General features: G+C 59.9%; 49 protein-coding genes (1 of these 49 only partly in view). 26 read left to right on the top strand and 23 right to left on the bottom strand.

All coding sequences use genetic code 11. From position 1 onward, the window contains the following. The first annotated feature begins 206 nt into the window (after nt 1-206). From ACQZ5Y_RS25260 to ACQZ5Y_RS25230, 7 genes are all read left to right on the top strand, one after another. Nucleotides 207-1,091 (top strand): AraC family transcriptional regulator, encoded by an 885-nt coding sequence (locus ACQZ5Y_RS25260; RefSeq protein WP_003518205.1) that lies wholly within the window; start codon nt 207-209, stop codon nt 1,089-1,091. A 96-nt stretch (nt 1,092-1,187) separates the two neighbouring features. Further along, a complete protein-coding gene (locus tag ACQZ5Y_RS25255; RefSeq protein WP_013762239.1) occupies nt 1,188-2,099 on the top strand; it encodes an ABC transporter substrate-binding protein in 912 nt (303 codons plus the stop codon). A gap of 71 nt (nt 2,100-2,170) precedes the next feature. Beyond that, nucleotides 2,171-3,673 (top strand): sugar ABC transporter ATP-binding protein, encoded by a 1,503-nt coding sequence (locus tag ACQZ5Y_RS25250; RefSeq protein ID WP_013762240.1) that lies wholly within the window; start codon nt 2,171-2,173, stop codon nt 3,671-3,673. Then, nucleotides 3,663-4,640 (top strand): ABC transporter permease, encoded by a 978-nt coding sequence (locus tag ACQZ5Y_RS25245; RefSeq protein ID WP_112292320.1) that lies wholly within the window; start codon nt 3,663-3,665, stop codon nt 4,638-4,640. The genes ACQZ5Y_RS25250 and ACQZ5Y_RS25245 overlap by 11 nt, the downstream gene beginning before the upstream one ends. A gap of 39 nt (nt 4,641-4,679) precedes the next feature. After that, the gene (locus ACQZ5Y_RS25240; RefSeq protein ID WP_013762241.1) at nt 4,680-5,411 is read left to right on the top strand and encodes an SDR family oxidoreductase; all 732 of its coding nucleotides are present in this window, start codon (nt 4,680-4,682) and stop codon (nt 5,409-5,411) included. 25 nt (nt 5,412-5,436) lie between these two features. After that, nucleotides 5,437-7,047, top strand: coding sequence for an FGGY-family carbohydrate kinase (locus tag ACQZ5Y_RS25235; protein ID WP_174050949.1), 1,611 nt, complete (start codon nt 5,437-5,439; stop codon nt 7,045-7,047). Nucleotides 7,048-7,102: 55 nt separating this feature from the next. Next, on the top strand, nt 7,103-7,828 hold the full coding sequence (locus ACQZ5Y_RS25230) for an SDR family oxidoreductase (protein ID WP_174050951.1): 726 nt from the start codon (nt 7,103-7,105) through the stop codon (nt 7,826-7,828). 67 nt (nt 7,829-7,895) lie between these two features. On the opposite strand, the gene proP is transcribed toward ACQZ5Y_RS25230, so the two are convergent. Together proP and ACQZ5Y_RS25220 are read right to left on the bottom strand one after the other, a co-directional pair. Then, nucleotides 7,896-9,416: a glycine betaine/L-proline transporter ProP gene (gene proP, locus ACQZ5Y_RS25225; RefSeq protein ID WP_174050953.1), complete on the bottom strand. Its 1,521-nt coding sequence runs from the start codon at nt 9,414-9,416 to the stop codon at nt 7,896-7,898. 189 nt (nt 9,417-9,605) lie between these two features. Next, nucleotides 9,606-9,902, bottom strand: coding sequence for a PRC-barrel domain-containing protein (locus ACQZ5Y_RS25220; RefSeq protein WP_003518197.1), 297 nt, complete (start codon nt 9,900-9,902; stop codon nt 9,606-9,608). Nucleotides 9,903-10,117: 215 nt separating this feature from the next. On the opposite strand from ACQZ5Y_RS25220, the gene ACQZ5Y_RS25215 reads away from it, so the two are divergent. The 4 genes from ACQZ5Y_RS25215 to ACQZ5Y_RS25200 all read left to right on the top strand — a co-directional run bounded on the left by ACQZ5Y_RS25215 (nt 10,118) and on the right by ACQZ5Y_RS25200 (nt 15,036). After that, complete coding sequence (locus ACQZ5Y_RS25215; protein ID WP_111842405.1) at nt 10,118-10,957, top strand: inositol monophosphatase family protein; 840 nt, start codon at nt 10,118-10,120, stop codon at nt 10,955-10,957. Nucleotides 10,958-11,010: 53 nt separating this feature from the next. After that, nucleotides 11,011-11,619, top strand: coding sequence for a dual specificity protein phosphatase family protein (locus ACQZ5Y_RS25210; protein WP_019566888.1), 609 nt, complete (start codon nt 11,011-11,013; stop codon nt 11,617-11,619). After that, nucleotides 11,613-13,295, top strand: a complete 1,683-nt coding sequence (locus ACQZ5Y_RS25205) for a metallophosphoesterase family protein (protein ID WP_174050955.1) — start codon at nt 11,613-11,615, stop codon at nt 13,293-13,295. Before ACQZ5Y_RS25210 ends, ACQZ5Y_RS25205 begins: the two co-directional genes overlap by 7 nt. A gap of 97 nt (nt 13,296-13,392) precedes the next feature. Beyond that, nucleotides 13,393-15,036, top strand: a complete 1,644-nt coding sequence (locus ACQZ5Y_RS25200) for a Na/Pi cotransporter family protein (RefSeq protein ID WP_025595112.1) — start codon at nt 13,393-13,395, stop codon at nt 15,034-15,036. A gap of 48 nt (nt 15,037-15,084) precedes the next feature. Here the strand turns inward: ACQZ5Y_RS25200 and ACQZ5Y_RS25195 are convergent, their stop codons facing one another. Continuing rightward, nucleotides 15,085-16,071 carry a LacI family DNA-binding transcriptional regulator gene (locus ACQZ5Y_RS25195; protein WP_174050957.1) on the bottom strand — a complete coding sequence of 329 codons (987 nt, stop codon included), beginning with the start codon at nt 16,069-16,071 and terminating at the stop codon, nt 15,085-15,087. Nucleotides 16,072-16,589: 518 nt separating this feature from the next. Here ACQZ5Y_RS25195 and ACQZ5Y_RS25190 point away from each other — a divergent pair. From ACQZ5Y_RS25190 to ACQZ5Y_RS25160, 7 genes are all read left to right on the top strand, one after another. Further along, nucleotides 16,590-18,443 (top strand): ABC transporter permease, encoded by a 1,854-nt coding sequence (locus ACQZ5Y_RS25190; RefSeq protein ID WP_003518186.1) that lies wholly within the window; start codon nt 16,590-16,592, stop codon nt 18,441-18,443. Then, complete coding sequence (locus ACQZ5Y_RS25185; RefSeq protein WP_174050959.1) at nt 18,443-19,576, top strand: ABC transporter ATP-binding protein; 1,134 nt, start codon at nt 18,443-18,445, stop codon at nt 19,574-19,576. Before ACQZ5Y_RS25190 ends, ACQZ5Y_RS25185 begins: the two co-directional genes overlap by 1 nt. A 44-nt stretch (nt 19,577-19,620) precedes the next feature. Continuing rightward, nucleotides 19,621-20,748 carry an ABC transporter substrate-binding protein gene (locus tag ACQZ5Y_RS25180; protein WP_174050961.1) on the top strand — a complete coding sequence of 376 codons (1,128 nt, stop codon included), beginning with the start codon at nt 19,621-19,623 and terminating at the stop codon, nt 20,746-20,748. A 64-nt stretch (nt 20,749-20,812) separates the two neighbouring features. Continuing rightward, nucleotides 20,813-21,913, top strand: coding sequence for an ABC transporter substrate-binding protein (locus ACQZ5Y_RS25175; RefSeq protein WP_111804665.1), 1,101 nt, complete (start codon nt 20,813-20,815; stop codon nt 21,911-21,913). Between the two features lie 73 nt (nt 21,914-21,986). Next, a complete protein-coding gene (locus tag ACQZ5Y_RS25170) occupies nt 21,987-23,075 on the top strand; it encodes an ABC transporter substrate-binding protein (RefSeq protein WP_035200115.1) in 1,089 nt (362 codons plus the stop codon). A gap of 59 nt (nt 23,076-23,134) precedes the next feature. Next, complete coding sequence (locus ACQZ5Y_RS25165; RefSeq protein ID WP_065687430.1) at nt 23,135-24,052, top strand: inositol monophosphatase family protein; 918 nt, start codon at nt 23,135-23,137, stop codon at nt 24,050-24,052. Between the two features lie 49 nt (nt 24,053-24,101). Further along, complete coding sequence (locus tag ACQZ5Y_RS25160; RefSeq protein ID WP_003518174.1) at nt 24,102-24,728, top strand: dual specificity protein phosphatase family protein; 627 nt, start codon at nt 24,102-24,104, stop codon at nt 24,726-24,728. Between the two features lie 113 nt (nt 24,729-24,841). On the opposite strand, the gene ACQZ5Y_RS25155 is transcribed toward ACQZ5Y_RS25160, so the two are convergent. Both ACQZ5Y_RS25155 and ACQZ5Y_RS25150 read right to left on the bottom strand, forming a co-directional pair. Next, nucleotides 24,842-26,401, bottom strand: coding sequence for a TerC family protein (locus ACQZ5Y_RS25155; protein WP_076845351.1), 1,560 nt, complete (start codon nt 26,399-26,401; stop codon nt 24,842-24,844). A 301-nt stretch (nt 26,402-26,702) separates the two neighbouring features. Further along, nucleotides 26,703-27,719 (bottom strand): DUF1402 family protein, encoded by a 1,017-nt coding sequence (locus tag ACQZ5Y_RS25150; protein ID WP_003518169.1) that lies wholly within the window; start codon nt 27,717-27,719, stop codon nt 26,703-26,705. Between the two features lie 258 nt (nt 27,720-27,977). Between ACQZ5Y_RS25150 and ACQZ5Y_RS25145 the strand changes: the two genes are divergently transcribed. Continuing rightward, the gene (locus ACQZ5Y_RS25145; RefSeq protein WP_111800906.1) at nt 27,978-28,643 is read left to right on the top strand and encodes a transglutaminase-like cysteine peptidase; all 666 of its coding nucleotides are present in this window, start codon (nt 27,978-27,980) and stop codon (nt 28,641-28,643) included. Between the two features lie 70 nt (nt 28,644-28,713). On the opposite strand, the gene ACQZ5Y_RS25140 is transcribed toward ACQZ5Y_RS25145, so the two are convergent. The 6 genes from ACQZ5Y_RS25140 to ACQZ5Y_RS25115 all read right to left on the bottom strand — a co-directional run bounded on the left by ACQZ5Y_RS25140 (nt 28,714) and on the right by ACQZ5Y_RS25115 (nt 34,887). Then, nucleotides 28,714-29,799, bottom strand: coding sequence for an ABC transporter ATP-binding protein (locus ACQZ5Y_RS25140; RefSeq protein WP_025595105.1), 1,086 nt, complete (start codon nt 29,797-29,799; stop codon nt 28,714-28,716). Continuing rightward, nucleotides 29,796-30,623, bottom strand: coding sequence for a carbohydrate ABC transporter permease (locus tag ACQZ5Y_RS25135; RefSeq protein WP_003518166.1), 828 nt, complete (start codon nt 30,621-30,623; stop codon nt 29,796-29,798). The genes ACQZ5Y_RS25140 and ACQZ5Y_RS25135 overlap by 4 nt, the downstream gene beginning before the upstream one ends. After that, on the bottom strand, nt 30,620-31,522 hold the full coding sequence (locus ACQZ5Y_RS25130) for a carbohydrate ABC transporter permease (RefSeq protein ID WP_003518164.1): 903 nt from the start codon (nt 31,520-31,522) through the stop codon (nt 30,620-30,622). Before ACQZ5Y_RS25130 ends, ACQZ5Y_RS25135 begins: the two co-directional genes overlap by 4 nt. 114 nt (nt 31,523-31,636) lie before the next feature. Then, nucleotides 31,637-32,869 carry an ABC transporter substrate-binding protein gene (locus ACQZ5Y_RS25125; RefSeq protein WP_025595104.1) on the bottom strand — a complete coding sequence of 411 codons (1,233 nt, stop codon included), beginning with the start codon at nt 32,867-32,869 and terminating at the stop codon, nt 31,637-31,639. A 68-nt stretch (nt 32,870-32,937) separates the two neighbouring features. Then, the gene (locus ACQZ5Y_RS25120; RefSeq protein WP_065687427.1) at nt 32,938-33,840 is read right to left on the bottom strand and encodes a sugar phosphate isomerase/epimerase family protein; all 903 of its coding nucleotides are present in this window, start codon (nt 33,838-33,840) and stop codon (nt 32,938-32,940) included. Between the two features lie 12 nt (nt 33,841-33,852). Next, nucleotides 33,853-34,887 carry a Gfo/Idh/MocA family protein gene (locus ACQZ5Y_RS25115; protein WP_174050966.1) on the bottom strand — a complete coding sequence of 345 codons (1,035 nt, stop codon included), beginning with the start codon at nt 34,885-34,887 and terminating at the stop codon, nt 33,853-33,855. Nucleotides 34,888-35,026: 139 nt separating this feature from the next. Between ACQZ5Y_RS25115 and ACQZ5Y_RS25110 the strand changes: the two genes are divergently transcribed. After that, entirely contained in the window at nt 35,027-36,064 is a 1,038-nt protein-coding gene (locus ACQZ5Y_RS25110) for a LacI family DNA-binding transcriptional regulator (RefSeq protein ID WP_003518158.1), read from the top strand. 8 nt (nt 36,065-36,072) lie between these two features. Here ACQZ5Y_RS25110 and ACQZ5Y_RS25105 read toward each other — a convergent pair whose 3' ends face one another. Beyond that, the gene (locus ACQZ5Y_RS25105) at nt 36,073-36,951 is read right to left on the bottom strand and encodes a hypothetical protein (RefSeq protein WP_111810182.1); all 879 of its coding nucleotides are present in this window, start codon (nt 36,949-36,951) and stop codon (nt 36,073-36,075) included. A gap of 129 nt (nt 36,952-37,080) precedes the next feature. Beyond that, nucleotides 37,081-38,112, bottom strand: a complete 1,032-nt coding sequence (locus tag ACQZ5Y_RS25100; protein ID WP_019566906.1) for a GlxA family transcriptional regulator — start codon at nt 38,110-38,112, stop codon at nt 37,081-37,083. Nucleotides 38,113-38,212: 100 nt separating this feature from the next. Between ACQZ5Y_RS25100 and ACQZ5Y_RS25095 the strand changes: the two genes are divergently transcribed. From ACQZ5Y_RS25095 to purU, 6 genes are all read left to right on the top strand, one after another. Continuing rightward, nucleotides 38,213-39,466 carry a sarcosine oxidase subunit beta family protein gene (locus tag ACQZ5Y_RS25095; RefSeq protein WP_019566907.1) on the top strand — a complete coding sequence of 418 codons (1,254 nt, stop codon included), beginning with the start codon at nt 38,213-38,215 and terminating at the stop codon, nt 39,464-39,466. Between the two features lie 11 nt (nt 39,467-39,477). Further along, nucleotides 39,478-39,798, top strand: coding sequence for a sarcosine oxidase subunit delta (locus ACQZ5Y_RS25090; RefSeq protein ID WP_019566908.1), 321 nt, complete (start codon nt 39,478-39,480; stop codon nt 39,796-39,798). Further along, nucleotides 39,795-42,785 carry a sarcosine oxidase subunit alpha gene (locus ACQZ5Y_RS25085; protein ID WP_174050968.1) on the top strand — a complete coding sequence of 997 codons (2,991 nt, stop codon included), beginning with the start codon at nt 39,795-39,797 and terminating at the stop codon, nt 42,783-42,785. The genes ACQZ5Y_RS25090 and ACQZ5Y_RS25085 overlap by 4 nt, the downstream gene beginning before the upstream one ends. Before the next feature lie 13 nt (nt 42,786-42,798). Beyond that, on the top strand, nt 42,799-43,353 hold the full coding sequence (soxG, locus tag ACQZ5Y_RS25080) for a sarcosine oxidase subunit gamma family protein (RefSeq protein WP_174050970.1): 555 nt from the start codon (nt 42,799-42,801) through the stop codon (nt 43,351-43,353). 17 nt (nt 43,354-43,370) lie between these two features. Then, nucleotides 43,371-44,639, top strand: a complete 1,269-nt coding sequence (gene glyA, locus ACQZ5Y_RS25075; protein ID WP_174050972.1) for a serine hydroxymethyltransferase — start codon at nt 43,371-43,373, stop codon at nt 44,637-44,639. A gap of 90 nt (nt 44,640-44,729) precedes the next feature. Next, complete coding sequence (gene purU, locus ACQZ5Y_RS25070; RefSeq protein ID WP_013762268.1) at nt 44,730-45,614, top strand: formyltetrahydrofolate deformylase; 885 nt, start codon at nt 44,730-44,732, stop codon at nt 45,612-45,614. Nucleotides 45,615-45,638: 24 nt separating this feature from the next. On the opposite strand, the gene ACQZ5Y_RS25065 is transcribed toward purU, so the two are convergent. The 10 genes from ACQZ5Y_RS25065 to ACQZ5Y_RS25020 form a co-directional block, all read right to left on the bottom strand. After that, on the bottom strand, nt 45,639-47,732 hold the full coding sequence (locus ACQZ5Y_RS25065; protein ID WP_174060242.1) for a mechanosensitive ion channel domain-containing protein: 2,094 nt from the start codon (nt 47,730-47,732) through the stop codon (nt 45,639-45,641). Continuing rightward, a complete protein-coding gene (locus ACQZ5Y_RS25060) occupies nt 47,729-48,346 on the bottom strand; it encodes a ParB-like protein (RefSeq protein ID WP_019566914.1) in 618 nt (205 codons plus the stop codon). The genes ACQZ5Y_RS25065 and ACQZ5Y_RS25060 overlap by 4 nt, the downstream gene beginning before the upstream one ends. Then, a complete protein-coding gene (locus tag ACQZ5Y_RS25055) occupies nt 48,330-49,961 on the bottom strand; it encodes a SulP family inorganic anion transporter (protein WP_419457029.1) in 1,632 nt (543 codons plus the stop codon). The genes ACQZ5Y_RS25060 and ACQZ5Y_RS25055 overlap by 17 nt, the downstream gene beginning before the upstream one ends. 219 nt (nt 49,962-50,180) lie before the next feature. Beyond that, nucleotides 50,181-50,576, bottom strand: coding sequence for a (R)-mandelonitrile lyase (locus ACQZ5Y_RS25050; RefSeq protein ID WP_003518141.1), 396 nt, complete (start codon nt 50,574-50,576; stop codon nt 50,181-50,183). 163 nt (nt 50,577-50,739) lie between these two features. Then, the gene (locus ACQZ5Y_RS25045) at nt 50,740-52,653 is read right to left on the bottom strand and encodes a PhoX family protein (protein WP_174050976.1); all 1,914 of its coding nucleotides are present in this window, start codon (nt 52,651-52,653) and stop codon (nt 50,740-50,742) included. A gap of 129 nt (nt 52,654-52,782) precedes the next feature. Then, a complete protein-coding gene (locus ACQZ5Y_RS25040) occupies nt 52,783-53,496 on the bottom strand; it encodes a 4'-phosphopantetheinyl transferase family protein (protein ID WP_174050978.1) in 714 nt (237 codons plus the stop codon). 30 nt (nt 53,497-53,526) lie between these two features. Further along, nucleotides 53,527-54,282 (bottom strand): 2,3-dihydro-2,3-dihydroxybenzoate dehydrogenase, encoded by a 756-nt coding sequence (dhbA, locus tag ACQZ5Y_RS25035; RefSeq protein ID WP_174050980.1) that lies wholly within the window; start codon nt 54,280-54,282, stop codon nt 53,527-53,529. Between the two features lie 13 nt (nt 54,283-54,295). Next, entirely contained in the window at nt 54,296-55,165 is an 870-nt protein-coding gene (locus ACQZ5Y_RS25030) for an isochorismatase (protein ID WP_174051017.1), read from the bottom strand. A gap of 73 nt (nt 55,166-55,238) precedes the next feature. Beyond that, a complete protein-coding gene (locus tag ACQZ5Y_RS25025) occupies nt 55,239-56,858 on the bottom strand; it encodes a (2,3-dihydroxybenzoyl)adenylate synthase (protein ID WP_174050982.1) in 1,620 nt (539 codons plus the stop codon). An 18-nt stretch (nt 56,859-56,876) separates the two neighbouring features. Further along, nucleotides 56,877-57,671, bottom strand: partial view of an isochorismate synthase gene (locus ACQZ5Y_RS25020; protein ID WP_174012305.1) — the 3' portion only. It continues 381 nt past the right edge of the window; only the last 795 of its 1,176 coding nucleotides appear in the window; its start codon lies off the right edge, out of view; it ends in the stop codon at nt 56,877-56,879.

The following is a 57,671-nucleotide window of genomic DNA, read 5'->3' as shown; positions in this document are numbered from 1 at the left end:
CCGCTGGCTTAGTTGTCGGCGGATGCACGGCACTCTTCAATTTCTGACAAAAAACAGTCAAAAAAGTATCGGTAATTTCCCCGGTATGATGTGGAAGTAAATGTGCCGCAGGCCATATGCTCCCCATCAACGCCTGGGACGAGCCATAAAGAGGAATGGCTTTGCTCCGCGAATACGGCGGACGTGACCGATGGGAGGAAACATCGATGCAGCCCGATCTGGAACTGGTACATATCCGCAAGGGCGAATCCTTCGCCGCCTGGCGGCATGGCTATCCGTTCCGCACCGTGCGCTGGCATTACCATCCCGAATATGAAATTCATCTGGTCGTGGCGACGTCAGGCACGTTCTACATTGGCGATTTCGTCGGTCGCTTCGGCCCGGGCCAGCTAATCATGACTGGCCCAAATCTCCCCCAAAACTGGATCAGCGAGATCGAGCCGGACGAGATCGTTCCCACGCGCTCTCTCGTCATCCAGTTTCCGGAGGCTTTTATCGAGGATGCCTGCGCTTCCATGTCCGAGATGGAGGTAGTTCGCGCCCTTCTGGACCGCAGCCGCCGCGGCATTCTGTTCGACGATGAGACCAGCGATCGCGTTCGCCCGCTGATACTGCGTTTGATCGAGGCGCAGGGGTTGAAGCGTCTTGCGATTTTTTGGGAAATTCTCGATCTGCTGGTCAATGCGCCGGCGCCCGAGGTGCTGGCGAGCCTGAGCTACGAGCTGGACCTGACGGGCATCGGCGATAGCGGCATCAACCGCGCCTTGTCGCATCTGCGCCAGCACCTGACCGAACAGGTCGAGGAAATCGATCTGGCCGACATGGTTGGCCAGAGCCAGAGTGCCTTTTCCCGTGCCTTCAAGCGACATACGGGAACGACTTTGGTGCGCTATCGCAATCAGCTGCGCATCGATCTGGCCTGCCAGATGCTTCTGGTGGATCAGGACGTGAAGGTGGCGGAAGTCTGCTACGACGTGGGCTTTTCAAACCTTTCGAATTTCAACAGGCATTTCCTGAAGCTGAAGGGAATGTCGCCATCGAGGTTTCGTACGGTATTCGCGGCCCAGAAGGCAGCGGTCATGGCGGATTAAACCAAGATACATCGCGGATTTTTCACCAATTCGGGCAGAGGACTGTCCGGAAACGGGCTCTTATTGCCCAGATTTTCCAAACGGGAGGAAGTTACTATGAGAATGAAATCCAAGTTCCTGATGGCATCGGCCGCACTTGCAATGATGGCCGCTCCGGCATTGGCACAGGACAAGCTGAAAATCGGCATGACGTTCCAGGAACTGAACAACCCCTATTTCGTGTCTATGCAGGAAGCGCTGAAGGAAGCCGCGGCAAGCATCGGCGCTGATGTTGTCGTCACCGACGCCGGCCACGATGTGGCAAAGCAGATTTCGGACGTGGAAGACATGCTGCAGCAGAAGATCGACATCCTGCTTCTGAACCCGACCGACAGCGCCGGCATCGAAGCCGCCGTGCACGCTGCCAAAGCTGCCGGCGTGATTGTCGTTGCTGTCGACGCCAACGCAAACGGCCCGGTCGACACCTTCGTCGGCTCGAAGAACCGTGACGCAGGCTACAAGTCTTGCAAGCATCTCGGTGATGCGCTCGGCGGCAAGGGTGAAGTCGCAATCCTCGACGGTATCCCGGTCGTGCCGATCCTGCAGCGCGTCGAAGGCTGCAAGGCGGCGCTTGCCGAATTTGCCGACATCAAGCTTGTCGACACGCAGAATGGTCGTCAGGACCGCTCCGTTGCGCTCGGCGTCGTTGAAAACATGATCCAGTCCCGTCCGAACCTCGCCGGTATCTTCTCGGTGAATGATGGCGGCGCAATGGGTGCACTCGCTGCGATCCAGGGCTCCGGCAAGGACATCAAGCTGACCTCGGTTGATGGTGCTCCCGAAGCTGTGAAGGCAATTGCCGACGGCGGCCCTTTCATCGAAACGACCGCGCAGTTCCCGCGTGACCAGGTGCGCGTTGGCCTTGCCATGGCGCTTGCCCAGAAGTGGGGCGCCCGCGTCGTTCCGAAGGAAGTACCGATCGACGTCATGGTCGTTGACAGCAAGAACGCCGGCGACTTCAGCTGGTAAGAATTCCTCCCCAGGTCCCGTCCCCGCCTCGTGTGGGGGCGGGACATGTCCCGACCATCGAGGAGGGTAAAATGCTGGAACTGAATGGAATAAGAAAAAGCTTCGGCAAGATCGAGGTCCTGCGAGGCGTTGACCTGCAGGCGCGCGCCGGCGAGGTGCATGCGCTTCTGGGAGAGAACGGCGCTGGCAAGTCGACATTGATGAAAATCCTGTGCGGTATTTTGCAGCCCTCGGAGGGCACGATCCGCATTGACGGAAAGGACCGCCGCTTCGCCAATTACGACGAGGCGATTGCCGCCGGTATCGGCATCGTGTTTCAGGAGTTCAGCCTGATCCCCTATCTCGATGCTGTTGAAAACATGTTTCTGGCACGCGAAATCCGTGGACCGCTGCGCCTGCTGAACAAGCGCGCGATGCGTAAACGTGCCGCCGAAATCATGAGCCGTCTAGCCGTGGACGTTCCGCTCGATGTGCCGGTGCACCGCCTTTCCGTTGCCCAGCAGCAATTCGTGGAAATTGCCAAGGCGCTTTCACTCGATGCGCGTATTCTCGTTCTCGATGAGCCGACTGCGACGCTTACCCCGTCCGAGACCGAGCATCTCTTCAAGGTCATGCGCGAGCTGCGGCGTCAGGGTGTCGCTATCATCTTCATTTCCCATCATCTCGAGGAAATATTCGAGATCTGCGACCGCATCACCGTCCTGCGTGATGGCGAACTCATCGGCTCCTGCCTCACGTCTGACGTCGATAATGACCGTCTGGTGGAGATGATGGTCGGCCGGCGCATCGAGGCCAATTTTCCGCCCAAACCGAAGATCGATACAGCTGCGCGCAACGTGATCGAGGTCGAAGAGCTTCAACTGAAAAAAGGCGGGCCGGTCTCGCGCTTTACCCTGCGGCAGGGTGAGATACTCGGTTTTGCCGGGCTTGTCGGTTCCGGGCGCACGGAAACGGTGCTGGCCATGCTTGGCGCGCATTCCGCTTCGCGCCGCAAGATCAAGGTCGATGGCGTCGAGACCCGCTTTTCCGGCCCGGATGAGGCGCTGATGCGCGGCATTGGCCTGCTGCCGGAAAGCCGCAAGGAAGAGGGTCTGATCACCAGTTTCTCCATCCTGCAGAACATCTCCCTCAACAACTATCGCAAGTACCAGAAGGCTCACTGGTTTATCGACCTGAAAAAAGAGCTGGAGCACACGAAAAAGGCGATGGCGCAGGTTCAGGTCAAGGCACAGGGACCCTATGCCCGCGTGGACACGCTGTCCGGTGGAAACCAGCAGAAGATCGTTATCGCCCGCTGGCTGAACCATGACATGCGCGTCCTGATCTTCGACGAACCGACGCGCGGCATCGATGTCGGCGCGAAGGCGGAAATCTATGCGCTGATGCGCGAATTCGCAGCCAAGGGCTATTCGATCATCATGATCTCTTCGGAGCTGCCGGAAGTGATCGGCATGTCGGACCGCGTCTGCGTGTTCCGCTCCGGGGGCATCGTCGCCACCGTCGAGGGCGCAGACATCAATTCAGAAACAATAATGACAAACGCCACCACCGGGAGGGTTGAACATGTCGCTTGATGCAAATACCGGCATTGCCGAAAAGACGAGCGGTTTCGGCCTTGGCAGCATGCTGCGCTCGCCACTCGCCCTGCCTCTGGCGGGCCTGATTGTCGTATCGATCCTGATGGGTCTTGCGAGCGACAATTTCTTCAGCGTGAACAACATCATGAACGTGCTGCGACAGGTTTCAGTCGTCGGCATTCTGGCCGTGGGCATGACATTCGTCATCCTCACGGGCGGCATCGACCTGTCGGTCGGCGCGGTCATGGCGCTTGTCGGCACGCTGTCTGCAGGCCTGATGGTGAATACCGGCCTGCCTGCGTCGCTCGCCTTGCCGGCCGGGCTGTTCATCGGACTTGGCATCGGTATCTTCAACGGAGCACTTGTCGCCTGGGGCAAGATGCCGGCCATCATCGTCACGCTTGCGACGATGGGAATGGCGCGCGGTCTCGGCCTCATCTATTCCGGCGGTTATCCCGTCAGCGGCATTCCGAGCTGGATTTCCTGGTTTGGCGTCGGCCGCGTTGGCGTCGTGCCGGTGCCTGTTATCATCATGGTGGTGATTTACGCCGTGGCCTGGGTGCTTTTGCAGCGTACGGCTTTCGGTCGTCACGTCTATGCACTCGGCGGCAACGAGTTGGCCGCGCGCCTCTCCGGCGTCAAGACCCGGCGCGTCAAGCTTGCCGTCTATGGTATCTCAGGCGTGACGGCAGCGCTTGCAGCTCTCATTCTGACCGGCCGGCTCATGAGCGGACAGCCCAATGCGGGTGTCGGTTTCGAGCTGGATGCCATTGCGGCCGTGGTTCTCGGCGGCACGGCGATTGCCGGCGGACGCGGGCTCATTCTTGGTACCCTTATCGGCGCGGTGCTGCTCGGCATCCTGAATAACGGTCTCAATCTGATGGGCATCAACCCTTATCTGCAGGATGTCATCAAGGGCGGCATCATCCTGCTGGCCATCTATATCGGGCGCGAATGGCGCTGAGCCGGCCCGGAAACATCTTCATAAACGCAGGAGAATTAAATGTCTGAATTGCTGCAAGGCAAGATCGCGGTCATCACCGGCGCCGCGTCCGGTATTGGCCTCGCCACCACCGAGGCGCTGCTGGAAAACGGTGCAACCGTCGTCATGGTAGACTGGAACGAGAAAGCCCTGAATGAACTTGTCGGTAAACTCGGCAAGCGCGCCATCGCGCAGGTCACGAACCTTCTGGATGCAGACAGCTGCAATGCCATGATCCCGGAAATCCTTGAGAAGGTCGATCACATCGACATTCTCTACTGCAACGCAGGCACTTATATCGGTGGCGATCTCACCGAAACCACGCCGGAAGCCATCGACAAGATGTTGAACCTCAACGTCAATGCCGTGATGAAGAATGTACAGGCCGTCGTGCCGCACATGTCGGAGCGCAAGACCGGCGACATCATCGTCACCTGCTCGATCGCCGGACATTTCCCGACCTATTGGGAACCGGTCTATTCGGGTTCGAAATGGGCGATCACCAGCTTCGTGCAGGGCATGCGTCGCCAGATGATCCCGCATGGTGTGCGCGTCGCGCAGGTCTCTCCCGGCCCGGTCGTCTCGGCCCTTCTGGCAGACTGGCCGGAAGAAAATCTTCGCAAGGCCAAGGAATCGGGTAGCCTCATCGACGCGAGTGAAGTGGCCGATGCGGTTGTTTACATGCTGACCCGCAAGCGCACCGTCACCATCCGCGACATGCTGGTGCTGCCCACCAACTTCGACCGCGTTTAAACTACACTCCCAAGGAGTATCGCAAATGGCTTCCTACCTGATTGGCGTCGATGTCGGTACCGGCTCTGCCCGTGCCGGTGTCTTTGATGTGGCGGGCAGGCTTCTGGCCACCGCCAAGCGCCCGATCACGATGCATCGTGAAGACGGCGGCATAGCCGAACAATCGAGTGGTGAGGTTTGGAAAGCCGTTTGCGACAGCGTGCGGGAAAGTGTCTCGCGCGCCGGCATAGATCCCGTAGCCGTGGTTGGCATCGGTTTCGATGCCACCTGCTCGCTCGTGGTGCGCGGGCCTGAGGATGAGACCCTTCCGGTCGGCGCGCCGGATCATCCAGAGCGCGATATCATCGTCTGGATGGATCACCGCGCCGTCGAACAGGCGGAGCGGATCAATGCGGGCGAACATGCCGTTCTGAAATATGTCGGTGGCCGGATTTCCCCGGAAATGCAGACGCCCAAGCTGCTCTGGCTTCGCGAAAACAGGCCGGGTATCTATGCGCGCGCCGAGCACTTCTTCGACCTGACGGACTTCCTGACCTGGAAAGCCTCAGGCGCGCTCGATCGTTCCGCCTGCACGGTTACCTGCAAGTGGACTTATCTCGCCCATGAGGAACGTTGGGATGCGGAATATTTCACCCGCATCGGGCTTGGCGATCTAGCGGAGCAGGGATTCCGCCGTATCGGTGAAAGCGTCGTTCATCCAGGCACGGCGCTGGGTAATGGTTTGACCGATGAGGCCGCAACAGCCATGGGGCTGGTTACTGGAACTGCCGTTGCCGCCGGTCTGATCGATGCGCATGCGGGGGGTGTCGGCACGGTGGCTGCGGGCGGCGACGCTTCGCGGTGCCTCGGTTACGTCTTTGGTACCTCTTCCTGTACCATGACAACCACCTCGGAGCCGGCTTTCGTGCCGGGTGTTTGGGGTCCCTATTATTCCGCCATGGTTCCCGGCGCATGGCTCAATGAAGGCGGCCAATCCGCCGCCGGTGCGGCCATTGATTATCTGGTGCAATTGCACCCGGCATTTTCAGAGGCAAAGGCGCTTTCCGAGGAAGAAGGCAAGTCATTACCTGCATGGCTTGCCGACCGTGCACTTGCTTTGGCCACGTCTGCTTCCGCTGCCGTGAAGATTGCCGAGAATTTTCACGTGGTGCCGGAGTTCCTCGGCAACCGCGCGCCCTTCGCCGATCCTCATGCCCGTGCCATCATTGCCGGTTACGGCACCGAGACGGGGGTGGATTCGCTTGTCGCGCTTTACGTGGCGGGGCTTCTCGGCCTCGGTTACGGGCTTCGCCAGATCATCGAGACGCAGGCGCGTCATGGCGCTCCCGTGGAAACGATCAGTGTCAGCGGCGGCGCGGGCGCGCATCCGCTTGCCAGACAATTGCTGGCGGATGCGACGGGGCTCCCTGTTGAACTCACTGAATGCGAGGAGCCGGTGCTTCTGGGATCGGCAATGCTCGGTGCGGTTGCTGCCAAGGCCTATCCCGACCTGATTTCCGCAATGCCCGCCATGTCGCGTATTGCCAAATATTCGGCGCCGGACGCTGCATTCAGCCAAGTGCACCAGTCACGCTACGACGCGTTTCTGGCACTGCAGAATGCGGCGCGCGCCATTCGTTCTGCAAACCATTCCTGAAGCGCCACACGCTTCCATCGTCCGGCCGTCTTGGCCGCAAAATAAAGAGGATTCCATGCAGTTTTCTGGAAAATCCGTCATCATCACCGGCGCAGGCAAGGGCATCGGCCGTGCCTGCGCTATCCTGATGGCCGCGCGCGGTGCTGAGGTCGTGGCAATCAGCCGGACCCAGTCCGATCTCGACAGCCTGAAAAGCGAAATCGGTGGCCGCTCGATCCGCGTCGATCTTGCCGATGTGGCTGCAACGCGGTCCGCAATGGCCGAAGCGGGTCCTTGTGATTTTCTCATCAGCAGCGCTGGCATCAACGTGCTCGAAAGCGTGCTTGATATGAGCGACGAAGGTTATGAGGCTGTGCTCGGCATCAATCTGCGTGCCGCGCTCGTCACCTGCCAGGAATTCGCCCGTGCCCGCGTGGCAAAGGGCGGCGGTGGCGCAATCGTCAACATCACGTCAATTGCCGGTCATCGGGGTTTTCAGGATCATCTCTGCTACGCGGCCTCGAAAGCGGGGCTTGAAGGCGCAACCCGCGTTCTTGCCAAGGAACTCGGGCCGCACGGCATCCGTGTCAACGCCGTGGCGCCGACCATCACGCTGACTGAACTGGCTGCCGAAGCATGGAACGATCCGGCCAAGAGCGCACCAATGATGGTTCGCCATCCGCTGCAGCGCTTTGCGGAGGCCGAAGACGTGGCACAGAGCATCGCACTGCTTCTGTCAGATGATAGCAGCATGATTTCCGGCGCGGTGTTGCCCATCGATGGCGGGTTCCTTGCCGTCTGACGTTTAAAGGGATGCGCGGGGTGCAAATGCATCGCCGCGCATCCTCTTCCAGGACTGGATATCCCGCTCAGGTCAGATCCGGATGTCTGCCAACCAGCTGGTTGCGTTTTGCCTGAAGAATTTCCTTCTGTTCTTCAAGTTTGAGCAATTCGTCGTCTATCTCATCGACGCTTTTCTCAATGTGCAGATATTGCTCTGCAAGAAGCGACTTCGCTTCCTTTCGGCTAGACGCATTCGGCGTGTCGCCATAAAGCGGCCGGTTGGCGGTTTCCTTGAGGAAAAATGTCGTCACAATGCCAAAGATGGCCGCGACCATGAGATAGTAAGCCGGCATATAGATATTTTCCGTTACCTCCACCAACCATGCGGTGAGTGTCGGCGTGAGCCCGGCAACGATGATCGAGATATTAAACGCGATAGCCAGCGCGCTGTAGCGGATGCGGGCCGGGAAAAGGGCCGGGAGGGTGGATGCCATGATCCCGATCAGGCAGTTAAGTGCGACCGCCAGGATGAGCAGGCCGAAGAAAATCTGAACAACCTGTCCGCTGGCGATGAGATGAAATGCCGGCAGTGAAAGAAACAGGATCGCCGTGCTGCCAACCGCCAGAAACGGCCTGCGTCCGATCCGGTCGCTCAAAAGCCCGATAGCGGGCTGGACGAACAGCATGCCAACCATAATCGCGATGATGATGAGGACGCCATGGTCCTCGCTGTAATTCAGCGTCTTCGACAGATATGTTGGCATGTAAGTGAGCAGCATGTAATAGGTGACGTTGGTCACGAGGACCATGCCTATGCATATTGCCAGCGAGCGGGAATGTTGGCTCACGATCTCGGCGATGGGAACCATGGGGCGCTCTTTCAGCGACTGCCGGTCTTCTTCTTCGGAGCGCTGCAGGCGTTCGGTGAAGGCTGGTGTTTCTTCTGCCGCGTGGCGCAGATAAAGCCCGATCAGCCCGAGGGGTGCCGCCAGGAAGAACGGAATGCGCCAGCCCCAGTCGAGGAACTTGGCTTCACCCATCGCGGTGCTGAGCAGCACGACGAGTCCCGCGCCAAGCACGAAGCCGGCGATGGAGCCGAAGTCGAGCCAGCTTCCAAGGTAACCGCGCTTCCGGTCAGGCGCGTATTCCGCCACGAAAATGGCCGCACCGGTATATTCTCCGCCAACGGAAAACCCCTGGGCAAGCTTGCATAACAGCAACAGAATGGGTGCCCATATGCCGATGGTGGCATAACCGGGGATGAGGCCGATACAGAAGGTGCTCGCGGCCATGATGATGATTGTCAGTGAGAGGACTTTTTGACGCCCGAATTTGTCGCCCATGGCGCCAAAAAATACGCCCCCCAATGGGCGGATGAGGAAGGGGACGGAGAAGGTTGCGAGCGCCGCCACCGTTTGAACGGCGGGTGACGCGTCAGGGAAGAAGACCTTGCCGACGGCATAGGCGACGAAGCCGTATACGCCGAAGTCGAACCACTCCATCGCGTTACCGAGAGCGGCTGCCGTAACTGCTTTTTTGACCTTCTCGTCATCGATAACGGTGACGTCGTCGATGCTCAGCGGAGTGGCCTGTATCTCGTTGTTCAATCGCTGTCCCCCTGAACTGCATTGCGCCCGAATTTTTTGAGCGCCATGAAAATGCTCGATACGCTTAAGCGTTCCATCGGTCGGCAGAACAATCGGGCCTTAGCTCATCTTATGGGGAGGGAGTATGGGCGGGGTCGCCCGACAGGAGAAAAAAGAACGCCCGGCTGGTAGCCGGGCGTTTTTTAAAGATTAGTGGTGATGCTCAGGCATTTCCTTGAGCTGATCCTTGGTCCACGATGTAATCGCGTGGACATCGCCGTCTTCATCGCGCATGAAATCGAGATCGCTGAGCGGTACTGCGACGGGCTTTGCGCCGATGCCGAGAAAGCCGCCGACGTCGATGATCGCGGTGCTTGCCGCGCCGACGCCATGGACATGATCGACCTTGCCGACCTTGTGGTCATCTGCGCCATAAACTGTTGCACCTTCCAGAACCGACGGGGTCAGTTCGGTTTCAACGAGGCGTACGTGATTGGCGTGATCCATTTTTCTTCCTCCTGCTTGTGTTGCGATATGGAAACTCCCGCAGTGCAAAACCGTTCCATCGCGTCTGGGGGATTTTGGGCCAAACCGGTTGTCTGAACGCTTTGGGGACTGGTATGAACTCCAGCGGACCGCCTGCCGCAAAATCACGCTTGAAAAGATTGAACACGTGTGCAATATGAACGCGTGTTCAATCTTTTGAGAGATGGTTATTCCGCATGGACCTGATGCCTTATCCGGATACGTTGGCAGCCCGTGCCGAACTGTGCCGCAGCGTTATTCTTTCCGCCGGGGAACTGGTGCTGAAAGGCTTTCAGGGCGAGGCGACACGCAGCTTCTCGATGAAGGGCCCGCAGGACTTTCTGACGGTGACGGATGCAGCCTCCGAAGCGCATATTCGCGGCGCGATCTCGGCCTGCTTTCCTAAGGACAGTTTTTTCGGCGAGGAGGGCGGCGGTGTGATCGGTGATCGCGTCTGGGTCGTTGATCCCGTGGACGGCACCGCAAATTTCGCCCGCGGCATTCCGCACTTCTGCATCTCCATCGCCTATGTCGAAAACGGGCAAACCGAAATCGGCGCTATCTATAATCCGGCTCTGAATGAACTTTATTTCGCCCAGCGCGGCGAGGGGGCAACGCGTAACGGGCAGCCGATCCAGGTTGCGCAGACGGAACGTTTCGATGCGGCCTCGATCGAAATGGGCTGGTCGACCCGTATCGCGAATGCCACCTATCTTGATGTCGTCAAGAACCTGCTCGATATGGGCACCAACGTGCGCCGCGCCGGTTCCGGTGCGCTGGCGCTTGCCTATGTGGCCGATGGCCGCTCCGATGCCTATCTCGAATTGCACATGAATTCATGGGATTGTCTTGCGGGACTGCTACTCGTCAGCGAAGCTGGCGGCGACGTCTGCCCTTTCCTGGAGATCGGTAGTCTTGAAGATGGCGGGCCGGTGCTGGCCGCAGCCAGCGGTGTTGCAAGCGGCGTCAGCCGGGCATCGAAGATACCTTTGGCAGAGCGGCAACCTTCGGATCGGCAGCGGGCCGTATCGGCCTGAGTTTAGACGAGCGCCCGTCCGTGAAGGGTGCTTGGTGCATGTGGAGGAATGAGATGGATGGACCCGTTTATGCCCGGCCTGCGATCAGCCTGATTGCGGAAGGGCTCGGCCCGCGTAACGTTGCGCTCTATATCGGCGGCAGCGATGGTGCGAGCGACCTTGGGCTCCTTCACCGGCACGGCATTACCACCGTCGTCAACTGCGCCGTCAATCTGGATATCAATCTCGTGCAGGCGTCGGCGGAAGATGGCGACAGGTGCGCGGTGGGGTATGGCGATATCCGTTATTATAAGCTCGGTCTTATCGACGGCGAAGGCAGTCCGGACACGATGATGCTGGGGGCCTATTATATTCTCGACGGCGCATTGCGGCAGACCATGCCAAAACGCGAAACCTATCCGTTCCCCGATGGCGGCAATGTGCTCGTCAATTGCCGCAGCGGCCGCAGCCGCTCGGTATCGCTGGTCGCGCTTTTCCTGCACAAGCAGCAGCCGCATCTTTACCCTAACCTCGACGATGCACTGGCTGTGATCCGCACGAAGCGGGAATTGCGGCCGGACGAATGGTTCGAGACACCGAAACCGATGCTCTATGCTGCTGCCCGCCGCGCTTCCGACTGGATCGATATGGTCGAAGGCAGAAAGACTGTCCAACCATGCTGAAACGCACGCTTCCTTCCGTCGCCGTCATTGCCGACGCCCATTTCCATGACACGGCGGCCGATTTCGGTTTTCCCGGCATAGAGGTCGATGGAGAACGCATCACCATGCGTAGCTGGTCGGATACACGCGAATCCACCCGTGTTTTCAACGAAAGCGCCGATGCGCTGCATGCTGCACTCGAAGAAGTGCGGCAGCGGGGCATTCGCCATGTGGTGCTGCTTGGCGACTATACCGACGACGGCCAGCGCGCGACATCCGAAACGCTGAAGGGTATTCTGGAGCGTCATCGTGATACCCATGGCACCGCCTTTTATGCGCTGCCCGGCAACCACGATATTTTCGGCCCGCGTGGCCGACATCATACCAAGGAGTTTCTGACGGAGAACGGCAAATGCCTTTCCGTTTCAAGCGATGCGCGGCGGGCCGGTGATCGGGTGGTGATCAGCAACCGGATGTATTGCGAAGGCTACCCCGTTGGCCTTGGCCCGATGGCGGCTTTCGGATATTTCCGCCAGCCGGACTATCTGCATTGGGAAACACCGTTCGGGCTTTCCGATGCGCCGGAAGATCGTCTCTACGAGGTGCGTTCCCCCGATGGCACCAATATCTACCGGCTGATGGACGCATCTTATCTGGTTGAGCCGGAGCCGGGCCTCTGGCTGCTCATGATCGACGCCAATATTTTCGAACCGCTTGACGGCGCTTTCGAGACGGGTGAGGAAGCGGCTTTCACCGACAGTACCTCTGGCGGCTGGAATGCGCTTTTGCGCTGCAAGCCCTTCATCATCGACTGGATTGCCGATGTGCGCGAAAGAGCGCAGGCGCTCGGCAAGACTTTGCTCGGCTTTTCGCACTATCCGGCGCTCGATCCCTTCGATGGCGCAAGCGGTGCCGAAAGTGCGCTGTTCGGCGAAACCAACGTCGTGCGCCGTACGCCGCGCAAGGCGGTTGAGGATGCGCTGGTTGAGGCGGGGCTCCAAGTCCATTTCAGCGGACATCTGCATGTGGAAGGCGTAACCCGGCGTGGGGAAGGGGAAACCTCGCTCACAAATATCGCCGTGCCGTCTCTGGTTGCCTTTCCACCCGCCTTCAAGGTCGTCCATCCCCAGCAGCACGAGATTTCCATCGAGACGGTGGAAATGGCCGCGCTGCCGATTAACAGCCGCATTTGCCGGGGGTATGCGCAGGAAATGGCACTTGCGGGCGAGGATGAGGACCGCGCATTTGCGGCCGGCAATTATGGTGATTTCCTGCTTGGCCACAAACGCGCGCTTATCAGGCATCGTTATTTCATCAAGGAGTGGCCAGCCGGGATCGTGTCGGCGATTGCGGATAAAACCATATCCGAGGTTATCGGCCTGCTTGGTGAAAAAAGCCTTGCCTCGCATGATGCCGGGCTTTCCTCCGATCTGCCGATGTTCGAGCTTATTGCTGACTGGTATTGCCTGCGTCAAAGCGCGGGTCTGGCGCTTGTCCATATCGCGCCTCAACGGCTTTCCCTTTACCGGATGCTGGCGGAGCGGTTCGGCCGTGAGCCCGATCACCACGACGGTTCGGTTAAGAGTTTTATCGAAATCTTCTTCGGTGCCCTTGGGCTGTTTCTCGACCGTGCCGAAGGCGGTTTGCGGCATCTGGAGCTCCGTGTCACACCGCAACTCCAATCCGTTGCGGTGTGATCCGTAGGTTTTTTCGACGCAATCCGCGATGTGAACGGGGCAGATCAACGTCCCCTCGGGGAAGAGTGGCGGCAAGCAGGACAGGCGAGGTGATCTATTGGAATCGGTCGTTGTCAGCATCAATCTGTTCGGCGCGGTGGCGCTGCTGCTTTTCGGCCTTGGGCAGATCAAGGACGGAATGTCGCGTGCCTTCGGTGCCAAGCTTCGCATCGGGCTTGCCGCCGGTACACGGGGTGGGTTTCGCTCCTTCATCGCCGGTCTCGTGGCGACGATCGCCCTGCAGAGTTCGACAGCCACGGCGCTGATGGTTGCCTCCTTCGTTGAAAAAGACTTGATCGCACCGGCGATGGCGCAAATCGTGCTGCTCGGCGCGAATGTGGGCACTGCGACGACCGCGTGGATTGTCGCACTCGGTCTGGGCTGGCTGTCGCCGATGCTGATCCTTGCCGGTGTCATCCTGTTGCGTGGAAAGTCGGTGCAGCGGCAGGGTGCGGGTGCTGCCCTTGCCGGTGTCGGCCTGATGCTGCTTTCCCTGCATCTTCTTTCTGCGGCGACGGATCCGATCCGGCAGTCGCCGGCGCTTAACCTCTTCATTTCCATGCTCGGCAATGCCTGGCCGGTCGCGTTGATCTTTTCCGCGGTGCTGGCCGTGCTGGCATCATCGAGCCTTGCCATCGTCGTCCTCATCCTGTCACTTGCGGCAAGCGGCGGCATTGAAACAAGCCTCGTTATCGTGCTGGTACTCGGCGCCAATCTCGGCGGCGCGGTTCCTCCGGTGCTGGCGACGTTGAAGGCGCCGGTCGCGGCGCGCCGGGTGGCGCTTGGCAACCTCATCGTCCGGACCACCGGCTGTGTCGCAGCCCTGCCTCTTGCCGGGTACGGCGCGGCACTGCTCGACATGTCGCCTTTCTCGCACGCCAATCTAGCGGTCGATGCGCATCTCCTTTTCAATCTTGCTGTTGCCGCGATCGCATGGCCGCTATCGCCGTTGTTGCTGCGGATGACGACCGCGCTGCTGCCGGAAAAAGAGGGAGCCGAAAGCCGCCGCAGCTATCTCGACAGTCATGATCTGGGTCAACCGGTTGCGGCGCTTGCCGGTGCAAGCCGCGAGGTCATGCTGGTTGGTGACCTGATCGAGCGCATGCTGCGTCAGGCGAATGACGCCATGCGCGACAGCGATCTTTCCAAACTCAATGATATCAGCACGCTGGAAGGCCGGGTCGATAGTATCCAGCATGCCATCAAGGTCTATGTCTCAAAGGTGGGCCAGGATGGTTTGTGCCAGAAGGATCAGCGACGTGCGATGGATATCGTTGAATATGCCATCAATCTCGAACATATCGGCGATATCATCGAGAAGGGCATCCGCCCGGAAATCGCCAAGAAGATCAATCTTGGTCTCAGGTTTTCCGATGATGGCAAAAGCGAGCTGGAACGTCTATTCTCCATCACGCTCGACAATATCCGCATGGCGCAATCCGTTTTCGCCACCCGCAATGCCGACCTTGCCCGTCGGCTGGTGGAGGTGAAGGAAGATGTGCGACGGCTGGAAAAACAGTCATCGGAGCGACATCTCCAGCGCCTGCGCGACGGCCTGACCGACAGCATCCAGACAAGCTCAGTGCATCTCGACATGTTGCGCGATCTGAAGCGCATCAACGCCCATATCGCCGCCGTCGCACATCCGATCCTCGATGAAAGCGGTCTCCTGATCGAAAGCCGGATCAAGCAGGCGGGTTGAAGCCATGCCAGTAAAACGGCGCTGTGGTTTTTGTCCGGGAGTGCTCTTCTAGCGCGCGGTGATCCTTTCGACCATCTCAACGGGCACGACCTGAAGCCGGGTCTCGGGCTCGTCGCTGTCGAGGGCGGTCAGGACCTTCTCGGTCAGCGCGTCAAAGGATTGGGCAACGGTCGTCAGCTGATAGCTTTTCCAGCCCGCCTGCGGAATATCGTCGAAACCGACAATCGACAGGTCTTCCGGAATTCGGCGGCCCATCTCTAGCCTTGCTGCATCCATGAAGCCGAGTGCCAGCAGATCAGTCACGCAGAAGGCGCCGTCTATTGTCTTGTCCGTCAGCAACTCGCAGCCTGCCTGATAGCCGCTGTCATAACTCGTCGGACCGCCCGACCATGGAACGACCTCGATACCCTCGATGCTCATGCGCTGGGTGAAAGCGCCGGCGCGGCGCAGCTGTGCCGGTGTCTGGCTGCCGCTGGAAACGACCGCGACCTTTCGGCATTTAGCCGCCATAAGCCGCATGGCGGCGAGATCGGCGCCGTGGGAATCGTCGCTCAGCACCATGTTCGTATCGGTCCGGTCGAGGCGCTGGTTGATGAGGATGAGGCGCACGCCATTAGCAATGCATTCGTCGACAATCGAGGCTGGCGGCTCGCCGGAGAGTACGACGATGGCCTGGGCGCGAAACTCGAAAAGCAGTTCGATCAGCGGCGCGATATCCTTGCGTGCATCGGCCGCATTCAGCAGCAGGCATTGCAAGCCGCGACGCAGAAGGCCGATGCTGAGGAGGTCGAGCTGTTTTGAAATAAACGGCGAGCTGAGATTGGCACCGACCACCCCGATGAGATTGGATCGGTCATTGTTGAGGCCCTGGGCCAAACGGTTGACGCGGTAGCCAAGCTCATGCGCGGCTTTCAACACCTTGCGCCGGACGGCCTTCGATACGCTGCCGCCGGGGGTGAATGTGCGCGAGACGGCGGAGCGCGAGACACCAGCCTTTTTCGCCACCTCTTCGGCCGTCACGAACCCTCTCGCCATTCAACTTCCCCGTTGCAAAACCACATGTCTGATATCACAGGCCATAAGGGCCGACTATTCCAATCGAAATATTTCAGGTGCGAAGCGCTCTTGCTGATGGAAGGCGGTTCTCGCTTTCGCCGGCAAATATATCGTCCTTTCCATTTTCATTCTGCGGGAAAAATTGACTGCTTGTGCGTCGATAAGAAAATTTGCAAAACGCGTTCAATAAAACCATTTAAAAACAATGACATATATCAATGATCACGTGTGCATTTTTTCGTTGACAAAATGCCGTTTAGGATGGATCATGCATTCCAAGGTTAAGCGCTATATGGAATATTTATTCCACGTTTTGCTTGCCGGCGATGTTTCCGGGAGGAGCTGGATCATCGTTGCTCGCGGGCCTAATGTGCCCGCTGCTGAAGCATTGACGCATTGCTCATGTTCGACGCACGCGCCGCCTGTTCCGCAGGTTGCGCGCAGGCAGATGCTTGCCGGCGTGTCCGAGCAATGTTGCGGCCATATGGGGAGGAATAATGGCTCTTTTAAGCGAATCAACGAAGGCGGAGGCACTGGGGCGTCCCCCGGCGACCGCGCCTTCGGCATGGCAGGCCTGGCGATATCGCCTCAAGGTCGCGCTCAGGGAGCCGACGACGCTCATCGGCGTGCTGACGGCGTTACTTTTCACCTATCTGATCGTCGTTCCGATCATCTCTATCGTTCTGGATGCCGTCCGTGTCCAGTTCGGCCACGAACGGCGTCTTGGCAAAGATGTCGGTGATCTCACGCTCTATTATCTCGACAGGGCGTTCTTCTCGCCCGTCGCAACGGATCTTTTCTGGCATCCGCTCTTCAACACGCTCACCGTCGCTTTGGGGGCGATTGCGCTTTCGCTTGTTATCGGCACGGTGCTTGCCTGGCTTATCAGCCGCACGGACATGTTCGGTCGCCGCTGGTTCGCTACCGCGCTGATCGTGCCCTACATGCTGCCCGCATGGACCTTCGCTCTCGCCTGGACGACGCTGTTCAAGAATCGCACCGTTGGCGGCCAGCCCGGCTGGTTCGAGGCGATGGGCCTGACACCGCCGGACTGGGTGGCCTATGGGCGCTTCCCGATCACCATCATCCTTGCCCTGCATTACACACCTTTCGTTATCCTGCTGTTCGGCTCGGCGCTGCGCCGCTTCGACTCGCAGCTGGAGGATTCGGCCCGCATTCTCGGCGCTCATCGTTATCAGGTGGCTTTGCAGGTCATCCTGCCCTTGATGCGCCCGGCGCTGCTATCTTCCATGGTGCTGATCTTTGCAAAGTGCCTCGGCGAATTCGGCGTACCCTATGTTCTCGGGCTTCCCGTGAAGTTCGAAGTCCTCTCGACATCGCTGTTCCGCAGCATCGCCTCGCGGCAGACTGGCGTTGCCGGTGTCGTTGCGGCCTCGATCATGCTCATCGGCATCATCACGCTGATGATCGATGCCCGCTTGGTTCGCGAAGCCCGCCGTTTCGTGACGATCGGCTCGAAGGGGTCGATGAACCGGCAAAGCCGCCTCGGCAAAATGCGTCTTCCGGCAACGGGCTTTGCGGCCGCTGTTTTCATTCTCAGCGTCGGCCTGCCTTTGCTCACCCTCGCTCTCTCGACCGTCATGAAGATGCCGGCCAAATTCACATTCGACAATTTCACGCTCGATTACTGGATCGGCAGCAATCTCAACACGGTGGCCTTGCAGACCGGCGTTCTTTTAAGCCCCGATCTATGGGCAGCCGCGAAGAACACGATGATGATCGTTGGTCTTGCCTCGCTCACATCTGGCGTCCTCGGCCTTCTGGTCGGGTATGTCGTCATCCGCACGCCGGTGCGCGCCCTGTCGGTCTATCTGCGTCAGGTCACGTTCCTGCCCTATCTCGTGCCCGGCATCGCTTTTGCTGCCGCCTATCTCTCGCTGTTTGCGGTTCCACGCGGGCCGATGCCGGCGCTCTACGGCACGGTGACGATCCTTATCCTCGCACTGATTGCCGACCAGATGCCCTATGCCTCGCGCGCCGGTATCTCGGCCATGACACAGCTTGGAAAGGACCCGGAAGAGGCAGCACAGATAGCCGGTGCCGGTTGGTTCCGCCGCATGGTCTCGATCGTCATCCCGATCCAGAAGGGATCGCTGGTGACGGGGGTTCTCCTGCCCTTCATCTCGGGCATCAAGGGCTTGAGCCTGTTTGTGATCCTCGCGGTGCCGAGCACGGATGTTCTGACCACCTATTCGCTGCGGCTGGTCGACTACCACTATACGCAGGCCGCAAACGCCGTGGTGCTGATCATCGCTGGCATTGCCTATTTCGGTACCCTGTTGGCCCAGAAGCTGACCCGCACAAATCTTGCAGAAGGACTTGGAAGCTGATGCCTACCATCAACCTGCGCGGGGCGCAGAAGAACTACGGCGTGAATTCCGCAAATGCGGTTTCCGATCTCGATCTCGAAATCCGCGACGGCGAATTCATGTGCCTGCTTGGCCCTTCCGGCTGCGGCAAGACCACGACGCTGCGCATGATCGCGGGTCTTGAAAACCTCTCCGGCGGTGAAATCCGTGTCGGCGACAGGGTGATAGATTCCGTCAATGACGGCATATTCGTGCCGCCGGAAAAGCGCGAAATGGGGCTCGTCTTCCAGAGCTACGCGCTCTGGCCACATCTGACCATCGAGCGCAACACCGATTTCGGCCTGCGCCTGCGCAAGCTGCCGAAAGCCGAGCGGGAGGCACGCGTCGAGCGCGTCATGCAGGCGCTAGACATTGCCAAGTACCGCGACCGTTATCCGTCACAGCTTTCCGGTGGGCAGCAGCAGCGTGTGGCGCTGGCCCGCATGCTTGCCGTCAATCCCGGTGTGCTGCTTCTGGATGAGCCGCTGTCCAACCTCGATGCCCGGCTGCGGCTGGAAATGCGCGCCGAGCTGAAGCGGCTGCACAAGGAGTTCAAGACCACCATCGTCTTCGTGACGCATGACCAGTGGGAGGCAATGACACTTGCAACGACAATCGCCGTCATGAACGAGGGCACACTCCAGCAGATGGGTACGCCGAACGATATCTACGACCGTCCGGCCAACCGCTTCGTCGCCGAATTCGTCGGCAGTCCGCCGATCAATATTCTGACCTTCGGCCAGCCCGGCGTGTCTGATATCGCCGACAATGCGGAGGCTTATTTCGCAACACGTTATCCGCAGTTGCGCGGCATCGCCTCGGTCGGCATGCGGCCAGAGGCGATGGGTTACACGGCAAGGTCTGAGGATGTACCGCAGGGCAGCCTCTTCGGTGAAATGACGGTGACCGGCGTGCTTCCGACGGGCGGCAGCTGGATTCTCGAATTGAGCAGCGAGAACCACACGCTGTTCCTGACCACCCATGCCCTGCCGCGCGTCGATAGTGGCGACCGTGTGTTTTTCCACGTGCCTCCCGACGCCCTGCATGTGTTCGACGCAAAAGGGCAACGGATTACCGAAGCGGACGCCGTGCTGAGGAGCAGTAGCTACAACTGACAACGATGAAAAGACTGACAATCGCTTGCTGAAGGAGGAGCAGTATGAAGCGGAAAATGACGGGCGGCCTTAGCCGTCTCCTGTGTGCAACGGCAATTCTGGCAACGTTTGGCGGCGTGGCGAAGGCGGGGGAGCCTTTCGACCTCAACGCCCTGATCGAGGCTGCCAAAAAGGAAAAGCCGATCACCGTCTATGACAGCACGGGCAAGATCGTGGAAATGGCGAAGAATTTCGCCAAGAAGTATGGCGTGGGCGCGGAGGGTGCGAAGGTAAAGGCAACAGCGCAGCTGGAGATGGTCATCCGAGAGGCGCGGGCCAACAATATTCAGGGTGACGTCTCGATCATAAGCGATGCCCCGGCGGCGATGGCACAGCTTATTCCAATGGGCTTTGTCGAAAGCTGGTTGCCGCCGGATCTCGCTGGCAATATTCCGCCAGAATATCAGGATCCGCTGACCGTCGTCACCAGCGCCAATGTCTGGGCCTACAATACCGAGCTTTTCGACAAATGCCCCGTTTCCAATATCTGGGAACTGACCGACCCGAAGTGGAAGGGCAAGGTGGCGATGCAGGATCCGCTCGGCAAGGCATCCTATGTCGACTGGTTCAACCAGATGGCTAAGCATGGCGATGGAGAGGTGAAGGCGGCCTATAAGGCGCTTTACGGCAAGGACCTCAAGACCGCAGAGTCAAGCGCGACAGCGGCCTGGGTCAAGGCACTTGCCGCCAACGCGCCGCTGCTGACCGATGCCGATGCAGCGGCGGCGGAAGCCGTTGGCACGCCTGGCCAGAAGCAGCCCTTCATGGGCCTCATCAGCTCGGCGAAGTTTCGCGATAATGCCGACAAGGGCATGAAACTCGGCCTCTGCAAGGAGCTGAAGCCGTGGATCGGCTGGCTTTATCCAGGTGTCGGCCTGATCACCAAGGGCACGGATAGCCCCAATGCTGCAAAGCTCTTCATTCACTACGTCATGACTGCTGAAGGCATCGCGCCGCAGGCGATCGACGGCAAGATGTCCACCAACAAAGACGTGAAACTGCCCGCCGACGAACCTTCGGGTATCGGCGCCGTGCTCGACCGCGTTCTGCCCTACAGCATGGCCACCAGCCTGGAAGACTGGGATGCGCGCGAAACCTGGCAGGACTTCTGGCGTGTGAATTACAAGAAATAACGGGGGGACCGACACAGTGAATATCATGACCAAGAACCGATGTGGTGGCGAGCGGCGGCGGCGGATGGCGGCTTCAGCCCTTTCCCTTATCTTCTCGCTGGCGCTTGGCGGTGTTGCCCACGCGCAGGACGCCTTTAATCTCGATGCGCTCATCGACGCCGCGAAGAAGGAAAAACCGATCACCGTTTATGCGGTGACCGGCAAGATCGTCGACACCGCACAGGCCTTCACCGCCAAATATGGCGTGCAGGCAAGCGGCAAGAAAGTGAACGAGGCAACTCAGGTCGAGTTGATGATCCGCGAACATCGCGCCGGCAATGTCGTCGGCGATGTCAGCGTCGCAACGGATGTCGCCTCCGCCATGGGGGAACTTCTGCCGGAAGGCATTGCCACCAGCTGGTCGCCACCGGATATGGAAAGCGATATTCCGCAAAAGCTGCGCGATCCGCTCGTGGTCGTTTCGGATCCGCATGTGTGGACCTACAATACCGAGAAATACGACAAATGCCCGGTCACCAACATCTGGCAGCTGACGGAGTCGCGTTGGAAGGGCAAGCTTGCCATGCTCGATCTCTTCGACAAGCCGCTTTATGCCGACTGGTTCAACCAGATCGAAACCCATCATGATGCCGATGTCGCCAAGGCCTATGAGGAGCTTTACGGCAAGAAGCTGGAAACGGGTGAAAAAAGCGCGACGGCTGCCTGGGTGAAGGCCTTTGCCGAGAACGCTCCCCTGCTGACGGACTCGAGCACGGTTGCCGATGCGGCGGGCGCTCCGGGACAGACCGATCCCTTTTTCGTCATCACCTCGGCGGCGAAATACCGCGATAATGAGGCCAAGGGGCTGAAGCTCGGTCTTTGCAGCGGCGTAAAACCGTTTTCCGGGTTCCTCTATCCCGGCTTCGGCCTGATTGCCGGGCAGACCAAAAGCCCGAATGCTGCAAAGCTCTTCCTTCACTATCTGATGACGGAAGAGGGCATCGCGCCGCAGACGGTCGATGGCAAAATCTCCGGCAACACGAAAATCGGTCTGCCGGCGGACGAACCATCGCGGGTAGCCGATCATCTCGACGAGTTGATGGCCTTTGATGCCGCAACGGCGGCCGACGACCTCGACAAGCGCGAAGGCTGGCAGGATTTCTGGCGTGTGAACTACAAAAAATAGCGGCAGGGCAGGCGTGAGCCTGCCTTGCCTTTTCCTTGGGAGGGGAACGATGAGAAGAAGCAGATTTTTACCGATGACGGCGATAGCCATCGCCGTTGCAGGCATATCCGCAATGGGGGCTGCAGCCGAAGAAACCTTCGATCTCGATGCGATCTTGGCGGCGGCGAAGCAGGAGAAGCCGATCAATATCTACGACAGCACCGGCAAGATCGTGGAGATGGCCGACAAGTTCAGCGCCAAATACGGGTTAAAGGCGACAGGCGTGAAGGTTTCCGCCAACAGCCAGCTGGAAATGATCATCCGCGAAAGCCAGTCCGGCAATGTGCAGGGCGACGTGGTGCTGATCACCGATGCGCCATCGGCGCTCGCGCAGCTTCTGCCGGCGGGTTTTGTCGAGAATTACCTGCCGGGCGACATGGTTGCGAAAATCCCGGCGCAGTTCCAGAACCCGCTGGCAATCTCCACCAACGCCAATGTCTGGGCTTACAATACGGAAGCCTATGATAAATGCCCGGTGACCAACATCTGGGAACTGACCGAGCCGAAATGGAAAGGCAAGGTCGCCATGGTCGATCCCTTGAGCAAGAGCACCTATACGGACTGGTTCAACCAGCTCGAAGCCCACGGCAACGAGAAGGTGGCGGCCGCCTACAAGGCCCATTTTGGCAAGGATATCGAAAAGGATGCGGCCGCAGCCTGGATCAAGGCGCTGGCGCAGAACGGCCCGCTTGCCACCGATGGCGATGACCCGGTGGCAGAGGCCGTCGGCGCACCCGGCCAGAAGCAGCCCTTCTTCGGCCTGCTCAGCTCTGCCAAGTTCCGCGACAATGCCGACAAGGGCTACAAGCTCGGCCTCTGCACTGGTCTCGATCCCTGGGTCGGCTGGACCTACATCAAGCTTGGGCTCATCGCCTCCAAGACCAAAAGTCCGAACATGGCGAAACTCTTCGTCCACTACATACTGACGGAAGAGGGCATCGCACCGCAGATGAAGGACGGCAAGCTGCCGACCAATATCGACATCAAGATGCCGGCTGACGAGCCGTCGGGGCTGATGAAGGTTGCCGACAGGCTGATGGGTTACGAGTCCGCCACCGGCCTCAACGATTTCGATCGTCGCGAGGAATGGCAGGATGTCTGGCGCGTTAACTACAGGAAATAATCCAGGCTGGCGCGGTCCTGCCGCGCCGGTCCCTCCTTTGCGAAAAAAACAGACTGGATATGCCGATGCAAAGCCCTTCTTCGACTGAAAACAAATCTGGAAATGAGGAGGCGCTTTCCCGCTCGGTGCGGCTGATGAAAATCGCCGAAGCGGCGGCGCGTGCCGTGCGCGATCCGCTGCTGGTGGCATTCCGCTCTGATATGGCGGTGGATTACAAGGTCGATCTCCACGACATCGTCACCATTCACGACAAACGCGCCGAAGCCGCGATCCGCGCCGTCATTCTCGAACGGGAGCCGAATTCGGCGATCATGGGCGAAGAGGGTGGCCAGATCGGCAACGGCGAGGTGCAATGGTATGTCGATCCGATTGACGGCACGGCGAATTTTGCCCGTGGCCTTGCCTTCTGGTGCGTATCGATTGCCGCCGTCATCGGTGGGGAAGCCGTTGCCGGCGTGGTGTACGACCCCGTGACTGACCAGATGTTTTCCGCCGACCTCGAGGCTTCTTATCTCAACGGCGACAGGCTGCGCTCCCGCAGCGTCGCAGATGAAACCCGGGCGACGCTTATCACGGGCTATCCGGTCTCGCGCGATTTCCGGCTGGATGGGCGGGATGCGGCGCTTTCCAATTTCGGTGCGCTTGTCGAGACCTTCTCGACGCTGCGCCGGCCCGGCAGCGCTGCCCTCAGCATCGCGCATGTGGCGGCAGGCTGGACAGATGCTGCTGCGGGCTTCGGCGTCAACGCCTGGGATGTGGCAGCAGCCATCCTCATTCTCAAGAATGCCGGGGGAACATACGAGCCGCTGACCTTGGGGAAGGTGGCGGAGGGGTCGGCCGATTTTCTCTGCCCCGGCTATATCGCCACGGGCGAGGGGGCGAATTACCAGACATTGCAGCGGGTGGCGCGATCCATATCCGCAAGCCGCATAGCCAGGGCAGCGATCCCGCCAAGCCAGACGGCTGCAAACGCCTGAACAAGCAAGGACATGACGGCCGCCACATCGGCGCCGATGGAGACAAGACATGCCGCAACCGGAAAAGACCCTACCTCGCGAACAGGAAACCGGCGAATTGCCGAAGCTCAGCCGCATCTATGAGCGGCATCCGCTTTATGGCGTCGATCTCTTCATTTCAGGTAAGGAAGGCGCCAGCGATCTGAAGCTTCTGCGTGAAAACGGCATCACCACCGTCGTCAATTGCGCCGTCAATCTCGACTTCAACTTCGTGGAGCAGCCGCAGATCGTTTCCGATCATGAAGGCAGCGTCTATGGACCCGGCGAAATACGTTATTACAAGATCGGCCTGATCGACGGCGATGGAAATCCCGATACCCAGATGGTTGCGGCCCATTACATCCTGCGGGCGGCGCTCGAACAGATACTGCCCGACAAGCCGTCCTATCCCCGGCGCGAGCGCGGCAGCGTGCTGATCAATTGCCGCGGCGGCCGTTCGCGTTCCGTCGCTGTTGTTGCGCTCTTTCTGCATATGACGTTGCCGGTGGAATTCCCGACGCTCGACGATGCCATCAGCTTCGTACGCGTGAAGCGTGAGCTGCCTGAAAACGAATGGTACAAGGCGCCGAAACCGGTGCTTGCGGAAGCAGCCCGCCGCGCCGCCGGCTGGATTACCACGATCGATGCCGCCCACTAGAGCGGAGGACGGTTTTCACCGGTCGGCCGCTTGCTTGGTGATGCAAATGTGGAGACGTGCCGTTGCTTGCACGTCACGTCGCCATTTCGAAACGGGTTCGGGATTTTTCCAGCTCACGCCTCGGGAAGCGTGGTGTTCCAGACCCGGACCTTTTCGATGTTTCTGTCCGAGCAGGAAACGATCTCGAACTCGAACCCGTCGCCGGAAACACGTTCGCCGATCTCGGGAAGGCGATTGAGGCGCCAGAGGATATAGCCGGCGACGGTGGAGTAACGATCGTCCTCGTCCACCAGATCGATATCCAGCAGATAGGATACCCGTCTGACGTCGACAACGCCGTCCAGCAGCCAGGAACCGTCCTCTGCCCGTTCCGAAATCTGCGATTCCTCGCCCTCATCCGGAAATTCGCCGGCGATAGCCTCGAGAATGTCGGTAGGCGTCGTTATTCCCTGAAGCGTGCCGTATTCGTCGACGATGACGGCCATCTGGAGCGGGGATTTGCGCAGCTGCTCCATGACCTGCAACGCGGTGGCGCTTTCATGCACGACGAGGGGTTGGCGCAGCGAGCGCTCTAGGTTCAATTTGCCGTCATGCAGAAGATCGCGTAGCAAGTCCCTTGTTGCGGCGACACCGAGGAACGAATCCAGCTTGCCCTGCGCGAGCATCAGGCGGGAATGGTCGAGTTCCAGCAGGCGGTTCCTTAGCGTATCGTGGTCGGCGTCGACATCGAGCCAGTCGATTTCCGTCCGTGGCGTCATGATTGATACAACGGGGCGCTCGGCAAGCGTAAGGACACCGCGGATCATGTCCTTTTCCTCGGATTTGAACAGGTCGCTTCGTGCCGCCTGTGCCGCGATGACGTCGGCTGTCTCGCCAAGGGACTGTTCTTCGCCGACACGGCCGCCCAGAAGCCGCAGAATGGCATCGGACGTCCGCTCGCGCATATCACCGGCGGTGATGCGTTTTTCGCGATTGCGCCTGCCAATCTGGTTTGCCGCCTCGATGAGCACGGAAAAGCCGATTGCGGCATAGAGGTAACCCTTGGGAAGGTGGAAGCCGAAACCTTCGACGATCAGGCTGAAGCCGATCATCAACAAGAAGCCGAGGCAGAGAATGACCACGGTGGGGTGTTTCGACACGAAGCTCATCAGCGGCTTCGATGCTGCCATCATCACGGCCATGGCCACGCAGACGGCGGTAATCATCACCCAGAGATTGTTGACCATGCCGACGGCGGTGATGACGCTGTCGAGCGAGAACACGGCATCAAGCACGACGATCTGCACGATCACCTGCCAGAAGACGGCATGGACGACCTTGCCCTGTTTTGGCTTATGCGCGCCCTCCAGCCGTTCGTGCAGTTCCATCGTTCCCTTGGCGAGCAGGAACGCACCACCGAGAATGAGGATGAGGTCGCGCCCGGAGAAGGAGAAGTCCGCGACCTGAAATAGCGGCCGCGTCAACGTCACGATCCATGAAATCGAAAACAGCAGCAGAATGCGCATGACAAGCGCCAGCGACAGACCGACGATCCGCGCCTTGTGGCGTTGATGCGGCGGCAGCTTGTCGGCGAGGATCGCGATGAAAACGAGGTTGTCGATACCGAGGACGACTTCGAGGACGATAAGGGTAACGAGGCCGATCCAGATATTTGGATCTGCGAGGAATTCCATGGTCAGGGGCCTTTATGGGAACGGGCGCGAACGCAAAAAGCCCCGGACTGAACATCCGAGGTTGAAACCCGTTTCGTTGAAGAAAACAAGAAAGGACGAGGCTGGCTTCGCTTTACGCAAGCCAGCCTCGTTCGGTGTCGACTATCGTCGGTACTGTCGCCTTCGTCAGGCATATCGCGGAATTATCCCACTATCAGTCAATTCTTGTGCACGTGGCAGTAGCAGATTCCGGGCGGTCGGGGAAGCGTTTTGCGTGCATCATCCTTTGCGAGGCAGATTTGCAATCCTCCCTGCAAGGGCATTATCGCGTTTTTTCGCCGATATCCGAGGTGGTTCGCTTGTCGATGGCCTTGCCATCGAGGATGCCTCTCAGAACGTCGAGGCGCTCGTTGATAAGCCATCCATAGTAGTTTTCAACCGGCAGCAGGTTCTTTGCGCCTGCATCCACGGCCGTCCGCAGGCGTTCGGCGCGACGCCGGGGTTGGCCGACATTGTAGAGGGTGGCGGTGATGCCGGGATTGCCGGAAATGTCGAAGCCTTTTTCCCTGTAGGCATCGATGGAATCTCGAAGGATAGCGGCGATGTAGATGATGCTCCGGTCAGGATCCATGACGTCGCGGTAGATCTCTTTCGGCCTGTCGGCGGAGAGTTTCGGCAGACCACTGGTTCTGTTTACGAGATCGGTAACCTGCAGCGCCGTCAACGGGCTGATCTGGCCAAGACCAAAGGTCTGTCCGGCATAGAAGGGCTGGAAGAAGGCCCGCTGGAACGAAATCGCTTCATAGCTCACGCCATCGACGACCTTGCCGCGGAAACTTGCATCCCAAACGATATCGCGGCAGCTCCATTGCTCGGATGTCGTGGCAAGCGTCGCGCAGGAGCGGAATTCCGGACGCTCGAGAAACGTCTTCAGGGCAACGCCCTGATAGCTGAATTTTATATCGAGTTCCGCATAGGAAATGGCCTTGACGTAATATGTCTGCAGGCGGTCCACGGCGGTGACGTTGAAAGTGTGTTCGCCAACGATGGCGCCGACGATATGGATCGGGTCGATGCCATAGGCCGCTCCCGCCTTCCTGATCTTGCCAAGTAGACCGGGTTCGCTGTTTAGAAGATCGACCGTCTTGCGGAATTTTTCCTCATAGGTCGTGGAAAACGCCCTGGTCCTGATCGCCGAGGCCTGAGGTATTTCCGGCTGTTGGGCGGAGCGGTTTCCGGGAGGTACGACGACCATCTGCTGCGCTGCGGCATTTGAGGGCAGGCAGGCCAGTGCCAGAATGACAGCGGCCGCGCGGGTGGTCTTCGCAAACAGGCTCATGCAGCGTTCTCTAATATGTGGATTACTATTGCGTGACGGCCTCTTCATAGGCAGGCCGCCCCGGCGTGGCAAGTTCCCGCTGCTCACTTTACCGTTGCTGACCGTTCAGATGCCGTGGCTACCCCGGCGTTATCCCAGTCAACGCCGCTCCTTGTCGGGACCATCGGGAGCGGAATTATCGGGTTCGTTAAAAGTCGAGCATTTTGTTTCATGTGAACTCAAATCGCCACCGGTAGGTCATGTCGTCAGGAGACGAACATGACCCATCTCATCAAATTGCTGCAAGCATGTTTCATTCTGGCCGTCGCGGGTTTCGCTGCGCCGGTGCAGGCGTCTCCTTCGATGCAGACTGGCAAGTTCACGTCGCAGCCCATCGGGCATTACGATTTCTGCAAGCGGCATACGGATGAATGTCAGCCGGTCAGGGAAATGCCGCCGCTCAGTCTTACGCCTGATGTCTGGGCTACCCTTGTTTCGATCAACAGCGCAGTCAATATCGAAATCGACCAGCGTTCCGACATGGAAGTTTGGGGTTACGAGGACTATTGGGAGTATCCCTATAACGGCGCGGGAGACTGCGAGGACCTCACGCTGGAGAAACGGAAACGGCTTATGGATGCCGGTTTCCCGGTTTCCGATCTGCTGATCACCGTCGTCCGCGACGAAAAAGGCGATGGCCATGCCATCCTCACGGTAAGAACGGACCGCGGAGATTTCATCCTCGACAATATGAAATCGAAGATCTTTCGCTGGGACGAAACGCCCTATACCTATCTCAAGCGTCAATCCACGGAGCATGCCGGTCGATGGGTGGATATTGAAGGCTCCGGTTCGCCCGCCATCGCCGCCCGCGAGGTTGGCCGGGCCACCGCCACCTCCGCAACCACGCGCCGCAACATCCTCGACATCATCATGGGGCGCTGAAGCTTTCACCTCGTTGCGGATCGGAAAGCCCCGAAGGGCCGTCCGGTCCGGATATGCCCCATGGTTCGTTTCACCGGCCTCCGAGGCCGGCTCCGGTTTCTTCATCAAACAAATGCAGGTCGGTCGGGTTGATGTCGAGGCCGACGACTTCGCCGCTCCTGACCTCACTGCGTCCCTGTATAGCGATGACCACTTCGGTCGATGTGCCAAGGGTGAGGAAGGTGGCCGAACCTGTGGTTTCCACGGCCGAAACAGGTAACGTCAACGCCGCGCCGGTTGCGGTTCGCGGTCGGATGTGTTCCGGCCTGATACCAACGATGACACGCTTGCCGGGCGATAAGGGAGCCGGGTTTTTGATGGACTGCTGCGGCTCGCCTTCACTGAAACGCAGCTGAAGCGCCGCGCCGTCCGGGCTGACCGTTGCCGGAATGAAATTCATTGCCGGTGAACCAATGAAGCCAGCAACAAAACGATTGACCGGGCGGTCGTATAATTCCAGTGGCGTGCCCTGCTGTTCGATCACGCCGTCGCGCATGACGACGACGTGATCCGCCATCGTCATCGCCTCTATCTGGTCATGGGTGACATAGACCGAGGTGGCGTGCAGGCGGTCGTGCAACGCTCGGATTTCCTTGCGCATGTGCACACGCAGGGCCGCGTCTAGATTGGAGAGCGGTTCGTCGAACAGGAATGCCTGCGGGTTGCGGATGATCGCGCGGCTCATCGCCACACGCTGGCGCTGCCCGCCGGAAAGTTCGCGCGGATAGCGCTTCATCAGCTTTGACAGGCCTGTGGTGGCTGCAACCTCCTCTGCCGCCTTGCGGGCCTCCGATTTTGCCACGCCGCGCATGCGCAGCGAGTAGGTCAGGTTCTCCTCCACCGTCATGTGCGGGTAGAGCGCATAGGACTGGAACACCATCGCGACATCGCGCTTGCGCGGCGGCACACCGTTCATCAAAGTGCCTGCAATGCGCATGTCGCCGCTCGATATGGTTTCCAGCCCCGCCAGCGAACGCAGCAAAGTGGACTTTCCGCAACCGGACGGGCCGACGAGGGCGACGAAGGTGCCCTTCTTGATGGAAAGATGGATGTTCTTCAGCGCGTGAAAGGCACCGTAATATTTGTTTACGCCGGAAAGTTCTATCTGAAGGGTCATTTTAACGCTCCCGATGTCAGGCCGGAAACGATGCGGCGCTGCAAGAGAATGAACAGGGCAAGAATGGGCGTCACATACATGGTCGCATAGGCCATGATGTTGTTCCATTCGCTGGTGTTGGGGCCCATGAAGGAATTGAGGCCGACACTGGCAGGCTGCAATTCAGCCGCCTGGATCATCGATTTCGAATAGACGAATTCCCCGAATGCCTGCATGAAAATGAGAATGGCGCTGACGAGAATGCCGTTTCTGGCAAGCGGCAGCACGATGTTGAAGAAGGCGCCGACGCGGGAATTGCCGTCCACAAGCGCTGCCTCTTCCAGCTCCTGCGGCACCGCCATGAAGGTTGCGCGCACCAGCACCACGAAGAAGGGCATGCTTTTCGCCGCAATGGCGAGAATGACCGACAGGCGGGGATAATCCAGCAGACCCACTTGCGAGAAGCCGACGAAGATCGGCGTAATCATCAGGGATGCCGGCAGAACCTGCAGCATGAGGATGAGGAAGAGGCCGATATCAACCCAGACGTTGCGATAGCGCGCCAGCACATAGGCGCAGCCAACGCCAAGCACGGTGATGAGCGCCACGGCACTTGAAGCGATGAGCACCGAATTCCACAGATAACGGCCCATATTGCGGCTTTCCCATACATAGGCATAGGTCTGCCATTGCGGATCGGCCGGCCAGAAGCCCGGCGGGTTAGCAAACATCTCCGAGCCGCTTTTCAGCGAGGTCAGATACATCCAGTAGAGCGGAAAGAGATAGATGACGGCAAGCACGATGGCGATTGCCAGCATCAACCGGTTGCGGGTCGTGATACTCATCCGCGCACCTCATGCCGTGTCGAGCGCACATAAACGACGGAAGCCAGCATGACGAAAACGATCATGATGACGGAGATCGTCGCGCCCTTGCCGAAATCATATTGCCGGAACGAAAGATCCCAGGCCCAATATTGCGCTACGTTGGAACTGTTGTTGGGCCCGCCATCGGTGATGGCGGCGAAAAGATCGAACTGCTGAAGCGTGAAGATCAGGCCGAGCGAGATGATCGCGCCGATGGTGGAACGCATCATCGGCAGGGTGATGGTGTAGAAACGCTGCCAGGCGTTCGCGCCATCCAGCTCCGCCGCTTCGTAGAGATCACCGGGGATGGAGGCGAGGCCGACAGAAAGAAGGATCATGTTGAACGAGGTGCCGAGCCAGATATTGGCGATGACCACGGCCCAGAGCGAAAAATTCGCGTCCGATCGCCAGAAGATATTGCCTGAGATCATGCCGCTTTCCCGCAGGAAGAAATTCAGCACGCCGAAATCGCCTGACAATATCCAGTTCCAGATCGCGCCGACGACGAGGCCGGGCATGACCCAGGAAACGAGGAACAGCCCGCGCAGCCAGGTGGCGCCGGGAAAGTTCACCCAGAAGAACAGCGCCAGACCGAAGCCGATCGCGAATTGCCCGGCAATCGAGGTGACGACAAAGGTGACGGTGTTGAAAAGGATCGGCAATGTTTCCGGTTGCCGGAACAGGTCGATATAATTCTTGAAGCCGACGAAGGGGCGCACGAAGGTGCCCAGGCTGAACATGTCGACTTCCTGAAAGCTCATGACGATGTTGTAGATGAGCGGCAGCCCCGCCATGACGAACAGGAAGCCCAAAGGAAAAGCGACAAGGATGAGGTCGAAACCACGACCGTCGCTGACGCTGGAAAACAGTTTTTTCATGAAACATCCTCACAAGCTCCGATCGGGGCCGCCGCTGCATTAAGCAGCAGGCAGCCCCACCGGGAGGAACCCCTTGGATGGGGCCGGGTGAACCCGGCCGCCCGCCCAGACAGATCAGCCTTCGATCAGCTTTATCTTTTCAGCGGCCTGATCGAGCGCGGCCTTCGGCGTCATCTGACCCGACAGGGCGCCCTGGATAGCGTCCTGGATCGCCTTGGAAATCTTCGGCCATTCAGGCGAGGGACCACGCGGCTGCGCATATTTGAGTTGCTCGATAAAGGTCTTGAGCGCTTCGTCCTTCAGCGCGTTGCCGGTGGGCGGAACGGGAATATCGGAACGCGCCGGCAATTGCCCGAAGTTTTTGAACATGTCCTTGTCCTGCGAGGCGAAAAATTCGATGGCCTTGAAGGCTTCGGCGGGATGTTTGCTCTTGGAGAAGATCGCCCAGTTATAGTCGCCCATGGCCGAAGACCGCGGCGCGTCCGGCGTCGGAACCGGCAGTAGCGTTACGCCCCAGTCGAACTTGGCGTCCTTGAGCATGCGGTCGATTTCCCAAGGACCGGAGATCGCCATGGCCGCGTTGCCGGCGTTGAAGGTGGCGGTGGAATCCCACTGGCTGCGCGTCAGCGTATCCGGCGAGGCCAGCTTTTCACTGAGAAGGGTCTTCCATGTTTCAAGCGCCTTCACCGCGCCATCGGTATTAATGTTTTTGTAGGTGGCGCCGGCCATCTGCGCCCATGGCAGAAACTGGAAGGTGCCTTCCTCGTTGGCCTTGGCGCTGAAGCTGATGCCGTAAACATTCTTGGCGGGGTTGGTCAGCTTGCGGGCAGCTTCCACAAGCTCGTCCCAGGTCTGCGGCGGTTTTGCCGCATCGAGACCGGCTGCCTTGAACAGGTCCTTGTTGTAATAGAGTGCGATCGTATTAGTCGCCTTCGGAACGCCGAAATATTTGCCGTCCCATGTTACGGATTTCAGCGGACCCGGAAAATAGTTTGCCGTCTTGATGACGTCCGACTTCGCAATCATATCCGTCACGTCAAGAAACGCGCCACGAGCGGCGAACATGGCGTGGTTTGGGTTGTCGATGGCGATGATATCGGGCGCGTTGCCGGTCGAGTAGGCGCGCATGGATTCGCTCACCACATCATCGAACTGCAATTGCCGGTATTCGATCTTGATGCCGTTATTGAGCTTGTTGAACTCGTTTACCAGGTTGGGTGCCGGCTGGATGTCCCTGTCCAGCGACCACAGGGTCAAGGTCACATCTTCCGCATGCGCCACCATCGCACCGGCGGATACGCCTGCCAGAACAAGCGCACCGGCGATCATGCATTTCGCGATACCCATAATAATCTCCTCCTCTTGGTTATCGTCTCTGCAATTACTGGAAGCCTTCTCCCAAAGGCTTCCATTCCTCAGGTGGGATCGACGACAAAATCGCCGCCCCGGCAATGTTTCAGATAGTTCAGGCCGTGTACCTGTCCCGTCATTTCCAGCGCGTCGCGATAGACGGGGTCATGCCAGCCTTCGATGTCGATCGAGCCGGACCAGCCGGCCAGGCGCAGTTCCGAAATAATGTCCGTCCAGTTGCTGTCGCCGAAGCCCGGCGTGCGCATGAAGACGAATTTTTCCTTGCCGAAAATCCCATGCTCACGAATGACATCCCAACGAATGGTCGCATCCTTGCCGTGCACGTGGAAAATCTTGTCCGCCCATTTGCGGATCTGCGGCAGCGGATCGATGAGATAAACCATCTGGTGGCAGGGTTCCCATTCGATGCCGATATTCTCGTCCGGCGTTTCGTTGAACATCAGTTCCCACGCATCCGGATTATGGGCGATGTTCCAGTCGCCGGTTTGCCAGTTGCCGTCCATGGCGCAATTTTCAAAGGCGATCTTCACGCCCTTGTCCCCTGCGCGTTTGGCAAGCTCGCTCCAGATTTCCTTGTAACGGGGCAGGCTCTCGGGCAGCGGCTTTCCGCGTAGGCGGCCGGTGAAACCGGCAACGCAGGTGGCACCGAAGTGATGAGCATTGTCGATGCAGTCTTTCCAGCCCTGCAAGGTCTGAAGGTCGATTTCCGTTTCCTCCAGCGGATTGCCGAACATGCCGAGCGTGCCGATGGTGATGTCGCGGTCACCGATCGCGTCAAGTGAACGCTTGCCAAGCTCGGCAAGGTCCTGGCCGTTGGTCGTCTGCCAGAAGAACGGTTCGAAGCTTTCGAAACCAAGATCGGCTATCTGCCCGATGCGTTCAGCTGCCTGTCCCTTGGTGGCGCTGACCATGGTGCCGATGCGGATGGATTTTGCCGGATTGCTCACGTCTGTCGGTCCTTATGCTGCGATGGAAACGCGCTGGCCGATGCGGGCGCTTTCAATCGCGCCGATCACCATTGCCAGGCTGTTGATGTTGTCGAAGGAGGCCGTTTCCGGCATCTGGCCGGTATGGATGGATTGAAGAAACGAGAGTATGACGCTGGCGTGGCCGTGCGTATCCTTCTCGGAAATACTGTCGGAAACGTTTACGGTCTTGAATCCGCGTAGAAGACCCGGCTCTTCGCCGGCGACGGATGCGGAGAAATTGTCTTCGCCGTCCCAGAGGATCATGCCCTTGGAGCCAATCAGCCGCCAGCGGGCCTCCCAGCTGGTTCTTTCGCCTTCCGCGCACCAGGAGCCGCGATAGGTGAAGACCACATCGTTGGAGAATTCGAATATGGCATTGGCGCTTGCCCCGTGGGCGTACCAGGAGCCTGCCGGATTTTTCTCCACGCAAAACACGGAGAGCGGCTTTTCATCGGCGACGAAACGCGCCGCATCGAAAGTGTGGATCGCCATGTCGAGAAGAAGAACGTTCTTCATCTCCTCGCGGAAACCGCCGAAGTGGGGTCCGAGGAAAAAGTCGCAGTGAATGGCCGTCAAATCACCGATAATGCCGTCTTCCACGGCCCGGCGCAGCCGCCGGATGCCGGAGATAAAGCGCCGGTTTTGCACCACAGCATGAATTTTTCTGGCCTTTTCCGCCAGTTCCACCAGCTTTTCGGCTTCTTCCATCGAGGCCGCAAGCGGCTTTTCGCTGAGCACATGGCACCCGGCTGCAAGACCGGTTTCAACCACGGCATACCGTGCCTGCGGGATGACGACATCGAACAGGATGTCGGCTTTGGTCCGTGCGAGAACATCGCGGAGATCGACGCCGATGATGACGTCGGTGAGGGAGAATTCTTCGGCAAGCGCGCGTGCCGTGTCTTCGTTCAGATCGACGAAGCCGACGATCTTGATCGCGCCGAGAATGTCCGGCGTCGATTGAATGGCGCGCAGCCAGCCTTTGGCCATAGCTCCGCACCCGCATAAAACGGCATTATATGTCATCTTCTCTCCCCGGTCTCTGGGCAAACTCCTCTTTGCGCAGAGCGTCGTAAACGTTTACGACACTAGGATGATCATGTTAGATATGTCAATACCGTTATTGGGGACGCATATTTCGTACCCGGCTCAGGAGGGGGAGTGCATGAAAGGAATTCGTCAGCTTGCCGATTATCTGGAGATATCGATAGGCACCGTTTCCCGTGCCTTGAACGGCAAGCCCGACGTTAACGAGGAGACGCGGCGGCGTGTTCTGGAGGCGGCGGAAAAACTTGGCTATGTCGCAAACCAGTCAGGCCGCAGTCTCAGGCAGGGGACGACTAACGTCATCGGCCTGATGACCGGCAGCGACGCGCAGACGGTGGAGAACTCCGACAACTTCTTCATGGGAGTGACGGATGGTTTGCAAAGCGTGTTTTCCGCTCACAATCTCGATCTTATCGTTCTGCCGTGTCCCGGTGAGGAAGACCCGGACGAATATCTCAAGCGCATGGTGGCGCGCCGCATGGTGGATGCGATGATCATTTCCTCGACACGCCGTGTCGATAAGCGTGTCGATTTTTTAAAGCAGACCCGCTTGCCTTTCGTAACGCTCGGCCGCACCTCTTCCAGCGCCGATCATGCGTGGATCGATCTCGATTTTGAGGAGGTTGCGCGCAGTGCCGTCAACCGGCTCGCCGCTGCCGGCCATCGCACCATTGCGGTTGCCGCACCCGATAGCGACGTCAATCTCGGTTATGTTTTCATGGACGGGTACCGGCGCGGACTGGAGGAGAACGGCATTGCTTACGATCCCTCTCTGGTCATCCGGGCGAAATCGAGCGAGCAGGGCGGATATCACGCCGCCAGCGAGTGGCTACAGATGCGGCCCCGGCCAACCGCGCTTGTGCTGATCTATGAGTTGATGGCCCTTGGCCTTTATCGCCGTCTGGCGGAAGTGGGTCTGAAACCGGGACGGGATCTTGCGGTCATCGGTTTTCGTGATGGTCCACGCGGCCAGTTTCTCGAACCGCGATTGACCAGTTTCCGCATGTCCCTGCACGATCTCGGTGTAATGGTCGCCCAGACGCTTCTGTCTACAATGCCGGCCTATGCGCCGTTTTACCCAAATCAGGCGCGTTACTGCGTCTGGCCGATGCAGCTTGTCGCCGGAGAGAGCGACCCAGGCCCCGCATCATTATAGGCGTGGCGTCAAAGCTTGTGGTCTCGAATGGTCGCAACGCCGAACGGATTGAATTTATATTCGTCCTCCTCATACCGCGTGTCATCGGACAGGTCGGCACGACGATCCTTCACGGCCGCTTCAACGCCGTCGCGGGTCATTTGATCGGCAATATCGTCAATCAGCGCGGCGATCTTCAGTTGCTCGCTATTGGTTGAGGGCTGCTGCTGGTCTTTTCGGGTGAAGTGTATCTCCACGTCAGGCAATCCGACCAGATGAAAGCCGACGCTCCCCATTCCGTCGGCATCGCCGCCGATGGGCCGGCGCGCGAAGGCTAGACGGCAGGTTCTGGCGAATGCCAGGGCGTCGTTTGCGGCCGCGTTACGGCGCGACTGTTCGAAGAGTTCCTTCCATCGCTGCACGCCATGGGCAACGCCGGCGCTTTCACCCTTTACGGCAACTGCGCCACTATCGAGCATGTGGTGCACGAACATCAGGGCTTTACCGCAGGTCGCCACGGCTGTTTCCGCGGCCATTGACGGGCCAAGCACATAAAGAACCGAGCCGTGGCCTGCGACTGCCTCCTCGTCACTCTCCTGATAGGCATCCGGCTCGACACGATCCCAGCAGACATTGAAGGAGCGTTCCATCCTGTCGTCCGGTTCATCCTGCGAATAATCCTCATCGAGACTGAAATCGCCGGCAAATTTATCGATAGCGGCGCGAGCGCTCTGCTGCAGCGCTGCCAGACCATTTTCCGGGCCGAGAAAACAAAGGACATGGCGGGGTTTGTATTCGGAGCGGGATTGGGCAACTGCCGGAACGTTGCTCGCGGCCTTGCCGACAGACGGTCTTCCCAGCACAAGGCCACCTAAAAGCGCGAGAACGCCACGACGCTCTGAATTCATCCCATTCCCCCCACGGCTCCCCTAAACAGGATCGAGGACTTTTATACCGGTACGGGCAAGTCTGACCATATCAATTACGTTGATCTATTTTTTGCAGGGCCCGACTTTTCGCAGGTGAACAGCAAAGCCTCAAGGTTGCGGCAACAACACGCCGACGGCGAATTCTTCGTCCGTTGTCGTGTGGCCAATCTGCGTCTTGCGATATTCGCTGGGGCTGAATCCGCGCTCGGCACGAAGCGTGCGGGAAAGGTGTGGGGCATCGCAAAACCCGGTGGCGAGCGCAATCTGGGTGATCGGGTCCCGCGTGGTGCGCAGGAGGGAAAGGGCGCGGTCGAGCCGCAGCTCAAGATAGACCTTGGAGGGCGTTGCTTTCAGGTCTCCAAGGAAACGCCGTTCGAGGCTGCGTCGGCCAAGGCCGAGATCGCGCGCAAGTTCGAGCACGGTTCTCGGAACCTCGATGTTCTGCTGCATGCGCAGGATCGCCTTTCTCACCAGGGGATCGGTTGCCGTTCTGGTGCTCTGCTGGCCGGGCTGGGGTTTTTCGCCGCTGAGCGCACTGTCGATCATCATGATATTGAGGCTTTTGATGGCGGCCGACTGGCCGACATGGCGCTCCACAAGGAACGCCGCCAGATGCGCAGCACCATGGCCGCCCGAACAGGTCAGGCGGTTGCGATCTATGACGAAGAGCTGGTCGGAGACCATCTGCTCGGCGTCGAACCGGTCGAGAAAATCCTGATGATGGAACCAGCTCACGCAGCAGCGATAACCATCCAGCAGGCCGGCTTCATGTAGAATGAAAACGCCGGTGCAGAGCCCGATAAGGGGAGTGCCCGCTGCCGCACGGTCTTTCAGGAACCGCAATGCCTCCGGCGGCAGGGCGCTGTGGTCGCTGATCAATCCGCCGACAACAACGATATAGTCGTAATGCACGGCGTCGATGAGCCGCGTATCCGGTTGCACCTTCACACCACAGCTCGATTGCACATTGCCAAGGGTCGCCGACAGCACGGACCATTCGCACAGGATCGGCCGGGAACGGTCAGCCTCATCGGCAGCAAGACGCAGCACATCGACGAAATTGGCGAAGGCCGACAGCGTGAACCGGTCGGCGAGCAGGAAGGCGACGCTGAGGCGTTTCTTGGCGCGATGAGAGCTCATGGCGCAAATATTCACGCAATCAGACGCGATTGTCCAGCCCGGCCGCTGTAAATCTCCGTAGGCTTTTGAATACCGAGAGTTCCAACCAGCAGGCCCGCTCATGACGCGTTTTAATGCCTTCAATCTCCTGCGGAATGCCCTGACCGGCCACAAGAACTGGGACGAGCAATGGCCTGACAGCCAGCCAAAAGCCGAATATGACGTGGTCATCGTCGGCGCCGGCGGCCATGGTCTGGGTGCGGCCTATTATCTGGCCAGCCAGCACGGTATCACCAATGTCGCTGTCATCGACAAGGGCTGGCTCGGCGGCGGCAATACCGGCCGCAACACGACCATCATCCGCTCCAACTATCTCTACGACGAAAGCGCGCGTCTTTACGATCACGCCGTCGATCTGTGGGAGAACTTGAGCCAGGAACTGAACTACAACGTCATGTATTCGCGGCGCGGCGTTCTGATGCTCGCCCATAATGTCCACGACGTGCAGAGCTTCAAGCGCCACATCCATTCCAACCGTCTGAACGGTGTCGACAATCGCTGGCTTACCCCGGAAGAATGCAAGGAATATTGTCCGCCGCTGAGCATATCGCCAAACGCCCGCTACCCGGTGATGGGCGGTGCGCTTCAGGAACGTGCCGGCACGGCGCGCCACGATGCAGTTGCCTGGGGTTATGCGCGCGGTGCTGCCGCCCGTGGCGTCGATATCATCCAGAATTGCCCGGTCACCGCCATTCGCCGCAATGCCGACGGGTCCGTCGCGGGTGTCGAGACGGCGCGAGGTTTCATCAAGGCGAAAAAAGTTGCGGTTTCCGCTGCCGGCCACACTTCGGTGGTCATGGATACCGCAGGCGTGCGCCTGCCGCTCGAAAGCTATCCGCTGCAGGCTCTGGTATCCGAGCCGATCAAGCCGATCTTCCCCTGCGTGGTCATGTCGAATGCGGTTCACGCTTATATCAGCCAGTCCGACAAGGGTGAGCTGGTGATCGGTTCGGGTACGGATCAATATACCTCTTATTCGCAGCGCGGCGGCCTGCCGCTGATCGAACATACGATCGCCGCCATCGTCGAAATCTTCCCGATCTTCAACCGCATGCGGATGCTGCGCAAATGGGGCGGCATTGTTGATGTCACGCCGGATCGCTCGGCCATTCTCGGCAAGACGCCGGTCGACGGGCTTTATGTCAATTGCGGCTGGGGCACGGGTGGTTTCAAGGCCACGCCGGGCGCTGCCCACACCTTCGCCTGGACCATCGCGAAAAACGAACCGCACCTGATCAACGCGCCTTTCACGCTGGAGCGTTTCCGCTCCGGCCGCCTGATCGACGAGGCCGCCGCCGCTGCCGTGGCGCACTGAGGAGTTAACCCATGCTGCTGATCCGTTGCCCCTATTGCCATGAAACGCTGCCCGAAGCCGAATTCACCTATGCCGGGCAGGCCCATGTCGTGCGCGCGGCCGACCCCTCATCTCAGAGTGATGAACAGTGGGAAGAATTCCTGTTCATCCGCGAAAACGCCAGGGGTCCGCATTTCGAGCGCTGGCGGCACCTGCATGGCTGCGGTCGCTTCTTCAATGCGGTGCGCGACACGGTGAGCGACCGTTTCCTGACGACCTATCGCGCAGGCGAGCCGCGTCCTGATCTCTCCTCCCTATCCAGCGCACCAGCCAGCTCCGAGGTGTCGAAATGAGTTCCTATCGCGTTCCCGGCCGTGGCCGGGTGGATGCCGCCCGCTCGGTAAGCTTCACCTTCGATGGGAAGACCTATCGCGGCGTAAAGGGGGATACGGTCGCCTCCGCGCTTCTCGCCTATGGCGTACATCTCATGGGCCGCTCGTTCAAATACCACCGCCCGCGCGGCCCTGTAGCGGCGGGTTCCGAGGAGCCGAATGCGCTGATCGGCACCCGCCGCGGCTCCGGCCGGTTCGAGCCCAATACCCGCGCCACGGTGCAGGAAATCTGGAGCGGGCTGGAAACCACCTCTCAGAACAAATATCCCAGCCTGAAATTCGATATCGGCGCAGTCAACGACATGGCCTATATGCTGTTTTCGGCGGGCTTTTACTACAAGACCTTCATGTGGCCGAAGAGCTTCTGGAACAAGGTCTATGAGCCCTTCATCCGCGCGGCGGCCGGTCTCGGCGTCTCGCCCACGGAAGAAGACCCCGATACCTATGCCTCGCGCAACCTGCATTGCGACGTGTTGATCGTCGGCGCCGGTCCTGCGGGTCTGGCTGCGGCGCGCGCAGCGGCGGTCGATGGTCTCAAGGTCGTGCTGGTGGACGAAAATGCCGAAGCCGGCGGGACGCTGCTGTCCGAGCCGCAGGCGCAGATCGATGGCCAGCCAGCATGGAACTGGCTGGCGGACGAGTTGAAGGCGCTGAAGGAGCGCGGCGTCAGGGTCATGACCCGCACGACGGCGATTGCCTACTACCACCAGAACATGATCGGCCTTTGCGAAAAGCTGACCGACCATCTCGAAACCGTGACCAAGGACATGCCGCGTGAACGCCTGTGGCGGGTGCGGGCGCGCCATGTGGTGCTGGCGCAGGGGGCTCTCGAAAAACCGCTGGTCTTCCATGGCAATGATCGGCCGGGCGTGATGCTGGCGGGCTCCGCCCAGACCTATCTGAACCGCTATGGCGTCAAGGTCGGCAACAGGCCGGTGGTGGTGACGAGCCATGACAGCGCCTGGTATGCCGCCTTCGATCTTCATGGCGCAGGCGCGCGGGTGCAGGCCATCGTCGATACCCGTGCGAAGGTGCGCGAGGAACTGGTGAACGAGGCGCGCGCGCTCGGCATTCCGGTGCGGCTGTCGCATACCGTGACGGCGACTTCGGGCCGGTTGCGTGTGAAATCAGTCCGCGTCAATCCGGTGAATGGCTCCACGGTCGGCGCGGGGCAGGAAATCGCCTGTGATGCGTTGCTGATGTCTGGCGGCTGGACGCCGTCGCTGCATCTGTTTTCCCATACGCAGGGCAAGATTGCCTGGGACGATCAGCGGACCACCTTCCTGCCGGCCATGACCAATGAGGATTGTGCAATTGCCGGCGCCGGGCGCGGGCTTTGGGGCATTGAAGCGGTGCTGAAGGATGGCGCCGAGCAGGGCCGGAAGATCGCTGCAGCCCTGGGCAAGACGGGCGATACCCGCGACTATGCGGTGGAGCACGACCGCACCGGCAGCGGCGTATCGCTGACGGAATTGCCGAGCGATCGCGATGCCGGCAAGGCCAAGGCCTTCGTCGATTACCAGAACGACGTGACCGCAAAGGATCTGCGGCTGGCCGTGCGCGAGGGCATGCGCTCCATCGAGCACGTCAAGCGCTACACCACCAACGGCATGGCGACCGATCAGGGCAAGATGTCCAATATCAACGGCCTCAACATCGCGGCAGAAGCGCTCGGCAAACGCCAGCCGGAAGTAGGCCTCACGACCTTCCGCCCACCCTATACGCCGACGACCTTCGGCGCTTTCGCCGGTTATCATCGCGGCCAGCATTTCGAGGTGACGCGCAAGACGCAGATCGACAGCTGGGCTGAGGAGCATGGCGCGGTTTACGAACCGGTCGGCCAATGGCGGCGCGCCTGGTACTTCCCCAAACCAGGTGAAGACATGGATGCGGCAGTCGGCCGCGAATGCCGGGCGGTGCGGCAAAGCCTCGGCATGTTCGACGCCTCGACGCTCGGCAAGATCGAGGTCGTCGGGCCGGATGCGGTCGAGTTCATGAACCGCATGTACACCAACCCGTGGTCGAAGCTCGCGCCGGGCCGCTGCCGTTACGGCCTGCTTCTGGGTGATGACGGCTTCATTCGCGACGACGGCGTCATCGGCCGCATGACCGAGGATCGCTTCCACGTCACCACCACCACCGGCGGTGCGGCAAGGGTGATGAACATGATGGAGGATTACCTCCAGACCGAATGGCCGGATCTCAACGTCTGGCTGACTTCCACCACCGAGCAATGGTCTACCATTGCGCTGAACGGCCCGAATGCGGCAAAGCTGCTCGCTCCGCTGGTCGAGGGCGTCGAGCTGACGGAAGAGGCTTTCCCGCATATGTCCTGCGCGGAATGCGCGGTGGCCGGCATGCCGGCGCGGCTGTTCCGGGTGTCGTTCACCGGCGAGATCGGCTTCGAAGTCAACGTGCCCGCGCCGCTTGGCCGCAAGCTCTGGGAAATCCTGTGGGAGGCCGGTCAGCAATACGGCATCACCGCCTATGGCACGGAAACCATGCATGTGCTGCGTGCCGAAAAGGGTTACATCATCGTCGGCCAGGATACCGACGGCACGGTCACGCCCTATGATGCCGCGATGGGCTGGGCCGTGGGCAAGACCAAACCGGATTTCGTCGGCAAGCGTGGCCTCGCGCGCCCCGATCTCGTCGCCAAGGGCCGTCGTCACCTCGTCGGTCTTCTGACCGAAGACCGCTCGAAGCTTGAAGAGGGCGCGCAGATTGTCTTCGATCCGAAGCAGCCTATCCCGATGAAAATGGTCGGTCATGTCACCTCATCCTATCATTCGGATGCGGTTGGCCAGCCGATTGCGCTGGCGCTGGTCGAGGGCGGCCATGAGCGGATGGGAGAGACCGTCTATATTCCGATGCCCGAACGCACGATTGCCGCAAAAATCACCGGGATGGTCTTTGTCGATCCCGAAAACACCCGCCTGAAGATCTGACCCGGAGATGACAATGAACATGCGCGTTTCCTCCCCCGTTCCCGGCACGCTGGCCGAGAGCAAAGCAGCCCGGGTCAGCATATTGGCCGCGCAGGGGCGGCTGTCGCTGCGTGCGCGCGGCGATCTGGTCCCGCTCAATACAGCCCTTGGCCTGACCTTGCCCGACCGGATCGGCGCTCGCACTGCTGCAGGCGAAATCGAGGCCGTGCGCCTTGGCCCCGACGAATGGACGATCCTTGCTCCCGCTGGCGCGGTCGACAGGGTGATTGCGGCCTGCGCTGGCGTTTATGCCGGCCATCCGCATAGTCTCGTCGATATTTCCGGAAGGGAAGTGACGCTCGCGATCAAGGGGCCGCTCGCCGCCGAGCTTTTGACACTCGGCTGCGCCCGCGACATCGACACCATTCCGGTTGGCGAGGCCCGCAGAACGATTTTCGATGGCGTGACCGTGGTGCTGTGGCGCGATGCGCCGGATGGTTTCCGTATGGATATCTGGAACAGTTTCGCGCCGCATCTCGGCCATTTGCTTGAAACCGGCTGCAAGGAACTTGCCGCCGAAATCGCCTGATCCTTGAGGAGGAAACAATGCTCAACCGTCTGTCCCATAATGCCGTTTCGGATACGGTGATCGCCGACGCCATCGCCGAAGAACTCGATCGCCAGAAAACCCAGATCGAACTGATCGCTTCGGAGAATATCGTGTCCGCCGACGTTCTGGCGGCGCAAGGCTCGGTGCTGACCAACAAATATGCGGAAGGTTATCCTGGCAAACGCTATTATGGCGGCTGCGAATTCGTCGACAAGGTCGAGCAGGTCGCCATCGACCGGCTGAAGCAACTTTTCGGCGCGGAATTCGCCAATGTGCAACCGCATTCCGGCGCGCAGGCCAATCAGGCGGTGTTTCTGGCACTTCTTCAGCCGGGCGACCGGATCATGGGGCTTTCGCTGGCCCATGGCGGCCACCTGACCCACGGTTCGCCGGTCACCATGTCGGGCAAGTGGTTCGATGTCGTCTTTTATGAGGTGGACGCAGAGACGCATCTGATCGATATGGAAAAGGTTCGAGCAAAGGCGCTGGAGACAAAACCGAAGCTGATCGTCGCAGGCGCCTCGGCCTATCCACGCCAGATCGATTTCGAAGGCTTCCGCAAGATCGCCGACGAGGTTGGCGCATGGCTGATGGTCGACATGGCCCATTATGCCGGCCTGATCGCCGGCGGCAAATATCTAAACCCGGTGCCGCACGCCCATGTCGTCACCTCCACCACCCACAAGACCCTGCGCGGCCCGCGCGGCGGCGTCATTTTGACCAACGATGCCGATCTGGCGAAGAAGCTGAATTCGGCCGTCTTCCCCGGCAATCAGGGCGGCCCGCTGATGCATGTCATCGCCGCCAAGGCCGTTGCCTTCGGCGAGGCGCTGCGGCCGGACTTTGCCGACTACGCCGGTCAGGTCATCGCCAATGCACAGGCTCTGGCGCGAGTGCTGACGGATGGCGGTCTGGGGATCGTGTCTGGTGGAACCGACAGCCACATGGTTCTGGTCGATCTGCGTCCGAAGGGCGTTACCGGCAAGGTTGCCGAAATCGCTCTTGAGCGGGCAGGCCTCACCTGCAACAAGAACTCCATTCCCAACGACCCGGAAAAGCCCTTCGTCACCTCGGGCATCCGGCTCGGCAGCTCGGCCGGTACCACGCGCGGCTTCGGCGTGGCCGAATTTGAGCGGATCGGCGTGCTGATCCTGCGCGTCATCGACGCGCTGGCTGTCAGTGCCGAAGGCAATGCTGAGATTGAGGCGAACGTGCGGGCCGAGGTTGCTGCGCTGTGTGAGGACTTCCCGATCTACGGCGCGTAACACGCTATTATCGGTCTCGTTAGCCATGATCGGGCAGGGCGGCATCACCGCCAATGTGCCCGATCGCTGATCCATCAAGGGGAGCAGGATTTGACCAGCTATGTCATGAAAGTCTCGTGCCCGGCACGCAGCGGCATCGTTGCCGCCGTGTCCGGATATCTCGCGCGGTCCGGCTGCAACATCAACGACAGTTCGCAATTCACCGACCTGGAAACGGGCCGCTTTTTCATGCGGCTGAGCTTCGTTTCGGAGGAAGGGATGGAACCCGCTGCTCTCGTCGCAGGGTTCGCTTCCGTCGCCGCCGATTTCGACATGGAATACGATATCCATGATCTCTCGCGGAAAACGAAAGTCGTGATCATGGTTTCACGCTTCGGCCATTGCCTGAACGATCTGCTTTATCGTTCCCACATTGGTGCATTGCCTGTGGAGATTGTCGCTGTCATCTCCAATCACCTCGAATACCAGAAGCAGGTGGTGAACGAGGATATTCCCTTTCACCACATTCGCGTCACGCCGGAGACGAAACCGGAAGCCGAGGCGGCCATACTGCAGGTGGTGCGCGATGCAGGCGCCGAACTCGTCGTGCTGGCGCGCTACATGCAGGTTCTGTCGGAACGGCTGTGCCAGGAAATGTCTGGCCGCATCATCAACATCCACCACTCCTTCCTGCCTTCCTTCAAGGGCGCAAACCCTTACAAGCAGGCCTATGAGCGCGGCGTACGACTGATCGGCGCTACGGCCCATTACGTCACCGCTGATCTCGATGAAGGCCCGATCATCGAACAGGACACGATCCGCGTCACCCATGCCCAGAGCGGCATGGATTATGTGAGCCTCGGGAGGGACGTGGAAAGCCAGGTTCTGGCACGCGCCATTCATGCCCATATTCATCACCGTGTCTTCCTCAACGGCAACAAGACCGTGGTGTTTCCAGCTTCGCCGGGCGAATATATGTCCGAACGAATGGGCTAAGGTTGGGGCGCGGTTGCCGGAGGCCTATTCTTCCACCGGCCCCGTCCCGTCGCTTGCTTCGGGCTCCTGTGGCCGCGCGCTTCGTGTAGATGCGGGATAGGCGCCCGCCATGCTGGCGAACTGGATGTCGTTTTGCGCAAAGGCATCCTTCAGCATCGAATAGGCCTTGCGGCGCACCATGGAGGATTGCCCGCCGGCGCGCAGCATCATGCCGAAACCAAGCGTCATGCCATATTCGCCGAATTGCTCGACACCCTTCAGCTTGACGGTTTCGATCAGGAACTGTCCGAATTCCGGGTCTTCCTTCAGCGCCTTGCCGATCTCCTTGGTAATGGCCCGGACCTTGGCAATGTCAGTATCGAAGGCGACCGTGACGAGGAATTTGTCGATCGACCAGTCGCGGCTCATATTTTCGACGGCGCCGAGCGATCCGAACGGCACGGTGAAAATCGGGCCGCGATGGTGCCGCAGTTTGACCGAGCGGATGCTGAAGGATTCCACCGTGCCGCGGTAGGAACCGCTCTGGATGTATTCGCCGACGCGGAAGGCGTCGTCGATCATGTAGAACACGCCGCTGATGATGTCCTTGACCAGCGTCTGCGAACCGAAACCGATGGCGATGCCGAAGATGCCGGCGCTCGCCAGCAGCGGCCCGATATTGACGCCGAGTTCCGAAAGTGCCGTCATGACCGCAACCGCGGCGATGATGATGCCGAGCATGTTGCGAAGGATCGGCAGAATGGTCAAAAGCCGGTCATCTTGCGGCTGGCCCACACCCGGTTGGCCGCTCATCGGGTTGCCGGCGGGTGTACTCAACTCCAGCCGCCGTGCGATCATCGACTTGATCGCGATCCAGACGAGATCGGCAAGAAGCAGGATCAGCGCCCCGTGCAGGACGCCGACGACGATCGACGTCAGCAATGCGCCATCGGGCAGGGAATTCGGATGCGCGCGCACGAGGAAGATCAGCCACAGGATGGCAGTCCCGACGATTGCAAGCCGCACGCCTCGCTCGACCAGTACCGGGCGAAGATCGCTTTCCCCATAGGTGCCGATGTCGGTTGCCAGCTTTCGCGCCGCGATGCCAAGCGTCGAGGCAAGGCCGGGCAGAACCAGCGCATAAAGCCCGATCCAGAACAGGACCCCGGCACCGGCAAGCCGCAGCCCGAAGAGGATGATGAGGCTGAAGATCAACGCGACGTCGATTGCCCTTGCCCGCTCCGAACCCGGATCGCCGACCGGGCGACGCCAGATCCAGATGCATGCGAGCAGGAACAGGAGCCCGACCATGGCGGAGGACAGAAGCCCGAGCGTTTCACGCGGGACATCGAGATTTTCGAGCGTCCTGAGCAGGGACCAGAAAATGCCGGCAAGTGTCAGGAGCCATGTCCAGCGGACGATCCAGAAATCGCGCCGGGCATAGGCCTCACGGCCAACGACCCGCCGCAGCAGGCGCGTGAAGGCAAAAAGCAGCGGCAACACGATGCTGGTTGCAAGCCAGGGCAGCAGAACGGCGCTCAGCAAAGGTGACCATTGGATGGCAAGGAACATGGCGGTGGCAGCAATGCCGTAGCCGAAGACGGGCAAAAGCCTCCGCGATACGACAGACGAGGCCTCCTTGCCGATATCCGCGCCGTTCCTGCGGGAGGCCTGCATCGCTATGATCCGGTTCGTGGCAACGCCGCCGGCAAGGCCCGCACCGAACAGGATGGATACGTGCAGCAAGAAGACGGCTGCACCGTAGTTTCTGATCTCGTCGCAAAGCCTTCCCAGCGCCGCGATGATCTGCGTGGCCATGCCGGGCAGGTCCCTTGCGAGGCGGCCTAGGTGTTCGCGCCGCTTGCTTGCCCATTGGTCGAGATCGCTCAACTGGCTCTGCGGCGTCAGTTCTGGCGGCTGCTCTGTGCCGGCTACCGCAAGCTTCTGTGTGAGAAGGGCACGAACATCGTCCTGTCCCAGAAGCTGTAGCAACTGGTCGACTTTCTGCTCTGTGGTCTGTTCCGTAGGGGCCGGTCTCGCTGGCGGCGGTAGTTCCTGCGCAGCTAGGCTCGCGGCGCCCAGCACGAAAACTGCGATGGCAGCCGCCATCACTCGGAAAAGGGAGGGAAGGGTTGTCATCGGTCCGCTCCACACCATCCAGGCAGATGCCGCGCATCGCGCGAGCGTGCCAGTTGCATCGCTTCCTCAACCGCGTCCTCGAAGGAATGTCGCAGCTTCTTGCCGCCCACCCGGCGCCGCAGGAAATCCGCCCAGAGGAATTCACTGAAGGGAGCGTCTATTTTGGCAAAACCGCCAGCGTCGCGAACCGCGCCGGCCAGCGCGCGGAAGGGATCGTCCTTGAGATCGACGATCCGTTTGGGAAGGTTTTCGATGGGATGGCGCACGCCATCCACGTCGAAAGGATAGACGAAGTTGCGATGGTCCATCACCGACCAGAATTCCTGCCGGTCGAGATGGGAAAGATCGGCAACGATACTGGTCAGGACATGTTTCACGCCTTCCTCATGCAAGGCCAAAGCGAGGTGGTGGTGGTCCACCAGATAAAGACGTTGTTTGTGACCAAGGACGACGGGCACCATGTGGTGTCCGAGGAAGTCGGCTCCCTTTTCCTCACGGATGGCGGCCCATTGCCGGCGCTTGTCCTCCACCTCGCGCAGACCGACTGTCATCTGCGTTGGTTTGAGTGAGGTGATTTCAACCGGGGTCAGATGCGGTTCAAGATTGTGTGGCAAGGCTGTCCTCCCGATGCATGGCCGCCGTCACGGCATCATCGACACTGAAATTGCTGCGCGCCACCATGTCGGATCCGCCGCCAGCAAGCAGCAGATCCTGCACATGGTCGTGCATGCGCGCATAATAGACCACGATGCTGCTGCGCTGCATCGCTGCATCGAACTCCAGCAACGCATCAAGCGCGGTGGAATCCAGTTCGAATGTTTCCTCAAGGCTGACAATTGCGATGTCCAGTTCCGGCCGCGCAACGATGTATTTGGTAACGGCGGCAAGGATCGGTTCCGCATTGCCGAAGAAAAGCGGCTGTGCGGGCCGGAGAATAATCATGCCTGACACATCCTTCGCATCCGGGTGGCGTTCCATGTCGACAAAGTCATGGCTATCGCCCAGCCGGCCAAGATGCATGACATGCGGTAGGGAAAGCCGGCGAACGAAGACGGCGAAGGAAAGGGCGACGGCGACAAGCATGCCGTTTAGCACACCGAAGGCAAGTACGCCGGCTGCGGCGGCAAGTGCCAGATAGGCGTCGTTGCCGAGCCGCCATAAACGGATGATCGGCGCGGGGTCGAGCGCATGCAGCAGCGCCACGGCGATCACGGCGGCAAGGACTGCTTCCGGGATGAAAGCGAACCATCTGGCGGCGAGCAGGCTGAAGACCGCAAGGCCGATTGCGGCGATGGCAGAGGCAAGCCGGCTTTGCGGCCCAACCGCCTCGCTTGCTGCGCCTGCGGAAAAACCCGCACCAACCGGCATACCCTGCATGGCGGCGCTGGCGATATTGGCAAGCCCGAATGCTCTGAGTTCGCGATTGGAATCGACAATTTCGCCATGGCGAAGCGAAAAGCTTCGGATGGTGCCCCATGATTCCGCAAAGAGGATGAGGACGAGTGGCGGCGCGAAGCGGGCAACATGCGCGACATCATCGAGCGACACCGAAAACGGGCCGGCCCATATGCCGGCAAGATCGATCTGGCCGACGACGGCGACGCCCCGACTTTGAAGGTTGAGCAGGATCGAGATGGCAATTCCTGCCACGATGACGACGAGGCTACCGGGAATGGCGGGGCGCCTGCGCAGGAGAAGCAGCACGGCGAGTGCCACAACGCCGACGGCGATGCTTTCAAGGCTCCAGTCCTGCGGGCGGGAGAGGATTTGCAGGAGAATGGAAAGCGGCTCGCCCGACTGCGCCTTTATCCCGAAGAGGCTCGGCAATTGCTTTATGGTGATCAGAATGGCGAGGCCGAAGGCAAAACCGCGCAGCACGGGGCGCGAGATGACACTCGACAGGGCGCCGAGCCGCGTGGCAGCCGCAAGCAGAAACAGCAGGCCCACCAGAGCGACAGTAATGGCAACAAGCAGCATCTTTTGCGCTGGTGTGACCGAGAGCGTCGCAAGCATTGCCGCCAGGATTGCGGCGGAGGACGATGTGGGCGAGACGACCGCAAAACGGCTCTGGCCAAAAATGGCATAGACGATGCAGCCCATGATGGCGGCAAGGATGGCGTGCTGGGCTGGAACGCCGGCAATCCCCGAATAGGCTATCGCTTCCGGTAACATCAGGCCGGCAATAGACAACCCCGCCACCACATCGCGCCGGTTGAGTGTCATGGGCATGGAATTGCAACCGCATTGGCGGCAATAAGGGCAAGGACAATTCCACCGGTTAAGATCACGATTCTCCACCATGTTCCCGCGACGCGATGAAGGTTCACCCAATGCGCATACGAGTCAAAGTTTAAATCGCGCCCCCGAAATATTTCGGCTCTTCAGGATGTTGCTTAACGCTGGAGATCGTCCGGCAGGCAGGACGAGCGCCATTTCGGCAAGGCCGCTTCAGCCACCATACTGATCGTCCGTGACGTGCTCCATCCAGTCCACGACCTTGCCGTCTTTCACTTCCTGAAGCGCGATATGCGTCATGGCGACATCGGGTGCCGCCCCGTGCCAGTGCCTTTCGCCCGGCGCGAACCACACGGTATCGCCGGGGCGGATTTCTTCCACGGGGCCACCCTCGCGCTGCACCCTTCCAAACCCTGAAACCACGATCAGGGTCTGTCCGAGCGGGTGCGTGTGCCATGCGGTTCGCGCGCCGGGTTCGAAGGTGACCTGAGCGCCCTGAACCCGCTCTGCATCGAACGGGTTGAACAGAGGATCGATACGGACCGTGCCGGTAAACCATGCCTCGGGGCCTTTGGTTGAGGCCCGTGTTCCCGCGCGCAATATTTCCATGGTCATTCTCCTGACTGGTATCGTGTGGGGGGATTTGAAGCGGTAATGCCGCTCTTGTCCACTGGCGAGTGAAAATTCAGTCAGGCCGCATCGACCCTTGGTCACGGGTGACAGGAACCGGATCTCCGCTACACCGAGACCCGGTTCCGCCTAAGCCAAAGCGTCAGCCGATCTGCGCGTTGTCGTCACGCTTGATGGCGATAACGGTGGAGCGCGGCAGCTTGCCTTCGCCATCCGGGAAGGGGGCGTCGGGGTGCTGGATGCCGACGAAGTGGGTACGCTTGTCGCCGGACCATGTCTGGCCGGTAACTTCGGAACCCTTCGGCGCGGTCAGGAAACGCTCGATACGGCCGGTGGCCGGATCGCCTGCCAGCATCTGGTTATTGCCCTGGCCGGCGAAGTTGCCCTCGTTGCTGTCTTCTCCGTCGGTCTGGATCCAGAGGAGACCGGTCGAGTCAAACATCATGCCATCGGGCGAGTTGAACATGTTGCCTTCGTTGATGTTCGAAGAGCCGGCATAGGCATCCTTGTGAACGGTGGGGTTGCCGGCCATGCAGAAGAGGTCCCACTTGAATCTGCCGTCCGCGTGATCGTCGTTTTCCGGGTACCAGCGCACGATCTGGCCGTATTCGTTCTTTTCGCGCGGGTTGGCAGCATTGATCGCCATGGCGTCACCGCCAGCATTGGCGCGCAACTTGTCGTCTTTCATTTCGCCGCGACGGCTGTTGTTGGTAAGGGCGCAATAGGCTTCGATGGCGACCGGGTTGATGGCGACCCATTCCGGGCGGTCCATCGTTGTCGCGCCCACCTTGGAAGCGGCCTGACGGGTGAAGACGCAGATTTCATCGATCTTCATGCCTGTCGTCTCAGGCGTGAGAGCCAACCATTCACCAGCCCCGTCGTCCGAGAACCTGGCGACGTAGAGCGTGCCTTCGTCTAGCAGTTTCGAGGTGTCGCCACCGGGCACGTAGATGCCGTTGGAGACGAATTTGTAGAGGAATTCGCCACGCTCGTCATCGCCCATGTAAACCACCACGCGGCCGTCACGGGCAATCACCACGGCGGCGTTTTCGTGCTTGATGCGGCCGAGGGCGGTGCGCTTGATCGGGGTGGAGGAGGCGTCCGAAGGATCGATCTCAACCACGTAACCGGCGCGGCGCGGCTCGTTGGGGTTCTTGGCGACATCGAAACGCGCATCGAACTTCTCATAGGCGTAACGGGTCTCGGCGACGATGCCGTAGCGCTTGTAGTCATCCGGCAGCTTGAAGGCGGCATCAGTGGTACCGAAATAGCCGTTGAAGTTTTCCTCGCAGGTGAGGTAGGTGCCCCAGGGCGTGCGGCCGGCGCCGCAATTGTTGAAGGTCCCCAGACAGTCGACACCCTTCGGATCTGCGGCGGTCTTGACGAGGTCCGAGCCTGCGGCCGGGCCGGAAAGCTTCATCGGGGTGTTGTGGTGAATACGGCGGTTGAACGGGCTGTCGAGAACGATTTCCCAGCCTCCGGTGCCTTCCGCAACTTCCATGACGGTGACGCCCTGCATGTTCTGCAGGATCTTGACGTCGTCGGCCGTTTTCGGGTTGCCCTTTTCGGCATGCGGCAGGTTGGTTTCCGGGTTTACATATTCATGGTTGACGGCGATCAGCTGGTGATTGCCAACCATGAACAGTTCCATGCCGTCAGTATTTTCGCCGAAGACCTTGTCGGAGTTCTCAACGCTGACACCCTTGGCAGGGTCGAGGTCGGGCACGTTGGAGAACAGCGGCTGGCCCCACTTGGCGACTGGCTTCCAGCTGTAGCCTTCCGGCACGTGAATGGTGTGGTCGGTCGCGGCAGCCACCGGCTTGAAGGGGAAACGGCCGGCTGCCGCTTCCTGCGCTTCCGCCGATGTGCTGGTCATCAGGTTGCCGAGCGTGCCCATGGCTGCTGCGGCCGAACCGAAGGCAAGCACGCCACCGAGAAAGCCGCGGCGGGAAATTGCGGTCTCGACCACGCGGTCGAAATCGGTTTCGGCCGGCGGCGGGTTTTGCAGCTCGTCCCACGCATCCCAGGAAAGCTTGCTCGTATCGATGTCGGTCATATCGTATCTCCACCGTTGCATGTTTGGAATCATTCCAACACGGTGCGTACCGTTTCAGTGTTTCACACAAATGACGGGAATAACGACTTTAAATATGATCTTCACAGGAAAGGATTCTGTATTTTTCCCTTAATGCGGGAGAAGGATACGGGTGAGCAAAAAGCCTTCGAAGCGGCAGAAGTGGAAAGGAATGTCCGTTCCCTTGCGCCACTCGCCGCTGATGTCGGTCGTCAGCCGAAGGGATGCTGAACCGCACTCTTCATAGCCGGATAATTCCGCCGCCTCGAAAAAGAACAAACGTCTGACGGTCGGATAAAGCGCTTTGAACAGGCTTTCCTTGGCCGAAAAGATCAGCCCGGTCATGAAGGGATCGATGTCGTTTCCAAGACTGAGGCGTTCGTTTGCGGTCAGTACCTGCGGGGCAATATCGCAAGCTTCCTCCTCGTTCAGAAGCCTTTCGATATCGATGCCAATGCCGCAGAACCGCTCGGAAGAGCCGGCAAGCGCAAATGCCCGCTCGTGGCTGTGGGAAATCGCGCCGACCACGCCTTCGGGCCAGATAGGGGCGCGATCCTCTCCCATGCCAGGAAAGGCGGCGCGGCCGGTTAGACGGCGTATGGCTTCGGCAGCACATCTGCGCCCGGCGATAAATTCCGCCTTGCGTCTGGGCACAGCGCGCAAAAGCTGCGGCGGCAAGGGAGGGACCTTGCCGCCGCGCCCTTCTTCGGCGCTGTAATGAAGGGTGACACAATGACAATCGCATCTGTCGTCCGGCCAAGGCCAGATGGCCTGGGGTGGATCGCCGGAAACAGCTTCGCCGTGAAACGCCGGCGCGTTGGCCATATCTGTCATCCTCATCACGCGGACCGATGCTCAGGCGGCAAGCGTGGCGCCGCCATCGACCACGATCTGCTGCATCGTCACATGGCCTGCCTGATCGGAGGCGAGGAACAGCACCGTGTCGGCGATGTCGTCCGGCCGCGCGATCTTGCCCAGCGGAATGCCGAGCTTGAACTGCTCGGGAAGACCGGCGACCAGTCGCTGTTTGCCGCTGGGATCGTTCAGCATGCCGGCCAGCATCGGCGTATCGGTGGAGCCGGGTGACACCACATTGCAGCGCACGCCAAAGGGCGCGAGTTCAAGTGCTGCACAATGGCTGAGGCTGACGAGTGCGGCCTTGGAAGCACAATAGGCGAGCATGCCGATGCGCGGTACAACGGCGGCGTTGGAGGCAATGTTGACGATTGCCCCGCGCCGCTGCCGCTTGAAGACGCCGCTCCATTGCCGCAGCAGGTAGAACGGCCCCGCAGCATTGACATCCATGCAGGCGTTCCAGTCCTGCGGCGTCAGGCTTTCGCTGTCGCCGAGCCGGAGGATGCCGGCGGCGTTGACGAGAATGTCCAGCCCGCCCCATTCCTTCTCGATCGCCTTGCTCGCCGCCTCCACTGCCGCCGCGTCCGTGATGTCGAGCGTGATCTGGCGGAAGGTTGCATCGGTCGCATCGGCAATGAGGTCAAGGCCGATGACCTCGGCCCCTTCCTCGGTGAAACGCTCGGCGATGCGGCGGCCGATGCCCTGCGCGGCACCCGTCACCAGCACGCGCCGCCCGTTAAATCTGTTCTGCATCATCTTGTCCGTCCGCTCAGGCCGCGAGCCGCTTTTCTTCGATCAGCGCCCACCAGGCAGAAAGCGTCGGTACGCGGGCAAGCTCTTCGAAGCCCACGATGACGCCGCGTTCCTTCAGTTCGCCGGCAAGCTTCATCACCTGCAGCGAATCCAGCCCATAGAAGATCAGGTTCTCATCCGGGTCGATGTCGCTCTCGTCCTCCACCATTTGCAGGACGCGAACCTTCAGCCATTCGCTGATATCGGTGGTCTCTCCCGCGCCGGCAAGGCTTGCAGTGTCGATCACCACGCCGCAGCGTGTTGCCACATATTGCAGCGCCATGCGGTGTTCGGCTTCGGAAAAATCGGCGACGGCATCACCCAGCATGAAGGGCTGAATATCCTTCATGAAGGCTTCAACAGCCGTCATCATGCAGCCGATATGGGCATAGACTCCGCCGATGATGATCTGGTCGCGGCCCCAACCCTTCATGCGCTCGGCAAGGTCTGAACGCTGGAAGGCGCTGTAGCGCCATTTGGTCAGCACCACATCGTCGGGCGTCGGCGCAAGCTTGTCCACGACCTTCTGCAACTCCGGGTCGACCACGGTCAGGCCCGGTCCCCACATGTCGTTCAGAAGCGCGCGGTCGGCGGCAGGCTGGTCGTGCGGCTGGGCGGTGTAGATGACCGGCACGCCGTTCTGAACCGCCCACGCCTTTACCTTTGCAAGATTGTCGATGAGGGTTGTCATCAACCTGCCGTCGGCCTCGTAGAACCGCAGGAAATAACGCTGCATGTCGTGGATGAGCAGCACGGCGCGCTTGGCGTCCGGCTGCCATTTTGTCTTGTTGGCCGGAAAGCTTGCTGCGACCGGCATCGGATAATCGGAAATGGTGGGGATCGTCATATTGACCTCGATGGTTTGGCGCATCGGCATGGGCGACACGCAATTTTCAAATGGTTGAGGCGTGCAGGCTCCGTTACGCCGGGACGGGCGCTGCGAGCATGTCGCGCAGACGTTTCTTGTCGATCTTGCCGACGGCAGTAAGCGGCATGGTGTCGATGAAACGCACCCGGTCCGGCAGCTTGTAATCCGCAACACCCAGACCAGAGAGATGCTGGCGGATGGCCGGTGCCTTGAGAGCGGGATTGCGGGAAACGACGAAGACGCAGCTTTTTTCACCGAGGAGTTCGTCCTGCATCGCCACCAGTGCGGCATGCGTCACATCCGGATGCTGCAGGATCAGGTTTTCCACCTCTTCCGATGCGACCTTCTCGCCGCCGCGATTGATCTGGTCTTTCACCCGGCCAACCACCCGCAGGTAACCTTCGGGCGTACGCTGAACGACATCGCCGGAATAATAAAATCCCTGGTTGTCGAAGACGCGCGCGCTGTGCTCGGCGGCGCGGTAATATCCGCGAAACGTATAGGGGCCGCGCGTCGCCAGCATGCCGGCTTCGCCTTCTGGAACGTCGTTGCCGTCCTCGTCAACGATGCGGATCTCGTCATCCGGGCTGATCGGCCGCCCTTGCGTGGTGAAGACAATATGGTCGGGATCACCGGCGCGGGTATAGTTCACCAGACCTTCCGCCATGCCGAAGACCTGCTGGAGGGCGCAACCCAGCACATGCGGCACCTGACGGGCTAAAGCTTCTGCAAAGCTTGCGCCGCCGACCTGCAGCAGCTTGAGGGATTTCAGCCGTTCGCGATGGGCGGGCGCCACCTGCAACCACAGCGCCACGGCCGGCGGCACCAGAGGCACAATGTCGATGCCATGTTTTTCGATGAGGTCAAAGCAGGCAAGCGGCTCGGGATTGGCCGCCATTACCACGGTGCCGCCAGCGTGGAACACGCCAAGCGCACCCGGCGAACTCATGGGGTAATTATGCGCCACCGGAATGGCGCAGAGGAAACGGGTCTGCGGCGTCAGCTCGCAGATTTCCGCACTGGCCCGGGCGCTGTAGTCATAGTCGTTATGCGTGCGGGGGATCAGTTTCGGTGTTCCGGTGCTGCCGCCGGAAAGCTGGAACAATGCTACCTCATCGGCTGCCGAAGGGCCGTAATGCGGCGCATTTTCGGCGGGTGATGAGAGCCATTGTTCGAGGCTGCGCTGCGGTTCCGTCTCACCAAGCAGCAGCGTTACGGCAAGCTGCGGAGAGGCAAGCTTCAGCGCCTCCAGAAACGTGTCATTGGCAAAAAGCTCGTGGGAACGCGAGCCGATCACCAGCTTTGGCGCAATCTGTTCCGCATAGGAGGTCATTTCCAGCCGACGATGGCTGAAAAGCGCATTGACGGGTGCAGCGCCGATTTTCATCAGAGCGAAAAAGACGAGATAGAACTCCGCGATATTTGGTAATTGCATCAGTGCCGTATCGCCCCTGCCGATCCCGGCGGCAGCCAGATGCCCGGCAAGATTGGAAGATTGCCGGTCGAGATCGGCATAGGTGAAGCGGCGGTCGCCGCAGATCAGCGCGGTCGCGTCCGGCCGAAGTTCCACCTGCTGGGTGAGGATGTCGCTGAGCGGTCTGTCGATCCAGTAGCCGCGGTCGCGGTATCGGCGCGCCAGATCTTCGGGCCAGCGTTCAAATTCGATTGTCATGGTGTGTCCCTGGGAAAATTAGGCAGAAAGACCGCAGGCGTTCAGCATGGTCTTGAGCTTGGTCTGCACCTCGGCCCATTCGGATTCGGGTTCCGAGGCTTCAACGATGCCGGCGCCTGCGAACAGCCGCACGGTTTGCCGCTGCACGGTGCCGCAACGGATTGTCACCACCCATTCGCCGTTACCCTCGGCATCCGTCCAGCCGACCATGCCGGTGAACAGCCCACGCTCGAAAGGCTCGACGAAGCGAATAAGCCTGCGGGCACGCTCGGTGGGGAAACCGCAAACAGCAGGTGTGGGATGCAGCAGGCACGCGAGTTGCAGCGCATTGGTCTCGGGATCAGCAAGGCGACCCTCGATGCGCGTCGAAAGATGCCAGAGAGCGGCCGTGTTGATGAGGGAGGGTTTTTCGGGAACGTCGATTTCAGTGCAGCAAGGCGTAAGCAGCGAGCGTATATCCTCGATCACGAGGCTATGCTCGTAATGGTCTTTTTCCGAAGCCGAAAGCCGGTCTGCATTGGCCTTGTCCGCCACTGGGTCAGCCATGCGTTTTGCCGAGCCCGCGAGCGGGTTCGAGATGACTTTTTCACCGTGCTTGCGGATGAGGAGTTCGGGGCTCACGCCGATCAGATCGCCGCCATCGGGCAGCGGAATGCGAAACTGGTAACCCTCGCGGTTCTGTTTGGCGAGGCTGGCCAGCAATCTTTCGACATTGACCTCGGAGGCGAAGGTCAGTTCACGCATGACCGAAAGCACCGCCTTGCGGACATCGGAATGGCGGAAATTGACGATGGCATGCTCGACGGCGCGCTT

This window comes from Agrobacterium sp. A3-95, from assembly GCF_053521785.1.
Note: the sequence above shows the minus strand (reverse complement) of the source record. Positions and strands in the feature narration are given on the sequence as shown.

Coding starts and splice junctions, on each gene's coding strand:
- ACQZ5Y_RS25260 (WP_003518205.1), top strand. CDS start 207: ATGCAGCCCGATCTGGAACTGGTACATATCCGCAAGGGCGAATCCTTC.
- ACQZ5Y_RS25255 (WP_013762239.1), top strand. CDS start 1,188: ATGAGAATGAAATCCAAGTTCCTGATGGCATCGGCCGCACTTGCAATG.
- ACQZ5Y_RS25250 (WP_013762240.1), top strand. CDS start 2,171: ATGCTGGAACTGAATGGAATAAGAAAAAGCTTCGGCAAGATCGAGGTC.
- ACQZ5Y_RS25245 (WP_112292320.1), top strand. CDS start 3,663: ATGTCGCTTGATGCAAATACCGGCATTGCCGAAAAGACGAGCGGTTTC.
- ACQZ5Y_RS25240 (WP_013762241.1), top strand. CDS start 4,680: ATGTCTGAATTGCTGCAAGGCAAGATCGCGGTCATCACCGGCGCCGCG.
- ACQZ5Y_RS25235 (WP_174050949.1), top strand. CDS start 5,437: ATGGCTTCCTACCTGATTGGCGTCGATGTCGGTACCGGCTCTGCCCGT.
- ACQZ5Y_RS25230 (WP_174050951.1), top strand. CDS start 7,103: ATGCAGTTTTCTGGAAAATCCGTCATCATCACCGGCGCAGGCAAGGGC.
- ACQZ5Y_RS25220 (WP_003518197.1), bottom strand. CDS start 9,902: ATGGATCACGCCAATCACGTACGCCTCGTTGAAACCGAACTGACCCCG.
- ACQZ5Y_RS25215 (WP_111842405.1), top strand. CDS start 10,118: ATGGACCTGATGCCTTATCCGGATACGTTGGCAGCCCGTGCCGAACTG.
- ACQZ5Y_RS25210 (WP_019566888.1), top strand. CDS start 11,011: ATGGATGGACCCGTTTATGCCCGGCCTGCGATCAGCCTGATTGCGGAA.
- ACQZ5Y_RS25205 (WP_174050955.1), top strand. CDS start 11,613: ATGCTGAAACGCACGCTTCCTTCCGTCGCCGTCATTGCCGACGCCCAT.
- ACQZ5Y_RS25195 (WP_174050957.1), bottom strand. CDS start 16,071: ATGGCGAGAGGGTTCGTGACGGCCGAAGAGGTGGCGAAAAAGGCTGGT.
- ACQZ5Y_RS25190 (WP_003518186.1), top strand. CDS start 16,590: ATGGCTCTTTTAAGCGAATCAACGAAGGCGGAGGCACTGGGGCGTCCC.
- ACQZ5Y_RS25185 (WP_174050959.1), top strand. CDS start 18,443: ATGCCTACCATCAACCTGCGCGGGGCGCAGAAGAACTACGGCGTGAAT.
- ACQZ5Y_RS25180 (WP_174050961.1), top strand. CDS start 19,621: ATGAAGCGGAAAATGACGGGCGGCCTTAGCCGTCTCCTGTGTGCAACG.
- ACQZ5Y_RS25175 (WP_111804665.1), top strand. CDS start 20,813: ATGGCGGCTTCAGCCCTTTCCCTTATCTTCTCGCTGGCGCTTGGCGGT.
- ACQZ5Y_RS25170 (WP_035200115.1), top strand. CDS start 21,987: ATGACGGCGATAGCCATCGCCGTTGCAGGCATATCCGCAATGGGGGCT.
- ACQZ5Y_RS25165 (WP_065687430.1), top strand. CDS start 23,135: ATGCCGATGCAAAGCCCTTCTTCGACTGAAAACAAATCTGGAAATGAG.
- ACQZ5Y_RS25160 (WP_003518174.1), top strand. CDS start 24,102: ATGCCGCAACCGGAAAAGACCCTACCTCGCGAACAGGAAACCGGCGAA.
- ACQZ5Y_RS25155 (WP_076845351.1), bottom strand. CDS start 26,401: ATGGAATTCCTCGCAGATCCAAATATCTGGATCGGCCTCGTTACCCTT.
- ACQZ5Y_RS25150 (WP_003518169.1), bottom strand. CDS start 27,719: ATGAGCCTGTTTGCGAAGACCACCCGCGCGGCCGCTGTCATTCTGGCA.
- ACQZ5Y_RS25145 (WP_111800906.1), top strand. CDS start 27,978: ATGACCCATCTCATCAAATTGCTGCAAGCATGTTTCATTCTGGCCGTC.
- ACQZ5Y_RS25140 (WP_025595105.1), bottom strand. CDS start 29,799: ATGACCCTTCAGATAGAACTTTCCGGCGTAAACAAATATTACGGTGCC.
- ACQZ5Y_RS25135 (WP_003518166.1), bottom strand. CDS start 30,623: ATGAGTATCACGACCCGCAACCGGTTGATGCTGGCAATCGCCATCGTG.
- ACQZ5Y_RS25130 (WP_003518164.1), bottom strand. CDS start 31,522: ATGAAAAAACTGTTTTCCAGCGTCAGCGACGGTCGTGGTTTCGACCTC.
- ACQZ5Y_RS25125 (WP_025595104.1), bottom strand. CDS start 32,869: ATGGGTATCGCGAAATGCATGATCGCCGGTGCGCTTGTTCTGGCAGGC.
- ACQZ5Y_RS25115 (WP_174050966.1), bottom strand. CDS start 34,887: ATGACATATAATGCCGTTTTATGCGGGTGCGGAGCTATGGCCAAAGGC.
- ACQZ5Y_RS25110 (WP_003518158.1), top strand. CDS start 35,027: ATGAAAGGAATTCGTCAGCTTGCCGATTATCTGGAGATATCGATAGGC.
- ACQZ5Y_RS25105 (WP_111810182.1), bottom strand. CDS start 36,951: ATGAATTCAGAGCGTCGTGGCGTTCTCGCGCTTTTAGGTGGCCTTGTG.
- ACQZ5Y_RS25100 (WP_019566906.1), bottom strand. CDS start 38,112: ATGAGCTCTCATCGCGCCAAGAAACGCCTCAGCGTCGCCTTCCTGCTC.
- ACQZ5Y_RS25095 (WP_019566907.1), top strand. CDS start 38,213: ATGACGCGTTTTAATGCCTTCAATCTCCTGCGGAATGCCCTGACCGGC.
- ACQZ5Y_RS25090 (WP_019566908.1), top strand. CDS start 39,478: ATGCTGCTGATCCGTTGCCCCTATTGCCATGAAACGCTGCCCGAAGCC.
- ACQZ5Y_RS25085 (WP_174050968.1), top strand. CDS start 39,795: ATGAGTTCCTATCGCGTTCCCGGCCGTGGCCGGGTGGATGCCGCCCGC.
- soxG (WP_174050970.1), top strand. CDS start 42,799: ATGAACATGCGCGTTTCCTCCCCCGTTCCCGGCACGCTGGCCGAGAGC.
- glyA (WP_174050972.1), top strand. CDS start 43,371: ATGCTCAACCGTCTGTCCCATAATGCCGTTTCGGATACGGTGATCGCC.
- ACQZ5Y_RS25065 (WP_174060242.1), bottom strand. CDS start 47,732: ATGACAACCCTTCCCTCCCTTTTCCGAGTGATGGCGGCTGCCATCGCA.
- ACQZ5Y_RS25055 (WP_419457029.1), bottom strand. CDS start 49,961: ATGCCCATGACACTCAACCGGCGCGATGTGGTGGCGGGGTTGTCTATT.
- ACQZ5Y_RS25050 (WP_003518141.1), bottom strand. CDS start 50,576: ATGGAAATATTGCGCGCGGGAACACGGGCCTCAACCAAAGGCCCCGAG.
- ACQZ5Y_RS25045 (WP_174050976.1), bottom strand. CDS start 52,653: ATGACCGACATCGATACGAGCAAGCTTTCCTGGGATGCGTGGGACGAG.
- ACQZ5Y_RS25040 (WP_174050978.1), bottom strand. CDS start 53,496: ATGGCCAACGCGCCGGCGTTTCACGGCGAAGCTGTTTCCGGCGATCCA.
- dhbA (WP_174050980.1), bottom strand. CDS start 54,282: ATGATGCAGAACAGATTTAACGGGCGGCGCGTGCTGGTGACGGGTGCC.
- ACQZ5Y_RS25030 (WP_174051017.1), bottom strand. CDS start 55,165: ATGACGATCCCCACCATTTCCGATTATCCGATGCCGGTCGCAGCAAGC.
- ACQZ5Y_RS25025 (WP_174050982.1), bottom strand. CDS start 56,858: ATGACAATCGAATTTGAACGCTGGCCCGAAGATCTGGCGCGCCGATAC.